We start from the raw sequence: 56,123 nt of genomic DNA, 5'->3' as shown, positions 1-56,123 counted from the left end.
GATACCCATTCGCTGCCGGTCGTGATTGCCTCGGCGCTCGCGGTGGGCCTGGCGTGCGGGCTCTGGAACGGCATCCTCGTTGCCGTCCTGCGGATCCAGCCGATCGTCGCCACCTTGATCCTGATGGTCGCGGGCCGCGGCATCGCGCAGCTGATCACCGAGGGCCGCATCGTCACCTTCACCTCGCCCGACCTGGTGTGGATGGGCAACGGCGCGGTGTTCGGCCTGCCGACGCCGGTCGCGATCGCGATCGGCATGCTGCTGCTGACCGCCGCGGTCGTGCGCGGCACCGCGCTGGGGCTCCTGATCGAGGCGACCGGCGGCAATGCGCGCGCCAGCGAGCTGTCGGGCGTCGGCACCCGCGCCATGATCCTGTCGGTGTATATCTGGTGCGGCATCTGCGCGGCGCTCGCCGGCGTCATCGCCGCCGCCGACATCATGGGCGCGGATGCCAACAATGCCGGGCTGTGGCTCGAGCTCGACGCCATTCTCGCTGTCGTGGTCGGCGGCACCTCGCTGTTCGGCGGCCGCTTCAGCCTCGTGCTGGCGGTGGCCGGTGCGCTGATCATCCAGTCCATGAACACCGGCATCCTGCTCTCCGGCTATCCGCCGGAGCTCAACCTGCTGGTGAAGGCCGTCGTGGTGCTGGCCGTGCTGCTGGCGCAGTCGCCGCGGCTCGGCGATATCCAGCGCTTCACCGCGCGCTGGCGGAGGACCAAGCCATGAAGGCATCGACCTCGATTGCGATCACCGCCGTCGTGCTGGTCGTGGGCTTCGTGCTGTGCGCGCTGCAGTTCCCGAACATCGCCTCGACCCGCGTCGTCGCCAATCTGCTCACCGACAACGCCTTCCTCGGCATCGTCGCGGCCGGCATGATCTTCGTCATCATCTCCGGCGGCATCGACCTCTCGGTCGGCTCGGTGATCGGCTTCACCACGGTGTTCGTGGCGCTGGCGGTCGAGCGCTGGGGCATCCCGCCGCTCGCTGCATTCGCGCTCGTGCTGGTGCTGTGCGCGCTGTTCGGCGCCGCGATGGGCGCCATCATCCACGTCTTCGATCTGCCGCCGTTCATCGTGACGCTCGCCGGCATGTTCCTGGCGCGCGGCGTCAGCTTCCTGCTGTCGACCGAATCGATTCCGATCACCGCCCCGATCTACAGCGCCGTGTCCGATTTCGCGATCCGGCTGCCTGGGGGAGGGCGCCTCACGGCGATCGCCATTGCGATGCTGGTGATCCTGGTGGTCTGCGCGCTGCTGCTGCATCTGACCAGGTTCGGCGCCAATGTCTATGCGCTCGGCGGCAGCCGTGCCGCGACGGCGCTGATGGGCATTCCGGTCGGGCCGATGACGATCCGGATCTATATGCTGTCGAGCGTGCTTGCCGGCCTCGCCGGCATCGTCTTCTCGTTCTATACCGCCGCCGGCTATTCCCTCTCGGCGGTCGGCGTCGAGCTCGACACCATCGCCGCGGTCGTGATTGGCGGAACATTGTTGACGGGCGGACAGGGCTCCGTCATTGGCACCTTCCTCGGCGTCCTGATCCAGGGCATGATCCAGACCTACATCAATTTCGACGGCACGCTGTCGAGCTGGTGGACCAAGATCGCCACGGGGGTTCTGTTGTTCGTTTTCATTGCGCTGCAGCAAGGTCTGATGGCGCTCGCGCGCCGCTCATCCGTCAAGCCGGCGGGCGCAAAGCCCGTGGGAGCGAGCACGTGACGACGTCGCACATCGTCTCGATTCCGACGCGGCGCGCGCATTCCAACCATGCCGAGGTGGCCCGCAGCATCGGCATCGACATCATCTCCGGCCGCCTGGGCGAAGGCGCGCGCCTGCCGGGCGACGCCGAGCTGACGGCGACGTTCGGCGTCTCCAGGCCAGTGCTGCGCGAGAGCGTCAAGACGCTGGTGGCGAAGGGGCTGCTGTCGACCAAGGCGCGCGTCGGCACCGTGGTGCGCGGGCGCTCCGACTGGAACATGTTCGATCCTGACGTGCTGGCCTGGCACCTCGATGCCGGCATCGACAAGCGCTTCCTCGCCGACCTCGCCGAGATCCGCCTGGCGATCGAGCCGCGCGCCGCCGCGCTCGCGGCCGAACGCCGCAGCGACGACGACGTCGCTTCGATGCGCAAGGCGATGGCGCAGATGGAGCGCGAGCCGTCGACCTCCGTCGCTTTCGCCGACGCCGATCTTGCGCTGCACATCGCGATCGCCAATGCCTCGGGCAATCCCTTCATGCGCTCGATCGGCGCGGTCATCGAAGCCGCCTTGCGCGCCTCGTTCGTCCTGAGCGCGCCGATCGAGACCGCCGATCGCGACACCGTGCTGGTCTGGCACCAGCGCATCATCGATGCGATCGCCGCGGGAGACCCCGAGGCGGCCTCCGAAGCCATGATCGAAGTCATCTACAACGGCCGGCGGCGCCATGCGCAGTCGGCTGCACGAACGGACCGGGAATGACCAACGACAACCAGAAGAAGACGCTGCGGAGCCAGGCATGGTTCGGCCGCCAGGACAAGATGGGCTTCTATTATCGCTCATTCCTGAAGAACAGCGGCACGCCGCAGGACCGCTTCGAGGGCCGTCCGGTCATCGGCATCTGCAACACCTGGTCGGAGCTGACGCCCTGCAACGGGCATTTCCGCGTCATCGCCGAGCATGTCCGCCAGGGCGTGCTCGATGCCGGCGGCTATCCGCTGGAGTTCCCGGTCTCCTCGCTTGGCGAGGTGACGATGCGCCCGACCGCGATGCTGTTCCGCAACCTCGCCTCGATGGATGTCGAGGAGGCGATCCGCGCGCATCCGCTCGACGGCGTCGTGCTGCTGATGGGCTGCGACAAGACCACGCCGGCGCTCCTGATGGGCGCGGCCTCGGCGGATCTCCCCACGATCGGCGTGTCCGGTGGCCCGCAGTTGCGCGGCGTCTATCGCGGCCAGATCATCGGCTCCGGCACCAACATCATCTCGATGAGCGAGCAATTGCGCGCCGGCGAGATCACGCTCAAGGAATTCCACGAGGCCGAGGCCGGCATGAACCGCTCCGCCGGCAGCTGCATGACCATGGGCACGGCATCGACGATGGCCTCGATGGTCGAAGCGCTCGGCATCGGCCTGCCGGAGAACGCCGCGATCCCCGCCGCTGACGCACGCCGCAACCTGCTGGCGCGCATGGCCGGTCGGCGCATCGTTGAGATGGTCGGCGAAGATCTCAAGCCGTCGGACATCCTGACGCGCCAGGCGTTCGAAAACGCAATCCGCACCCTGGCCGCGATCGGCGGCTCGACCAATGCGGTGGTGCATCTGCTCGCCATCGCCGGGCGCGTTGGCGTCGAACTGAACCTCGACGATTTCGACCGTCTCTGCCGCGACGTGAATTGCCTGGTCGACCTGATGCCGTCGGGGCGCTTCCTGATGGAGGATTTCTACTATGCGGGCGGCCTGCCGGCCGTGCTGCGCGCGCTCGGCGAACGCGGCCTGCTGCACAAGGACGCCCGCACCGTCAACGGCAAGACGCTGTGGGACAACGTCGCCGCGGCGCCGAACTACAATGCCGAGGTCATCACGCCGTTCGAGACGCCGTTCAAGACGGAAGCTGGCATCGCGATCCTCACCGGCAACCTCGCGCCCAACGGCGCCGTGATCAAGCCATCGGCGGCCTCGCCGGAATTGATGAACCACACCGGCCGCGCCGTGGTGTTCGAGAGTGTCGAGGAGATGCATGACGCCGTCGACGACGACAATCTCGACATCGATGCGTCCTGCATCATGGTGCTGAAGAATTGCGGCCCGAAGGGCTATCCAGGCATGGCCGAGGTCGGCAACATGCCGCTGCCGGCGAAGGTCCTGCGCCAGGGCGTGCGCGACATGATCCGCATCTCGGATGCGCGCATGTCGGGAACGGCCTATGGCACGGTGGTGCTGCATGTCGCCCCTGAGGCCACCATTGGCGGTCCGCTTGCGCTGGTCAAGAACGGCGACATGATCACGCTCGACGTCGCCGCGCGCCGGCTGCATCTGCATGTCAGCGACGAGGAGCTCGCCGCGCGCCGCGCCGCCTGGACGCCGCCGGCGCCGCATGCCGCTCGCGGCTATCAGAAGCTCTACATCGATCACGTGCTGCAGGCCGATCGCGGCGTCGATTTCGATTTCCTCGTCGGCCGCAGCGGCTCGCCCGTGCCGCGCGACAATCACTAGAGGTGCCGCATGACCGCTTCATCCAGAAAGCTCTACAAGGGCGTCTTCCCGGTCGCGCCGACCATCTTCGACGCTGACGGCCGTCTCGATCTCGAGGGCCAGAAGCGCGCGATCGACTTCATGATCGATGCCGGCTCGCACGGCATCTGCATCCTCGCCAACTTCTCCGAGCAGTTCGTGCTGACCGATGACGAGCGCGATCTCGTCATGACCACGGTGCTGGAGCATGTCGCGGGACGCGTGCCGATCATCGTCACGACCACCCATTTCTCGACCTTCGTCTGCGCCGAGCGCTCGCGCCGGGCGCAGGACAAGGGCGCTTCCATGGTCATGGTGATGCCGCCCTACCACGGCGCCACCTTCCGCGTGCCTGATACATCGATCTACGAGTTCTATCGCGGCGTCTCCGACGCGATCTCGATTCCGATCATGGTGCAGGACGCGCCGGTCGCGGGCACGCCGCTATCGGTGCCGTTCCTGGCGCGGATGGCCAAGGAGATCGAGAACCTCGCTTATTTCAAGATCGAGGTGCCGCGCGCGGCCGACAAGCTGCGCGCGCTGATCGAGGCCGGCGGCGCTGCGATCGAAGGCCCGTGGGACGGCGAGGAGGCGATTACGCTGATGGCCGATCTCGACGCCGGCGCCACCGGCGCGATGACCGGCGGCGGCTATCCCGACGGTATCCGCAAGATCATCGATCCCTATTTCGCTGGCGATCGCGAGGCCGCGGCTGCGGCCTATGAACGCTGGCTGCCGCTGATCAACTACGAGAACCGGCAGTGCGGCCTGGCCACCTGCAAGATCCTGATGAAGGCGGGCGGCGTGATCCGCCACGACACGTTGCGCAGCCCGCAGCCGCCGATCCATCCGGCGACGCAAAAGGGCCTGATCGAGATCGCGCGCCGGCTCGACCCGGTCGTGCTGCGCTGGGGACGCTGAGGCCATGAGCGAGCTTCGTGTTGCCATCGTCGGCTTCGGCAAGATCGCGCGGGATCAGCACGTGCCGGCGATCGCCGCCACCGACGGCGTGACATTGACGGCCGTCGCCAGCCGCAATGCCTCGCTGCCCGGCCTGCCGCATTTCGGCACCATCGAGGAACTGCTGCGCGACGGGCCGGAGATCGACGCCGTCGCATTGTGCACGCCGCCGCAGGTGCGTCGCGCGCAGGCGCTCGCTGCGCTCGAGGCCGGCAAGCATGTGATGCTGGAAAAGCCGCCGGGGGCCGCCGTCACCGAGCTCGATCCACTGATTGCGCTCGCGGCCGCGAAACAGCGCACGCTGTTTGCGACCTGGCATTCGCGCTACGCGCCGGCGGTTGAGCCGGCGCGCGAGTGGCTTTCGTCGCGCGAGATCCGCAGCGTCCGCATCGATTGGAAGGAGGACGTGCGCGTCTGGCATCCGGGGCAGGGCTGGATCTGGGAGCCGGGCGGTCTCGGCGTGTTCGATCCCGGCATCAACGCGCTGTCGATCCTGACCCGCATCCTGCCCGAGCCGGTGTTCCTGACCGAGGCCGAGCTGTCGTTCCCGTCCAACCGCCAGGCGCCGATTGCGGCCAACCTGACGCTGGCGACCGCCAGCGATCTGCCGATCGCAGCCGAGTTCGACTTCCGCCAGACCGGGCCGCAGAGCTGGGACATCCGCATCGAGACCGACGAAGGGCAGCTGAAGCTGTCGCTGGGCGGCGCGCGCATGACCGCGGACGACCAGGTGATGATCGACGAAAAGGAACGGGAGTATCCCGGGCTCTATCGTCGCTTCGTCGAGCTGACGAAGACCGGCGCCAGCGATGTCGATCTCGCACCGTTGCGGCTCGTCGCCGACGCCTTCCTGCTCGGCCGCCGCCACTTCGTCGAGCCCTTCGAGGACTAGAGCCATGGCCGACGAGACGCGGATCACCCGGGACATCTTTGGAACGCTGCCCGACGGCCGTGAGGTCGAGCGCGTCACGTTGCGTGGCGCCGACGGCTTCGAGGCGCGCGTGATCACCTTCGGCGCGGCGCTGCAGGCCCTGCTGGTGCCCGATGCGCGAGGCGCCGTCGACGACGTCGTGCTCGGGCACGAGGATCTGTTGAGCTATGTGCTGCTCCGGAAGTTTTTCGGCGCAACGGTGGGACGTTACGCCAACCGCATCGCCAAGGCGCGCTTTTCGCTCGACGGCCAGGACGTGCGCCTCGACGCCAACAATGGCGCGCATGCCTTGCATGGCGGCCCCGACGGCTTCGACCGCAAGCTCTGGCAGATCGTCGCGACAGACGATGGCGCGCAGCCCTCGGTCACGATGCTCTATGTCAGTCCCGACGGTGAGGCCAACTATCCGGGGCGGCTCGACGTGCGCGTCACCTATCAGCTGACAGGACCGATGGAGCTGTCCGTCAGCTTCAGTGCCCGGACGACGCGCACGACGGTCGTCAACCTGACCAACCACAGCTTCTTCAATCTCGACGGCCTGGCCGCCGGGACCGGCATTCTCGATCATCGCCTGACGCTCGCGGCGGACCACTATCTCGCGATCGACGAAACCGCGATCCCGCTGGCGGGACCGCCGCAGTCCGTTGCCGGCACGCCGTTCGACTTCCGCGAGGCGCATGCGATCGGCGCGCGTATCCGCAGCGACGACGCGCAGATCAGATGCGGCCGTGGCTATGACCACAATTTCTGTCTGCGCGACGGTGCCGGCGTGCGTCTTGCGGCCCGGCTCGAGTCGTCGCGCTCCGGGCGGGTCATGGAACTGCTGACCGATCAGCCCGGACTGCAGATCTATTCCGGCAACTACATCGATGCGACCGTCAGCGGCAAGGGGCGCGTCTATCGCCAATCCGACGCCGTCTGCCTGGAACCGCAGGTCTGGCCGGACAGCCCGAACCGGCCGGATTTTCCAAGCGCACGCCTTTCGCCCGACGACGTGTACAGGCACGAGACCGTGTACCGCTTCTCGACCACAGGAGCGACCGCATGATGGAGCAGGTGCCGACGACCGTGTTGTGCGCCGAGCGCTGCCATCTCGGCGAAGGTCCGACCTATGATCCGGCAACCGACACCGCGTGGTGGTTCGACATTCGCGAGGGTCGGCTGTTCGAGGCCAAGATCGGCAGCGGTGAGGTTCGCCGTCATGAGCTGGGGCGGATGGCCAGCGCGCTCGGCCGCATCGATGCTGGGCGCCAGCTGATCGTCGCCGAGGACGGGCTTTATATTCGCACCGTCGCCGACGGTGCTGTGTCGCTCTATCTGCCGCTCGAAGCCGACAATCCGGCGACGCGGTCAAACGACTCCCGCGTCCATCCCTCCGGCACGTTCTGGATCGGTACCATGGGCCGCAAGGCGGAGCATGGGCTGGGGGCGATCTACGCCTTGCGAGGCGGCGAGATCATCCGGCTGTTCCCGAACGTCACCATTCCCAACGCGATCTGCTTCTCGGCGGATGGCTCGGTCGGCTATTTCGCCGACACCCACGAGAACGTGCTTCACCGCGTCGCGCTCGATCCGGCGACGGGTCTGCCGCGCGGCGAGCCGGAGGTGCTGCTGCGTCACTCCGGCGTCGGCGGCCTCGACGGCGCCGTCGTCGATGCCGAGGGACGGATCTGGAATGCCCGCTGGGGCGGCGGTTGTGTCGACGTCTACAGCCCGCAGGGCGAGCACCTGCGCTCCATTGCCGTGCCGGCCAGCCAGGCGAGCTGCCCGGCCTTCGTCGGCGCGGACCTGTCGCGCCTGCTGGTCACCTCGGCCTGGCAGGACATGGACGCGGCGGCCAAGGCCGCCGACCCGGGCCATGGCCAGACCTTTCTGCTCGATGTCGGCGCCCGCGGCCGGGCGGAGCCCGACGTCAGGCTCTCGATCTGACAGGAGGAACAATCAGTCTAGCGTCGTTCAGCCCAACTGCTATCTGGTACCGCGATCGATGATCGCGTATTCATTGCTCAAACTCGAAAATCCAAAAGGGAGTGAAGTATGTCGAAATTGAAGACTTTCATGGCCGCCGCCCTGGCCGGCCTCGGTGTGATGGCCGTATCCAGCGCCGCCTTGGCGCAGAAGGCGACCGTCGGCATCGCGATGCCGACCAAATCGTCGGCGCGCTGGATCGACGACGGCAACAACATCGTGAAGGTGTTGAAGGAGCGCGGCTACAACACCGACCTGCAATATGCCGAGGATGATATCCCGAACCAGCTCTCGCAGATCGAGAACATGGTGACCAAGGGCTCCAAGGTGCTGGTCATCGCGGCGATCGACGGCACGACGCTGTCGGACGTGCTGAAGCAGGCCAAGGCCAAGGGCATCACCGTGATCGCCTATGACCGCCTGATCCGCGACACGCCGAACCTCGACTACTACGCGACGTTCGACAACTTCCAGGTCGGCGTGCTGCAGGCGCAGTCGATCGTCGACAAGCTCGGGCTGAAGGACGGCAAGGGTCCGTTCAACATCGAGCTGTTCGGCGGCTCGCCGGACGACAACAACGCCTACTTCTTCTACAACGGCGCGATGTCGGTGCTGCAGCCCTATCTCGACTCCGGCAAGCTCGTCGTGGCCTCCGGTCAGAAGGGCATGGACAAGGTCGCGACCCTGCGCTGGGACGGCGCCACCGCCCAGGCCCGCATGGACAACCTGCTCAGCGCTTATTACGGCAACAAGCGTGTCGACGCGGTGCTGTCGCCCTATGACGGCCTCTCGATCGGCATCATCTCGTCCCTGAAGGGCGTCGGCTATGGCAGCGGCAACCAGCCGATGCCGGTCATCTCCGGCCAGGATGCCGAGGTGCCGTCGGTCAAGGCGATCCTGCGCGGCGACCAGTACTCGACCATCTTCAAGGACACTCGCGATCTCGCCAAGGTGACCGCCGACATGGTCGATGCGTCGCTGAGCGGCAAGGAAGTGCAGGTCAACGATACCAAGACCTACAACAACGGCGTCAAGGTCGTCCCGGCCTATCTGCTCAAGCCGGTCGTGGTCGACAAGAGCAATTGGGAGAAGGTCCTGATCGAAGGCGGCTACTACAAGAAGTCGCAGGTCGAGTGATCTCGGTCTAGGAGTTGAGCGTTCCCCTCCCTGCTTTCCGGGGAGGGGGACGTCTTCCTGAAGCTCGCGGGGCACGGGCGAGTTGGCGTCATTAGCTTGAGCTTGGCGTCATGAACTTCGCGTCATGAACAGAGACATCAGACGATGACCGCAATCCTGGAAATGCGCAACGTCAGCAAGAGCTTCGGCAATGTGCAGGCATTGCGTGACGTCAGCTTCGCCGTCGAGCCCGGCGAGATCCACGCGTTGGTCGGCGAGAATGGCGCCGGCAAGTCGACCCTGATGAAGGTGCTCAGCGGCGTCTATCCCCATGGCCGCTACGAGGGCCAGATCATTTTCGAGGGCGAGGAGCGCCGCTTCCGCGACATCAATGATTCCGAGGCGCTCGGCATCATCATCATCCATCAGGAGCTCGCGCTGATCCCGCTGATGTCGATCGCCGAGAACATCTTCCTGTCGCATGCACCGTCACGCTTCGGCGTCATCGATCGCGACGAGGTCTACCGCCGCACCCAGCAATTGCTCGCCCAGGTGGGATTGAAGGAATCGCCGGATACGCTGATCACCGATCTCGGCGTCGGCAAGCAGCAGCTGGTCGAGATCGCGAAAGCGCTGTCCAAGCGCGTCAAGCTCCTGATCCTGGATGAGCCGACGGCGAGCCTGAACGAGGCCGACAGCCAGGCGTTGCTCGACCGCCTCGTCACCTTCCGCGAGCAGGGCATCTCGTCGATCCTGATCACGCACAAGCTCAACGAGGTGGCCCGCGTCGCCGACCGCATCACGGTGCTGCGCGACGGACGCAGCGTCGACGGCATCGATTGCCGCGCCGAGCCGGTTCTGGAGGACCGCATCATCAAGAGCATGGTGAATCGCGATATGGCGCACCGCTTTCCCGAGCGGCAGCCGAAGATCGGCGAGCCGGTGTTCACGGTCGAGAACTGGTCGGTCTATCATCCGCAGCATACCGACCGTCAGGTGATCAAGAACGTCGACTTCATGGTGCGGCGCGGCGAGATCGTCGGCATTGCTGGCCTGATGGGCGCCGGCCGCACCGAATTCGCCATGAGCCTGTTCGGCCGCTCCTGGGGTGTCAACATCACCGGCCGCGCCCGTCTCGAGGGCCATGATGTCCATCTCACCAGCGTGCCCGCTGCGATCGACGCGGGCCTGGCCTATGTCACAGAGGACCGCAAGCAGCTCGGCCTGGTGCTGGCGGATGACGTGCGGAAAAACATCACCCTGGCCAGCCTTGCCCAGGTCGCGTCGAAGGGCGTGATCGACGACATTGCCGAGCTCAAGGCGGCGTCCGGATACCGCGGCCGGATGCGGATCCGCTGCTCCGACGTCTACCAGGAGGCCGGCCAGCTCTCCGGCGGCAACCAGCAGAAGGTCGTGCTGTCGAAATGGCTGATGACCGATCCCAAGGTCTTGATCCTGGATGAGCCGACGCGCGGCATCGACGTTGGCGCCAAATATGAGATTTACTGTATCATCCAGGAACTCGCCGATGCCGGCCGCGGCGTCGTCGTGATCTCTTCGGAAATGCCCGAGTTGCTCGGGATCTGTGACCGCATCTGCGTGATGAACGACGGCGCCTTCGTCGGCGAGTTCGCCGGATCGGAGGCGACGCAGGAAAAGATCATGCGCGCCATCATGCGCAACGAAACCATCAAGAACCAGGGGACGGCCGCGTAAGCGGTCGGGAGGACGCCAGCCATGACCGACAAGACGGTTTCGCTCCCGGAGGAGAAGTCGCATAGCGGCTTCCTGAAGAACAACCTGCGCAGCTACGGCATGCTGATGTCGTTGTTCGTGATCATGCTGTTCTTCCAGGTCATGACCGACGGCACGCTGCTGCAGCCGCTCAACCTCACCAACCTGGTGCTGCAGAACAGCTACATCGTGATCATGGCGCTGGGCATGCTGCTGGTCATCGTCACCGGGCACATCGATCTGTCGGTCGGCTCGGTCGCGGGCTTCGTCGGCGCGGTCGCGGCGGTGCTGATGGTCCGCTACCATGTCGACTTTCCGCTCGCGATCATCGCCTGCCTGATCGTCGGTGGCGCGATCGGCGCGGCGCAAGGCTATTGGGTGGCCTATTTCGGCATTCCCTCATTCATCGTGACCCTGGCCGGCATGCTGGTGTTCAAGGGGCTGGCGCTGGCGCTGCTGCAGGGCCAGTCCGTCGGGCCGTTCCCGGGCACGTTCCAGAAGCTGTCCTCGGGGTTCATTCCGGAGCTGTTCTCGGGCGCCGGCAATCTCAATCCGACGTCGCTCGCGATCGGCGCTGTGCTGACGCTCATCCTGGTCTATGCCAGCGTCAAGGGCCGCGCGCGCGAAGTGGAGCATGGCATCGAGGTCGAGCCGTTCGCCTTCTTCGCCGCCAAGAACGTCGTGCTGGCCGGCGCGCTGCTCTACTTCACCTATCTGATCGCCTCGCATCGCGGCCTGCCGAACGTGCTGGTCATCATGACCGCGCTGATCGCGCTCTACGGCTTCATGACGCGTCGGACCGTGGTGGGCCGGCAGATCTACGCGGTCGGCGGCAATGCCAAGGCGGCCAAGCTGTCGGGCATCAAGACCGAGCGGCTCGTGTTCATGACCTTCGTCAACATGGGCGTGCTGGCGGCGCTGGCCGGCCTGATCTTCGCCGCGCGGCTCAATACGGCGACGCCGAAGGCCGGCCTCGGCTTCGAGCTCGACGTCATCGCGGCCTGCTTCATCGGCGGTGCCTCGGCCTATGGCGGCGTCGGCAGGGTGGGTGGCGCCGTCATCGGTGCCATGATCATGGGCGTGATGAACAACGGCATGTCCATTCTCGGCATCGGCATCGACTATCAGCAGGTCATCAAGGGCCTGGTGCTGCTCGGCGCCGTCTGCATCGACGTCTACAACCAGCGCCGCTGAGAACGTCCTCGACTGTTCGGCGTGAGCGCGAGGCTGCCCGGCGGCGGCCTCGCTCACGCCGGCATCGTTTCGGCCGGCGGCAGTTCATCGCCCTGCGCCCTCTTGCTGATCATCAAAGTGTGCACATGAGGGCCGCGCCCTCGTAGATGCGATCCCGCCCGTTGGGCGGGACCGTAGTCTTGCGGGCCGCTGGTGCGGCAGTTGGCCCGGAGTCTCTTAACCGGCGCGTTGCTACCAGCTCAGGCGAATTCGCCGAGCTAATGACGCATGCCCCAACACCCAAATATCTCCGCCACACATGCTCGGTCCTGCGAGCGACCGCACGGCGAGCCCGCCGCCACTGGCGACGGTTATCGGCAAACTTGGTCTGCGCTGGAGACCGACCGGCCGGCACAGCTTGCGAAGCGCCGATCCAGTTGGGACCGCTTCGCAGTTCGATTAGCAACCTCTGCACCTATGGATGAACACGCCACGGTAGAGTGGCCGTAGTATTACGGCGCTCATATTTAACAATCCAACAATCGCTTTCCACGCAATTTGAACGAGTTGCGGCGCGCGCCAGGGCTTCAGCGTGAATTCAAGGTCAGTGATGTTCGCGGCGTTTTCTGCGTCGCGGTCATCGCTCAGCAGTCCACGGATATTTGTACGATGACGGACGCGATCGGGACGAAAGACCATGCCGCAACCGGAGACGCGCCGGTGGTCGCTCATGCGCTTCCTCAGATGCTGGATCTGACGCAGGCGACGCAGTTGCGCGAGGAGATGATCCGGATCGTGAATGCCGGCAGCGTCGTGCTCGATGCGAGCGGCGTAGAGCGGATGTCGACGCCTTGCGTCCAGATCCTGCTCGCGGCCGCTCGAGGAGCGCGAGCGGCCAACAAGTCTTTCAAGATCAAGCAGGCATCGGAGTTGTTCAGGACGGCGATCGCCGATCTCGGACTTCGGCACGAATTTGACAATTGGATGGAGTGACATGACCAAGCGAATTCTGGCAGTCGACGACTCGAAGACCATGCGCGACATGGTGTCTTTCACGTTGAAGAAGGCTGGCTTCGATGTGGCAGAAGCCGAGGATGGCAAGGCAGCACTGAACGTGCTGACCGGCGGCAAGTTCGATCTGATCATCACGGATCTGAACATGCCGAACATGGACGGCATCTCGCTGATCAAGAGCGTTCGGGCCGGCAGTCAGCACCGCGCTGTGCCGATCCTGATCCTCACGACCGAAAGCGATGGCGCCAAGAAGGCTGACGGCAAGGCAGCCGGCGCGACGGGATGGCTGGTCAAGCCGTTCAATCCCGAGCAATTGATCGCAACGGTCAACCGCGTATGCCCGTAACGTCCGAGCAGGAAGCCTATCCGGTCGCGCAATTCCGCAAGACGTACTTCGAGGAATGCGCGGAGCTGCTCGACGCGTTGCAGTCCAACCTCGAACTCCTGTCGTCAGGGCGCGAGGACGAGGAGACGCTCCACGCGATCTTCCGGTCGGTGCATTCCATCAAGGGCGGCGCAGGAGCTTTCGGCTGCACCGACCTGGTGGCGTTCTCGCATACGTTCGAAAGCCTGCTCGACGCCCTGCGCGATCAGAAGGTGGCGGCAAGCCAGGAGATCAAGCAGCTGCTGCTGCGGGCCAGCGATGCGCTTGCGGATATCGTTCACGCGGCGCGGCTCGAGCAGCCGCTGCCGCCCAATTTCGCGGCGGATATCAGCGTTGCCATGCGGGACGCGCTTCTTGGCGCGGGCCAGGCGATTGATGTCGCCGTGGGGTCGGTTGCGGCGGAGACGCGATCGCTGTCCGAGCAGAAATACCGTGTCCGGTTTCGACCGCATACTGAGATGCTGCGGAAGGCGAACGAACCGCTGCTGCTGATCCGGCAGCTGCGCAAGCTCGGCACGCTAACCATCGAGGCGGACAGCTCCAGTCTGCCGCCGCTCGAGGCGCTGGATCCCGAGTCAGCCTACTTGTCCTGGACATTCACCTTGGAGACCGCCGTGCCGCGCGGGGCGCTCCAGGACGTCTTCGAATTCGTCGAGGATGATTGCGATCTCGAGATCGAGCTGCTCGAAGCGGCTGCAGGCCCGGCCGAGGCGGCCGCCAGCGATGCCGGCAGCGTAGTTGCGTCCGCTGTCGCGCAGGTCAGCGTGGCTCAGTCGATCCGCGTCGATGTCGACAAGGTCGACCGGCTGGTCAATCTCGTCGGCGAGCTCGTGATCAGCCAGGCGATGCTGACCGAGCAGGGCCTGTCGCTCCCGGCCGACACATATCCGCAGCTCATCCAGGGCATCGAGGCGCTGGCCCAGAGCGCCCGCGAGCTGCAGGAAAGCGTGATGGCGATCCGCGCGCAGCCGGTGAAGTCGGTGTTTGCGCGCATGCCGCGGATCGTGCGCGAGCTCGCTGCCACCTTGGGCAAGGAGGTGCGCATCGTCACCTCCGGAGAGATGACCGAGATCGACAAGACGGTCATCGAGCAGCTCAACGACCCCTTGACGCACATGATCCGCAACGCGCTCGATCATGGCATCGAGCCGCCGTCCGAGCGCGTGGCGGCCGGCAAGCCGCGCCAGGGCACCATTCTTCTGTCGGCAGCGCAGCGCAGCGGCCGTATCGTCATCGAGGTCTCGGATGACGGCCGCGGCATCAATCGCGAGAAGATCCTCGCCAAGGCCCAGGCGCGCGGCCTCGTGCCGGCCGGCGCCAGTCTCAGCGAGGACGAGATCGACAATCTGATCTTCCTGCCGGCGTTCTCGACAGCCGAGGTGATCACCAGCATCTCGGGCCGAGGGGTCGGGATGGATGTCGTGAAGCGCAACGTGCAGGCGCTGGGCGGACGGATCTCGGTGCGCTCGCGCTTCGGGCACGGCTCCTCCTTCACGCTGTCGCTGCCGCTCACGCTCGCCGTCGTCGACGGCATGGTGGTGTCGGTGGGACGTGAGACGTTCATCATCCCGCTCGTCGCCATCGTCGAGAATCTGCGGCCGCAGACCTCGGACATCCATCCTATCGTCGGTCGCGGCAACGTCCTTGCGCTGCGCGGCGAATATCTGCCGCTGGTCTATTTGCATCGCGTGTTCTCGATCGGCGATGCGATCGGCGATCCCTGCCGCGGCATCGTGATCATCGTGCAGAGCGAAAGCGCCGGCCGCGTCGGCATCGTCGTGGACGAGCTTCTCGGCCAGCAGCAGGTCGTCGTGAAGAGCCTCGAGGCCAACTACGAGCCGGTCGACGGCATCAGCGGCGCGACCATCCTCGGCAACGGGCGCGTCGCGCTGATCCTCGACGTGGCGCGTCTGCACGAGATCGACGTCCGCGGCACGGGCGGAAGGTTGCCTTCGCCAGACCAATTCAAGATTGAAACTGCAAAGGACATCGTCGATGCAGCCTGACAGCAAGCCCGCCATCCATTTCGGCCAGGAATCAGCCGCCGTGAGCGAGAATGTGCAGCAGTTCATCACCTTCACCCTGGGTGATGAGGAGTACGGCATCGACATCATGGTGGTCCGCGAAATCAAGGGCTGGACCGAGACCACCATGATCCCCAATGCGCCGGCGCATGTCCGCGGCGTGATCAATCTCCGCGGCATCATCGTGCCGATCTTCGATCTGCGCGCCCGGTTCGGCGTTGGCGTCACCGTACCGACCAGCATGCATGTCGTGATCATCGTCGCGGCGGGCACGCGTACCGTGGGGCTTTTGGTCGATACCGTCTCCGACATCATTTCAGTCGACCCCAAGGAAATCCGTGATGTGCCCGATATGGGAGTGCCGATCGAGGATCAGTTCCTCGAAGGGCTGGTCGCGATCGAAAACCGGATGGTGACGCTGGTGTCGCTGGCCGGCCTCTTTGGAACGCCCAAAGCGTCCGTCACGACCACCGCCGCCCGGGCAGACGCCGCGGTAGCGGCCTAAACCATCACAACATTTTGCGAGATCGTCATGAGCGACACTTTCGAGGAGAACATCATGCAGGACTTCACCACCGATGGCGGCGCTGCTCCCAAGCCGAAGGCTCGCTCGCGCAGCAGTCGCTCCAAGACCGTGGTCAAGGCGCCATCCGCGCCTCGGTCATCCGGACGTGATGAGCAGTTGTCCAGCCTGATCGAGAAGGTGACCAGCGCCGTGATGCTGGTCGACAATGATCTCAAGGTCACCTACCTCAATCAGGCCTCGAAGCAGCTCTTCAGCCAGCATCTGGCCGAGTTCCGCAAGGTCTGGCCGAGCTTCGATCCCGGCACGATGATCGGAACCTGCATCGACGTCTTCCATCGCAACCCGGCCCATCAGCGCGCGATGCTGGCCAATCCGGCCAACATGCCGTTCCGCACCGATATCTCGGTTGGGCCGCTTAAGATCTCGCTCAGCGTCAGTGCGATGCACAGCCGGCAGGGCACCAGTCAAGGCTTCATGCTGGAATGGGCCGATGTTACGGAAGTGAGAGACCGCGTCGCTCAACTTGCGGCGATCAAGCGATCGCAGGCGATGATCGTCTTCGAGCTCGATGGCACGATCGTCGAGGCCAATGAGAATTTCCTGAATGCGCTGGGCTACTCTCTCGCCGAGCTCAAGGGCCAGCATCATTCGATGTTTGTAGACCCGGCCTATCGGCAGAGTGCCGAGTACAGGCAATTCTGGGACAAGCTTGCCCGCGGTGAATACGATGCCGGGCAGTACAAGCGGATCGGCAAGGGCGGGCGCGAGGTCTGGATCCAGGCCAGCTACAATCCGATGATGGATCCCAAGGGCAAGGCCTACCGGGTGGTGAAATATGCGGCTGATATCACCGAGCAGGTGATGAGGAACGCCGATTTCAGCGGCCAGATCTCCGCCATCAACAAGGCCCAGGCCGTCATCGAGTTCACGATGGACGGCAAGGTTCTCAATGCCAACGAGAACTTCCTGAATGCGCTGGGTTACACGTTGGGCGAGATCAAGGGGCAGCATCATTCGATGTTCGTTGACAGCGCCTATCGCGGCTCGAACGACTACCGCATGTTCTGGGACAAGCTCGGCCGCGGCGAGTACGACGCCGGCCAGTACAAGCGCATCGGCAAAGGCGGCAAGGAGGTGTGGATCCAGGCCAGCTACAATCCGATCATCGGGCCGGACGGCAAGCCGTTCAAGGTCGTGAAATATGCGACCGACATCACCCAGGACGTGATCCGGAACGCCGATTTCAGCGGCCAGATCGAGGCGATTGGCAAGGCCCAGGCCGTCATCGAGTTCACGATGGACGGCAAGGTTCTCAATGCCAACGAAAACTTCCTGAACGCGTTGGGCTACTCGCTGGTCGAGATCAAGGGGCAGCACCATTCGATGTTCGTCGATGCCGCATACCGCAGCTCCAACGACTATCGCATGTTCTGGGACAAGCTCGCCCGCGGCGAGTACGACGCCGGCCAGTACAAACGCCTGGGCAAGGGCGGCAAGGAGGTCTGGATCCAGGCCAGCTACAACCCGATCATGGGGCCGGACGGCAAACCGTTCAAGGTTGTGAAATATGCCACCGACGTCACGGAGCAGGTGAGGGCCGCGCAGGCGCTCGAGGCGACGGTCGGCCAGATCCAGGACGTCGTGGCCGCAGCGAAGGCCAACAATCTCGAGCCGCGGATTTCGATGGCTGGAAAGTCCGGCGATCTCGGCGAGCTCTGCTCCGGCGTCAACGGCCTGCTCGACACGATGGCCGCTCAGGCAAAGGCCGCCGAGGCGCTGCGCGTCGCTGCCGGGCAGATTCAGGATGCGGTGGCTGCGGCCAAGCAGAACGATCTGCGTCCACGCATCCCGATGGACAACAAGGCCGGTGAGATCCAGGAGCTCTGCGCCGGCGTCAATGGGCTGTTGGATACGATGTCGTCGATGATCGGCGACGTCGCGGAAAGCTCGCACACGTTGTCGAGCGCGGCTCGCGAGATCGCGACCGGCAATACCGACCTGTCGCAGCGGACTGAGGAACAGGCCGCAAGTCTCGAGGAGACGGCCGCCAGCATGGAGGAGTTGACCTCGACCGTGCGGCAGAATGCCGAGAACGCGCAGCAGGCCAACAAGCTCGCCTCGTCCGCCTCCGACGTCGCGATCAAGGGCGGCACAGTGGTCGCCGAAGTGGTGCAGACGATGGACGGCATCACCCAGGCCAGCCGCAAGATCGCCGACATCATCGGGGTTATCGACGAGATCGCGTTCCAGACCAATATCCTGGCGCTCAATGCCGCAGTCGAAGCGGCGCGGGCCGGCGATCAGGGCCGTGGCTTCGCCGTGGTCGCCGCCGAGGTGCGCAACCTGGCGCAGCGCAGCGCCAATGCCGCCAAGGAGATCAAGGGGCTGATCTCGGATTCCGTCTCCAAGGTGGAGTCGGGCTCGCGCCTGGTCGACACCGCCGGCAAGACGATGGAAGAGATCGTCCAGTCGGTGAAGCGCGTCACCGACATCATGGCCGAGATCTCCGCGGCCTCGCAGGAGCAGCGCGGCGGCATCGAGCAGGTCAACAACGCCGTCACGCAGATGGACAAGGTCACGCAGCAGAACGCGGCGTTGGTCGAGGAAGCTGCGGCTGCAGCCAAGTCGATGGAGGAGCAGACGGCCGCAATGGCCGAGATGGTCGGCCGGTTCATGGTGCTGCCCGAGTTCGAGCACAGCCAGCCGCACCCGGCGCGGACCGGAAACCCGGTGGTCGATCGCTCGCTCGGCGCCTCCAAGGAAAAGCTCGCGACGATGCGCCACGCGGCTGCCAAGCCCGCGCCGGCGTCCCCGCGGCACCCCGCTCCGGCAGCCAGATATTCCGAGACCGAGCCGACGCGTCGCCGCGTCGTCGGTGCGGGCGATGCGGATTGGAAGGAGTTCTGACGGCTCGCGGGGCGCCTGTGTGGCGCCCCGCAGGTTCTGGGGAGGTGATGGTGGAAGAAGAGTTTGCGCTACAAGACACGGACTTTCGCAAGCTCTCGAAGCTTGTGATGAGCACCGCCGGTATCGTGTTGAGCGAGCGCAAGCGCGCGTTCATTCATGGCCGGCTTGGCCGTCGCCTGCGCGCGCTCGGGCTGACCAACTTCTCACAATATTGCCGATTGCTGGAGGGGCGCGATGGCGACGACGAGCTGCGCAACTTCATCAACGCGGTCACGACGAACCATACGAGCTTCTTTCGCGAGCCCCATCACTTCGACTACCTGACGAAGGAGATCGTTCCCGGACTGATGGCTTCGAACAGCGATACCCGCCGCATCCGCATCTGGTCGGCGGGCTGTTCGAGCGGGGAGGAGCCCTATAGCATTGCGATGACGCTGCTGAGTGGTCCGCAATCATTGGCCGGCTGGAACGTCAAGATTCTCGCGACCGACCTCGACACCAACGTCATTGCGCATGCCGCACGCGGCATCTACGATTCGGAGCGTGCGGAAAGCATTCCTGCGCCCCTTCGCAAGCGTTTCACCACGACGCAGGACGGGCAGGTCGCCATGAATGATGAGACCTGCGATCTCATTACCTTTGCTCATCTCAACCTGCTCGAATCCTGGCCGATGTCGGGACCGTTCGATGTGATCTTTTGCCGCAACGTGGTGATCTACTTCGACAAGCCGACCCAGCGCAGGCTGTTCGATCGCTATGCGGACATGCTCAAGCCGGATGGCTGGCTCATCGTCGGTCATTCCGAGAACCTGCTCGGCATCACCGACCGTCTCGAACTGGTCGGCCGCACGATCTACCGGAGGTGCAGATGACGGCCAGGACAAAGCGGCACCATTCGCACCCCCCTCACGTCAGCCACGAACTGCCGGCCCACGCGCGCCGGTATCTGGACAAGCGGTTCGACGCGATGGTTGTCAAAGTGCTGCCCGGTGAGCATTACGTCAGCGGCGAACGGCAGGAGATGCTGGTCACGATTCTCGGCTCCTGCGTGGCGGCCTGCATCCACGATCCGGTCGCGAAAGTCGGCGGCATGAACCATTTCATGCTGCCGGAGGCCTTCGACGGCGAATGGGGCCACGCATCGGCGGGCATGCGCTACGGTAACGTTGCGATGGAGCGGCTGATCAACGACGTGCTCGCGCGCGGAGGTGCGCGCCACCGGCTCGAGATCAAGGTGTTCGGCGGAGCAAACGTGCTCAAGGGCCTTTCAAACATCGGGCACCGCAATGCCGATTTCGTCGAGGCATATCTGGCGGCGGAAAATCTCCCGATCACGGCTTATCATCTGCGCGGCTCGCAGCCGCGCCGCGTCCACTATTTTCCCTTCAGCGGGAGGGTCATGCTCCTCGAACTGCCGCGAAACGACAGGTACACCGTGGCGCGCGAAGAGACGTCATACAACTCCAGAATCCAGGCCAAACCCGTCGATGGATCGGTCGAGCTATTTTGAGGCAGCAGCATGAGTGTCATCCGCGTTCTGATCGTCGACGACTCCGTCTTCGTGCGCCAGATCCTGACCGAGATTCTATCGAGCGACCCGGCGATCGACGTCGTGGGCACCGCGCCGAACCCGATCGTGGCGCGTGACATGATCAAGACTCTCAACCCCGATGTGCTCACGCTCGACATCGAGATGCCGCGCATGGACGGTCTTGCCTTCCTCGACAAGATCATGACGCTGCGGCCGATGCCCGTCCTGATGATCTCGTCGCTGACGCAGAAGGGGGCGGACACGGCCATCCGCGCGCTGGAGATGGGCGCCGTTGATTGCGTGGCGAAGCCGGTGGTCGGGCTCGTCGAAGGGCTGCCGGCAATGCGCAGCGAGATCGTCGGCAAGGTCAAGGCGGCGGCGTTGGCGAAGATCCGTCCCCGCTCCGGCGAGCAGGTCCGTCCGATCCAGCGGCCGGGCGTGTCCTACAATTCATCCGAGAAGATCATCGCGATCGGTGCGTCCACCGGCGGCGTCGAGGCGCTGCAGGAGCTGCTGATGGCGTTTCCCTCGGACACGCCTGCCACGGTGATCACCCAGCACATGCCGGCGATGTTCACCGCGTCCTTCGCCAACCGGTTGAATCAGCTGTGTGCGGTCACGGTCAAGCAGGCCGTCAGCGGCGAGCGGGTGCTGCCCGGTCACGCCTATATCGCGCCGGGCGGTTTCCATATGGAGCTCGGACGCAATGGCGCGAACTATGTCTGCCGCGTCCACGACGAGCCGGCGGTCTCCGGCCATCGGCCGTCGGTCGACGTTCTGTTCAGGTCCGTGGCGCATGCCGCGGGGCCAAATGCGATCGGTGTCATCCTGACCGGCATGGGACGGGACGGCGCGCTCGGTCTGATGGAGATGCGCTCGGCTGGAGCGCCGACGATCGGCCAGGACGAGGCGAGTTGCGTCGTCTACGGAATGCCGAAGGCGGCGCGCGAATGCGGCGCCGTCGAGATCGAGCTGCCGATCGGCAAGATTGCCGATCACGTCCTGAAGCGGTGTGAATCGCTCGCTGCGCGCGGGGTCAGAGTTTAATCCATGTTCGGTTGGAAGCAGAGCAGCGCAGCCGCGGCAAAGCCGCCAAATCCGGAGCCGCCAGCGGCGCCCGCCCCTGAGGCGCAGCGCAAGCAGGACGAACTGATGCGACGCTGGATCGCGTTCGCTGGGATGCAGCAGCGCGTCATCAGGACGCTCGTCGGCGAGATCCAGCAGACCTCCGCGATCGTGGAGACGGAAGCGGACAGCCTGAGCAGTCGCTTTCAGCGCCTGGCCGTCTGCGCCGAGCAGCAGACCCAGCGTGTCGAAAGCCTGAGCAGGCTGGCCATCGGCATCGAGGTCGACGGCGAGGCGGTGGGGATCGACCGGATCGCAGGCCTGCTCGAGGAAACCCTGAGTGACGTCGTCGAGAAGATTCTCCTGCTGTCGAAGGACGCGATGTCGATGGTCTATGCGTTGAGCGAGCTCAACGCCAACGTCAACCGCGTCGACAGCTGCATGGAGGAGCTCAACAAGATCAACAAGGTGACCAACATGCTGGCGCTCAACGCCAGGATCGAGGCCGAGCGCGCCGGCACGGCCGGCGCGGCCTTCAGGGTGGTCGCCGGCGAGGTCCGGGAGCTGTCGGGTGCGACGCAGCGTCTGTCGGTCGACATGGACACCGAGCTCAAGGCGGTGACCGAAGGCATCGCCAACGGCCATGCGACGTTGCAGCGGGTCGCCACCGTCGACATGTCGAAGAATCTCATGGCCAGGGATCGGCTTGAGGTTCTGATGAATGCGCTGATCCAGCGCAGTGGCAATCTGACCGACGTGGTGGGCGAGGCGATGAAGGAGGCCGAGGTGATCTCCGCCGACGTCGCCGGAATGGTCACCGGAATCCAGTTTCAGGACCGGACGCGGCAGCGGCTCGAGCACGTCGTCGATACGTTGCACGTGGTGGATCAGGCACTTGACGAGTTGAAGACGACGACGGCGGACGCGCTCGATGGACCGGTCCTCGAGACCCCGGGCGACAATGAGTGGGTCAAGACGATGCTCGATCGTTTCACCCTGGGCGATCTGAGGGCGCGGTTCGTTGCGCAGATTCTCGAGGGCGGGAAGCCGGTCGATCACCGCGATGACGTTGCCGCTCCGTCGGAGACCGGAACGGTCGAGCTATTCTAGGAGGTATGCATGCAGATCCACATCGACCGCGCCGGCGGACAGATCGCGATGAGCGGTGAGTTCACCTTCACCGACCATATTCCGTTCAAAGAGATGGTCACCGAGATCTTCGCCGCTCCGGGCAGGGCCGTCGTGATCGACCTCTCGAAGCTCGACTTCATCGACTCCGCCGGACTGGGCATGCTGCTGCTGGCGCGGGACGAGGCCAAGAAGAGCCATCGCGAACTGATCCTGCGCCATCCGATCGGGCAGGTGAAGCGGATGTTCACGGTCACCAGGTTCAACACGCTCTTCAAGGTGGAGGAGTGATCTCCGATGTGCCTGTCGGTCGATGAGCAGATTGAGGCCGACGCGTTCGTGTCGTACTGGAACGGCGTCTCCGAGCAGACGCTGGAAGCGGCGCTTGCACGGCCCGTGCACCAGTGCGTCGAAGCCGATCTGTTCGACGGCTGCGGTGGCGGTCCGGACATCGGACGGCTCTCCGCCGACCGCCTGAGCCTCGTCGTCACGACGCGTTCGGCGTATCGCCACTCGGTCGTCAAGACGTTCGTCGACGCGCTGCGGACGCGGCTGCCGCTGACGGAGGATCTGAGAATCAGGATCTACAGCGCCGCCCAGGAGGCGCTGATGAATGCCGTCCTTCATGGCAATCTGCGGATCGACGGCGGATTGCGCGGCAGTCTCGACGGCCTGATCGCAGCGCAGTCGATCATCGAATCCAAGCTGGATTCGCCCGAGATCGGCGGCGCCGCGATCCGCATCGACGCCGCCTGGACCGCGTCCGAGGTCGAGGTCACGATCCGCGACAGCGGCGACGGCTACGATTACAGCGGCGTCCGTCCCGCGGCGGAAGACGGCGCATCGGGACGCGGGCTGGAGATCCTGCAGGTGTTCTCCGATCGTGTGACGGTGCTCAACGGCGGCACGACGGTTCGCCTGGAGTTTCAGCGATGAGCCCGGTCATGGACATTGTCGAGTCCGCGGCCGACGAGCGAGTCGTGCCGGAAGGTCTTGTGGATGCCCGGATCCTGATCGCCGACGATGATCCGCTGTGCCGGCGTCTGGTCGCCGGCGTGCTGCGCGCGCAGAAATTCACCAACATCGCGTTTGCCGAGGGCGGGCTGTCGGCGATGGAGCAGTTGCGCCGCTTCCGGCCTGACCTGCTGCTGCTGGACATGCAGATGCCGGACATGAGCGGGCTGGACGTCTGTCGCCAGATCCGTGTCCAGGCCGATTTCGCCGATACACCGATCCTGGTGCAGACCGCGACGGTCGATCGCAAGAAGATGGGCGAGCTGTTCTCGGCAGGCGCTTCGGATTTCCTGTCCAAGCCGATCAATCCGTCGGAGCTGATTGCCCGCGTCGTGGTGCATCTCGAACGCTGGAACTCGCTGCGCGCCTTGCGTGACTATCGCGAGCGCATCTCGCGGGAGCTCGACGCCGCCCGTCGCATGCAGGTCGAGCTGCTGCCGGATCCCATCACGTTGCAATGGGCGGCACGTACGGCGGACCTGAGGATCGCCAGCTACAACAGATCGTCCTCGGAGCTCGGCGGCGATCTCTGGGGCATGCTGCCGATCAGCAACGGCGCGTTTGGAATCTTCCTCGCCGACTTCACCGGCCACGGCGTCAATGCAGCGTTGAATACGTTCCGCCTGCATGCGCTGATCCACGAATACAAGGCGCTGCACGACGACCCCGGCGCGTTGTTGTCGATGTTGAACGAGCGCCTGGTCCGTCTGCTGCGCGTCGGACAATTCGCGACCTTCATGTACGTCGTCGTCGATCATCGCGCGGGCGTGCTGAAATGTGCGTCCGCCGGCGCGCCGCCGGCCATTCTCGTCCAGGGAACGGATGGTCGCGCGCGGCTCTGCGACAGCAGTGGATTTCCGCTCGGAGTCGAGCGCGGCGTGCGCTATCGAACCTCGCGCCGCAAGTTTCCGGTCGGCTCGCTGCTGCTGCTGTTCAGCGATGGCATTTCAGAGTTTCCGGATGCAAAGGGAGAGCGGATCGGCGATGACGGGCTGCTGGCGGCGCTCAATGCGTGTGGGCCCGCGCTGACGCCGCAGGAGGTGATCGATCGGCTCTGCGGCTGTGCCGGCATCACCGAGGGCACCCCGCTGCCCGACGACACCACGATCGTCTGCATCGATCGGCGCGCGAGCCCGCGCCGCGACGACCAGGCCTCGTGCGATCGTGCCGCGAAGCAGCTGGCGATGAGTTCGCCTGGCGGAGGCCGATGACGTGACGATCGTCTCCGACGTCCCGCTGATGGATCAGGATCAACTGGATCTGCTGCGCGCCGCGCTCGACCCGGACGAGCTGCGGGCGATGCTCGGTCAGCTTCCGTCCGCCGCCGAGCAAGGGCTCGCCGCCATCAAGGCCGCGCTCGCGGCCGGCGATCTGCCGCAGGTCTGCAGGGCGGCGCATGTCCTGAAGGGATCCGCCTCGAGCTTCGGCGCGGCTCGGCTTGCCGAGATCGCGCGCAGGATCGAGCTCGACCTGACCACCTCCGGCGAGATCGAGGCATGCCTTCCCGTCCTGTGCGAGACCGTCGCGGCGACGGCCGACGAGCTCGCGAGATGGGTTGAGCGGGCATGACGCAGCCTGCTTCGAGCCAGACCTCCTCGCCTCAGCCCGCCAATGCCGTGGCGGCGGAGCAGCAACAGTCGCCGGGCGCGCAGCCGGGCAGGCTGTCATACCCAGCGCTGATCGCCTCCGCTGTGGCTGCGGCGGGCTCGATCCTGATCGTCGAGCTGCTGACAGATCTGCAGCAGGATCGGCTCACGTCGGTATTGATGCTCGCGGTGGCTGCCGTCATGGTCATGATCGTGCTGACCTCGATGCTGATCCGAAAGAATCGGCACGCCCTCTCGCTGGCGAGCGTGCTGGCGCGCCAGAACGAGCAGCTCGCGCAGACGACGCGGTTGCTGAACGATGCGCAGCGGATCGGCCGCCTCGGTCACTGGATGTCGGATGAGAGTGGCGAGTTCGCCATCTGGTCAGAAGAGCTGTTCGAGATCTTCGGACTTGAACCAGAAGCCAGTGTCTCCTTTCTGAAGATTCTGGAGATCGTTCATCCGGAGGACGTCGGCACCTATGTGCGCGCGCGTGACCGCTCCCGCGCCACCGGATGCGCGTTCATTCAGGAGCTCCGCATCATTCGTCCGGACGGCGAGGTTCGTTGGCTGAGGATCGAAGCCGACTCGAACCGTGCTTCTGCGGGGGAACCTCAATCGCGCTTCGGCATCGTCCAGGACATCACCGAACGAAAGCTTGCCGAAATCGCCGCAGACCGGGCGCGGCTGCTGCTGATGGATGCGATCGAGTCGCTGACCAACGGTTTCGTGCTGTTCGACAAGGACGATCGCTTCGTGATGTCGAACACGACGTTTCGCGAGATGTTCCCGGGATGGTCCGTGCTGATGCGGCCGGGCGTCTCGTTCAGCGACCTGATGCGGCAGGCCTATGATCACGGCCTGATCCGCTCGAAGGGCGACCGCTTCGAGGAATGGCTCGCGCGCAAGCGCGCCTGGCATCTCGGCGGCAGCCGCATGATCGAGCATCGCGAGCTCAATGGTCGCTGGATCCAGAGTGTCGATCACCGGATCTCCGATGGCGGGACGGTCTGCCTGGTGACGGACATCACCGCCTTCAAGACAGTTCAGGCCGAACTCGAGCAGAAGCTCGCTGACGTGCAGGCGATCCGGTCCGATCTCGAGGGACAGAAGCGTGAGCTCGAGGCGACCGGGGCCGAGCTGCGCGCCGCGCGTGACGCTGCCGAAGCTGCCAACCGCGCCAAGTCCGACTTTCTCGCGATCATGAGCCACGAGATCAGGACGCCGCTCAGTGGCATGGTCGGCATGGTCGATCTGTTGCGCGGCACCTCGCTCACCGAGGAGCAGAAGCGCTACACGGTGCTGGCCAAGGAGTCGGCGGACCTGCTGCTCGACGTGATCAACGACATCCTCGACTTCTCCAAGCTCGAGGCAGGGCGCCTGCAGTCGGAATGCATCGACTTCGACGTTCCGAACCTGGTCGAGAGCGCGGTCTCGTTCATGGGGGAGAAGGCCAGAAAGCGGGGCCTCGACCTCAAGGTGAGCTTCGCGCCCGGCCTTCCGCAATATCTCGAAGGCGATCCCACCCGCATCCGCCAGGTGATGCTCAATCTGGTCGGCAACGCGATCAAGTTCACCGAGCGCGGCTCGATCGAGGTGCTCGCCTCGCACCGTGAGCAGGCAGACGGCACGGTCGACCTCAGGATCGAGGTCATCGACAGCGGCATCGGCATGTCGCCGGAGATCCAGGCCCAGATCTTCGATCCGTTCGTGCAGGCCGACACGTCGATCTCTCGCAAATATGGCGGCAGCGGTCTCGGCCTTGCGATCTGCAAGCAGCTCTGCAGCATCATGGGCGGCAGCATCGGCGTTGCGAGCGAGCCGGGCCGCGGCAGCCGGTTCTGGTTCGAGGCCAAGTGCCGGCGCGGCGAGGCTCTGGCGCTTCCGGCCGAGCCGGTCGTGCTGGCGATCGACCGGCCGCTCGAGATCCTCGTCGCCGAGGACAGCCCGATCATCGCGACCCTGATCCACAGCCTGCTGGTCAAGCAGGGCTTCAGGCCGACCATTGTGGTCAACGGCACCAAGGCCGTCGCGGCGGTCTCCGAGAAGCACTACGATCTCGTCCTCATGGACGTGCAGATGCCGGAGATGGACGGCATCTCCGCGACCAGGGCGATCCGGCAACTGCCGGGCCCCGAGCGTTACGTTCCGATCATCGCGCTGACCGCGAATGCGCTCGTCGGGCAGCGCGAGACCTATCTCGCCGCCGGAATGAATGACTACGTGACCAAGCCGATCCAGCCGCCGCTGCTGTTCGCCGCCATCCGCCGCTGTGTCTTGCCGCAATATGCGGATGCCCCGCCGCTGCAGCCGGGCGGTGCCGGCCAGCTCGAGATGTTCGTGTCCTGAAGCCGCCACGCATCCGGCAATCACGGGCCGCACGAGAGCGGAATCGTCCTCACGGGCCTGCGAGGAGTTCGGAAGCAAGAATTTGCTACATTCGGCCTGCTGCGAAATGAAGTTGTGCTCCCGCATTGGCGAAGAAAAAAATTCTGTAAGATTGCGACTTTCTCACGACGCGACTTTGATGGCGACATCATTGGCGCTGGCCGCGCGGCGCGTCGCGCGGGAGGAAAGATCGATGTCGGATGTTGCCATCAGCTCGGCCGGTCGGGCCGTTTCGAAGGGAAGCTTGACGGAGGACTGGCTGGCGCTGGTGCTCGGCGTGCTCGTCTTCGCACTCTCCCTGTTCAGTCTCGGCGGCATCGACCTGCTCGGCTGGGCGGTCACCACCGCGGTTTACACCGATGTCGGCAAGGCGCTGGCGCCGGTCGCCAAGGGCTACGCCGCCCTCGGCGGCCTGGGCGCGCTGGCTGCAACCTATGCATCCCTGCTGGTCGTGCTGACCGCGGGCGTCGCAGCCCTCGGCGGCGACATCAAGCGTTTCGTGCTCGCTTTCACGATCGTGTTCGCGATCGCCTATGCGAGCTGGATCGTCGGCAGCTATGCCTACATCGCCGTGGTGACGCCGGCGGACCAGCAGAAATTCGGCATCTCCTGGTCGCTGAAGCTGACCAATGAAGGCGGCTTCATCGTCGCGCTGGCATCCGGCCTCGTCATCGCCAATGTGTTTCCGCGCTTCGCCGAATGGCTGAAGGAGGCAATCCGCCCGGAGCTGTACATCAAGATCGCGATCGTGATCCTCGGTGCGACCATCGCGGTGACCGCGGCCGGCCGGCTCAATCTCGCCTCGTCGATCCTGCTGCGCGGCATAGCCGCCATCATCGAGGCCTATCTGATCTACTGGTCGGTGGTGTATTTCGTCGCCCGCAAATGGTTCGGCTTCAGCCGCGAATGGTCGGTGCCGCTCGCCTCGGGCATCTCGATCTGCGGCGTTGCGGCTGCGATCGCGACCGGCGGTGCAATTCGCGCGCGCCCATCGGTGCCGATCCTGGTGTCGTCGCTGGTGGTCGTCTTCGCCGTGGTCGAGATCCTGATCCTGCCGTTCCTGGCCCAGACCTTCCTGTGGCAGGAGCCGCTGGTCGCGGGCGCCTGGATGGGGCTTGCCATCAAGACGGATGGTGCAGCGGTTGCGGGAGGCGGCATCACGGAGTCGCTGATCCTCGCCAAGGCCGCGGCCGAAGGCATCAAATATCAGCCCGGCTGGATTCTGGCGACGACCGCCACGGTGAAGGTGTTCATCGACATCTTCATCGGCATCTGGGCGTTCATCCTCGGCTACATCTGGACCAACCACATCACGCCGCGCAGCGACAGGGCCAAGGTGGGCGAGATCTGGGAGCGTTTCCCGAAATTCATCCTCGGCTTCGTCGCGGTGTTCGCGATCTCGCTGTGGCTTGCGACCGGCACGTCGCAAGACATCGCCAAGGCGCTGCCGGCCGCCGCCAACGAGGCCAACGTGTTCCGGGTGATCTTCTTCATCCTGACCTTCTTCTCGATCGGCGTGCTCTCCGACTTCCGCAAGCTGTGGCAGGACGGCTTCGCCAAGCTCGCCGCCGTCTACGTGGTCAGTCTGTTCGGCTTCGTCATCTGGGTGGGGCTGTTGATTTCCTGGCTGTTCTTCAGCGGCTTCAAGCCGCCGCTCGCCAGCTGATCGGGGAGAGTTACCATGTCATCATCCGAGTTCAAGACCGAGGCGTCCCGCGAGGTCGAGCCGCTGCTGCCGATCGAGAAGAAGCTGATCGGCTACAGCCTCAGCCTCGGCATCGTGCTGCTGGTGATCCTGGTCGCGATCAATCACCTGTTTCCAGTGCAGCTGTGAGCTAGGCTTTCCAGCTCGGCCGTCATTGCGAGTGCCCGAAGGTGGCGTAGCCATGCAGAATCCTGCTGTGGCCCTGGATTGCTTCGCTGCGCTCGCAATGACGGACTCGAACGTAGGGTGGGCAAAGCGACGCCGTCAGGCGTCGCGTGCCCACCATCTTCGCGAGAGTCTGTGGACCAGATGGTGGGCACGCGGCCTTCGCTTCGCGAAGATCGCGTTGCCCACCATACAATCATCCGACTACACGACGTGAAAGTTCGAGACGGAGTCGTTGGCAAGCTGCGCAACCAGCTGCAGCTCCCAGTCGATATAGGCCTGCATCGCTTCGGCGGCGTTGTCGGTGCCCTCATAGGGCCGCTTGTAGACATCATCGGGCGTCGATATCCACACGTGCCGCTCCGTCTCCAGCGCGTGGCCGGCAGCCGTCCAGGCCTGAGTGCCGCCGGTGAGGACGCGGAGTTCCCGCGTCGTGGCGGCCCCTGCATCGGCGAGTGCGAAGGCCGCCTCCGCGCCATCATGGCTGGTCAGCACGATCGGCCCGCGGCCGGGCAGCCTGGCGAGATCCGACGAGAACCGTGACGCCAGCACGAAGTGTGCGCCAGGAATATGTCCGGTCTTGTAGCTCGGGCTGCGCGAGAGATCGATGATCGTCCATGAGTCCACCTGCGCGGCGAGCTCCGCGACGCCGATCGCGGCGGCGCCGACATCAGGCACCGACGCTCGGCGGGCCGCGCGCGGCGCCGTTTCCGATGGGGCCGCGACGTCCGGCCCGACGATCGACACGTCCCAACCCATCTGCTTGAGCCACGATGCCGTCATGCGCGCGCGCACGCCGTCGTCGTCGAACAGCACCAGACGCGCGCCGCGGACGCCGACCCATTCGTCGGTCGCCTGCACCAGCTGGCCGCCCGGCGCCGACGCGAAGCCAGCCGGGTGGCCAGCGGCATATTCCTCCGGCGTGCGCACGTCGAGACGGTAAAGCGTGCGCGTATCGGCCTCGGCCTGGTAGAGCGCAAAGGTCGCGGCATCGAGCACGCTGACGCCCACCCGCTCCGCCCAGGCCTTGGCGTCGGCGAGCGCCGTCGCGTAGCTCGCCTGCGGCCGTTCCAGGATACGCGCGGTTCGGCCGCGCTCGACCTGATGGCCGGCCAGCGTCCAGCCGATGGTGCCGTTGCGCAGCGCGTAGATCCGGTTCGGCAGCCCGGCATTGATCAGCGACTGCGTGCCGATGATCGAGCGGGTGCGGCCGGCGCAATTGACGATGATCGTGGTGTCGGGCGATGGCGCGATCTCGCGCGCCCGGAACGCCAGTTCGCCGCCGGGGACGCTGACGCCGCGCGGAATGCTCATGGTGCGGTATTCTTCGAAGCGACGGGCGTCGAGCACGACGAGATTGCTTTCGCGCTCGATCAGCGCCTTGACCTCGTCCGCCGACAGCGACGGCGTATGCCGGATGGCTTCGACCAGCTCGCCGAACGCCTTGCTCGGCACGTTGACGTCGCGGAACACCTCGCCGACACGCGCATAGCCGGACAGCCCGCCGTCGAGAACGGAGACGTCGCTGTAGCCGAGCGCCCGGATCCGCGGCACCGCGCGCGCGGCATAGCCCTCGCCGTCGTCATAGACGACGACCGGCGTGGTCAGCCCCGGGATCAGGTCGAGGACGCGCAGCTCGATCTGCGACAGCGGCAGCGACACGGCGAAGAACGGGTGCGACAGCGAGTAGGGACCTTCCTCGCGGACATCCAGCAGCGCCACCTCCTCGCCCGCGCGCCAGCGCCGCCGCAACTCGTGCGGCGTGATCATGCCGAGATCGTCAGGCGGCAGTGCGGTCGGGCCAGAGGTTAGGGACGCTGTCATTCGAATATCCGGAAATGAAGTCGCGGGCGGCGCCGGTCTCCGCATCGTACACCGCGCGACGGATGCGGCCGATATTGCCGCCATAGACGTGGATGCTGAGCGAGGAACGGTCCGCCAGACCGTTGGAGATGGCGTGGATGTCGCCAATCTGTGGCGATACCGCGGCGGTTTGTCCAGCCCGCAGCCGCTCCGGCGGGGCCGCGCGCAAGCTGCCGTCAGGCTGACTGGCATAGCCCACCGAGACTTCCTCACCGCGAAGCACGCCGACGAGGCCCCAGACGCGATGATCGTGCACCGGCGTGCCCTGGCCGGAGCCCCAGACGAAACTGACGATCGAGAACCGGTCGAGCGGATCGGCATAGAGCAGATATTGCCGGTAGCGCTCGCCGTCGGCGCGGGCATAGGCGTCGGGCAGCCAGTCGTCATGCGTGACCAGCGCCTTCAGCTTGGGGGCCAGAGCGGCGAGCAGCACGGATTCATCCGTGGTGCTTGCGACGAGGCGTGCCGTATCGGCGACGAAGTCGCGGAGACGCGCAATATCGGTCATGTCGAACTCGTGTCGTGTCGGGGATGCTTGCGGCGGAGACGCCGGCCTTCAGACGTGAGGGCCGAGCATCGCAAGATAGAACAGGTCTTCGTTGGACAGCTCGGCGGCCGACGGCCGGACGTCGCGCCTGCGTCCGGCGGCGCCGGCATCAGCCCGCCGCTGCGTCAGCAAATGACCGAGCCAGCCTCCGAACCATGAGACGTAGCGCATGACAGCCTCCGCGTCGTTTCATCACCATGAACTAACACGCACCGGCCGGCATCGAACAGAGCCGGGCGCGGCTCTGCATCAATTTGGCAGATCATGCCTGCTGGAGCGCGTCGTCGGCAAATTCCTTTTCCGGATGAGCTTCATCGCGCTGCTCGGCTTCCCCGGCTGATGGATCCGCATCGCAATTGCGGCCCATCAGGCTGTCGTGCCAATGCGTGCGGAACGCCATCCAGGAGGCATGATCCTGGAATGCGACCTCGGCGTACCACTCGACCGTGACAGCGCCGCTCGGCCAGTAGCGCTCCTGATCATGCCAGCACACGACAGGCCAGCGCGGATTGCGGTAGGAGCGGCCGGTCTCGTCATGCAGCGAGGGCCGGCCGAGATGATCGATCAGCCAGGACATCACCTCGGGCAGGAACGTCGCGGCGAACGACACGCCATGGCGGCCGAGCCGCTGCGGCATGCGCATCACGCGCTGATCGATGATGGCGAAGGCCGGCGGCACCGCGCCGACGTTGAACTGCCGGATCATCAGCAGCCGGAAGCCGCAGTCGCAGAGCTCGGCCGGGACGGCGTGAATCGCGGTCGGTTGAAGGGGAGCCGTCATGTTCATACCAGGGCTCCCTTCGCCTGTTCGAGCATGTGGTCGGGTGAAAGCTGCTTGCCGTCGCGCTGCACGATCGCGCCGAAATTCGTGGCCAGCGCGGCACAGACCGCGAGAGCTGCGGCCTCCTCACGCGGATCGCCGCCCCATTTCAAAGTCATCGCCACATCGCAGGCGTCGGCCCGCTGTTCCGCGACGTCAGTGAAACGCAGATCGAAGCCTGCGTCCTCGCCGTCCAGCGTGCAGGGCAGGTAGCCGGAACTCTCGAGCGGGACATAGCCGTCGTCGAGCGTCAGCGCGAAGGGGAGACGCGTGATGGCGTGCTGCAACGCTGTGCGTGTCGGCACATCGTTGCGCTTCAGATAGGCGGTCAGAACGCGGGCCATCTCGTGTCTCCCGTCGATGTCTGCACGATGCTGGTCGCAGCGTGCTGATCACCTCGCGCAGAGACGGGATTTGGTCCGAATCCGACGCGACGAAAATCAACAATCCCCGACATCGCTGCCGGTGAGAGACTGCAGATCAAATTTCGTGCCAGATGTGGCGAGATCAGTGGAGGCTGCGGCCGTCCGCGTCGTCGTCGGGGGAAATCAGCTGCGCGATCGCGCTGGATTGATGATGGACCATCCGCCAGGCGCCGCCGATCCGCGCGAAGTGATTGGCGGCGGCGAGCGCGGCGCCGTCCACGAGCTCGATGCAGACCACGTGACCGTGATCGCGATCGACGATCGCGTGGGGTTCCGCACACACGATCTGCGGACGCGCCGGGTTGCTCAGGATGTCGCGCCAGCTGCCGATCACGGCCGCGCGACCGACGATCGCCGGCCACCCTGGATGGATGCAGGAGATGCCGTCGCCATCGGCCCATAGAGCGGAGAGCGCGGCGAAGTCGCCGGCGGCGAAGGCGGCATAGAAGGCCGCATTCGCGGCAATGATCGCGCTCTCATCACTCATGCTGATGGCGTGAGCCATGCTGCTGCGAAAATCAAGCAGTGTTTGAAACCTCACATCACGGCGTTGCGCAAAACTTGCAAGCTTCTTGCAGGACTCAGTCAAAGCGGCATCAACACGCCAATGCAACGCAATATCCGGGGTCTTGTCATGCTCGAAACGGCCATTGTCGGGGGTGGATTGTGCGGAATGGCACTCGCGCGCAGCCTGCAGCAGCGCGGTGGTCCGACGGCCTTGTTCGAAGCCCGACATCGCCTGGGCGGGCGCGTCCTGTCAGCCCGGAGCAACGCGGGTCTGGCGCTCGATCTCGGCCCGACCTGGTTCTGGCCCGAGACCCAGCCGCTGTTGACCGGCCTGATCGCGGAGCTCGGGCTGTCCGACTTTGCCCAGCACGATGACGGGACCGTTCTGCACCTCAACGAAGCCGACAAGGCGGCCGAGCAGATCAGCGGGCCGCCGATCCATCAGGGCGCGCGCCGGCTTTCCGGCGGCATGACGAGTCTGATCGAGGCGCTGGCGCGTGATCTGCCGCGGTCCTGCATCCATCTCGGTCATGAGCTGACGCGCATCGTCGATTGCGGCACGCATGTGCGGCTGATCTTCGCCACCGCGACGGAATCGGTCGCGATCGAGGCGAGGCGCGCCGTGCTGGCGCTGCCGCCGCGGCTGCTGGCCGACCATGTCGGCTTCTTTCCGGCGCTCGATGACGCGACCTTCGAGGCGATGCGCAACGCCGAGACCTGGATGGCGGCGCAGGCCAAGGTCGTGATCGCCTATGACCAGGCGCATTGGCGCGACAGGGGCCAGTCCGGCAACGCCTTCGTCAGCCATGAGCAGGCCGTCATCGGCGAGATCTTCGATGCCTGCGACGAAGGTGGCGACCGCGCCGCGCTCGGCGGCTTCCTCGCCTTTCCGCCCGATCTGCGCGAGGCCTTCGCCGTCGGCCTGCCGCTGCTGATGGACAGCCAGATGGTGCAGCTGTTCGGCTCGGCGCTCGAGGGCGGCGAGCAGCACTATCAGGACTGGGCGGCCGAGCGGTTCACCTGCAGTGCGCAGGATCGCACCACGCCGCGCGGCGAGCACAGCGAGATCGCCAATCCGATGCTGCGGCGGGCGCTGTGGGAAGGGCGGCTGCATCTCGGCGGCGCGGAGACGGCGAGCCATGCGGCCGGCTATCTCGAAGGCGCGCTGAATGCTGCCAGGCGGATCGAGCGTGCGATCGCGCGCACGGCGACCGAGGGCGCGCGTCCGCCGGCTGCGATCGGCGAGGGGCTGTCGGGCAATGAGGCGAGCCTCGCCTGGTTCGGCGCGTGGGTCGCCGCGCAACGCGATGCGGCGTTCGACGATTACCGGCAGCGGCTCAATCGCAGCCTCGCCACCCAACAGCGCGAGCAGCTGACCCAGCTCGCCGTTCTCGGCGCGATGGAGCAGGTGTTCGCGGCCGCATTGCAGGTGCTGGACGCCCTGACCTTGGACCTGCGCGACGTCGCCGTCGAGCGCGGGCGTTCGGCTCTGATGCCGGAGATCCAGAAGCCGTTCCGCGACGTCATGCAGTCGCTGCTCGACGACGCCGTCGCTTTCAACCGCACCTCCTGCGCGCTGTCGAACTTCCCGTTCGAGCACAAGCCGTCGAAGGATTATGTGCAGACCATCCTGCGCGACATCGCCGCCGCCTGGCAGGAGTTCTCGCTCGCCGCCAACCGCCTGTTGCTGGCCAAGGCCGAGGCAACCCGACGGCAGCCGACGGGAGTGCCGTCGTGATCGCTGGCCAGGTGGCCTCATGGTTTGAGACGCGCCGCAAGCGGCGCTCCTCACCATGCGGGTCGATACTGGCGCCACAACAAGATCCTCATCCTGAGGAGCCCGCCGCAGGCGGGCGTCTCGAAGGATGGCCAAGCAAAGATCGAGTGAGCTCAGATGAAGCTGCAGATCGAACGTCCGACCATTGAGGCCATGGCGACGGCCTTTCCGCATCTCGCCTCTCTCATGGAGCAGCTGCGCTTCGGCGACAAGGTCGAGGTCAACCTCGCGCAGCTCGCGAGCGCCGAGCTCGACTTCCTGCGCAACAGTTATCAAAAAGCCGGCCCGGAATGGCACGCCCGCGCCGCGCATATCGCGACCTTGCAGCGCGCTTTCAGCGAGTCCGGCACGCGCTTCTCGGAGCACGAACTGGAATCGGTGCTGCCCGCGATCGCGCGCTATCTGATCTCGGGCGCGATCCGCGGCTGGATGTTCACCGCCAATGTCGCGAGCCGGCCGCTGCCTTACGTCGTAACGCGGCTCGACTACACCGCGCCATCCAACGATGAGGCCGGCCGTGTCTTCATCGAGCTCAAGGCCAATGCCAAGGGCGCGATCACGACGTCGACCTTGCGGATCTCCACAGGCGACATCGTCGGCAAGACCGTAGCGGAGATCTTCGCTGCCAAGGGATTTCTCAAGGAGACGCCGGAGCTGATATCAGCCTATGACGAGACCGCCGAGCGCTACTTCGCCTGGCGCGGCCGCTACGGCGCGCAGTTCTCCGGTCGCGGCATCGGCTTCTTCGCCGACGATCCGAACTCGTCGCATCGCGACATGGACTGGTCGCGCAAGGACGTGATCGTGCTGTCGTCGGGCGGCGGCAGCGCCCGGCTCGTCAACGACGAGGGCATCCTGACCGAGCGCGCGCTGACGCTCGAAGTCACCGGCGACATTCTCGGGCAATATCTGCGCAAGGCCGCCAAGAGCAATCTCTACGATGCCGAGCAGGAGGTCGAGGAATCCAAGGCGGCGATTCCGAAGGGCGTGTTCTGCAGGATCCCCGTCCATCCCTATATGCTGATGTTCCATCTCGATCTGCACCATTATCTCTGGGTGCACGCCGACGACATAGCGCCTTACGCCTATCAGCCCGAGCTGAAGCAGAAGCTGGTTCTGCCGGAGGAGCAGACCGACCTGATCGACATCCTCACCGCCGAGATGGATCTCTTGATGGACGACATCGTCGCCGGCAAATCGGGCGGCACCACCGTGCTGTGCGCAGGCCCGCCCGGTGTCGGCAAGACGCTGACGGCGGAGGTGTATGCCGAGATCATCGGCCGGCCGCTCTACCGGGTGCATTCCGGCCAGCTCGGCCTCAACGTCGCGGCGATGGAGAGTGCGCTGAAGGACGCGCTGACGCGCGCGCAGCGCTGGGGCGCTGTCATGCTGATCGACGAGGCCGACGTCTACATCAAGCGCCGCGAGGACGACATGACGATGAACGCCGTCGTCGGCGTGTTCCTGCGCGTGCTCGAATATTTCAACGGGCTCTTGTTCCTCACCACCAACCGCATCGACGACATCGACGAAGCGATCGTGTCGCGCTGCATTGCGCTGATCAAGTTCCAGGCGCCGGACGCCGAAGCGCGCGGCCGCATCTGGCGGGTGATGTGCGAGCAGTTCGGGCTGAAGGTCGAGCCGGCGCTGATCGAGCTGCTGGTCGAGACTTTTCCGGGCGCCTCCGGCCGCGACATCAAGGGACTGGCCAAGCTGGTCGCCAAATACTGCCACCACAGGAGCGTGCACCCAACCATCGACGTCTTCCGCCGTTGCGCCATCTTCCGCGGCATCGACCTCGGCGATCACGAGCAGCTGGCGGAGGCGGCGGAGTAGGAAGCAGCGCTCCTGCGCTTGACGAAATGTCTGCCCGCACATCAATGCGTCCGCGGTCGCGACGTCTCTCTCCGCCCGTCATTCCGGGGCGCGCGTAGCGCGAGCCCGGAATCCATAACCACAGGCCGTCGTGATATGGCAGGCATGGATTCCGGGTTCGCGCTACGCGCGCCCCGGAATGACAAGGGGAGGGACCTCAGTCTCTTTCGACGTCCCATGACTGCAGACGCCGCTACTCGGCAGTCTTTCCCAGCGTCGCCGGATTGTATCCCTCCTCGCGCAGCACGCGCTGCACGACCGGGCGCGCCAGCATGCGCCGGTAGTGCGCCAGCAGGTTGGTCGGCAACGCGATGCCGGTCTTGTCGGCCCAGAACGTGACATAGAACAGGATCGGATCGGCGACCGAGAACGCGCCGCCAAGATAGGGCTGTTCGCCGAGCATCCGGCTCAGGATCGCAAAGCCCTTCACGACGATGTTGCGGCCGAGCGCGCGCACCGACTCCTGATCGGCCTCATTGCGGCTGAAGGTCGGTGTCGCGAAGATGCGCGCGAAGCCGTGGCCGTGCACGGTGCCGGCGATGTAGGTCATGGCTTCGAGCAGCCGCGTCTCGGTCTCGATGTCGGAAGGCCAGAGCCTCGCCCGCGGCCGCGAGCGGCCGAGCCAGTAGGCGATCGCCGGAACCTCGGTCAGCACGCTGCCGTCGCCGCGCACCAGGGCCGGGATGGTCGCTTTCGGGTTGATCGCCACATACTCCGGCTTGAAATTGTCGCCGGCCGGCAGGTTGACGATGTAGGCCTCGAACACCTCCTCGAGCTCTTCGAGAATGATGTGGATGCCGGTCGAGCATGATCCGGGAGTCATGTAGAACTTCATCGCGGCCATCAGTGTCTCCAAGCCGACATCGGGCGTGCGCTCGTCAGCGCACGGCATGCTTCATGCAAGGATCGGAGCAGTTTCGAGAGTGACGCGCCGTGGCTCGACGATCCGGGCCGCCGCCGTCAGGTTTGCGACAGGAGACATCGCCACCGTCCCGCTGCTCCCGTCGCATTGTCAGGGAGCGCCGCATGACGGAACGTGAGCCGGAAGTCTTCGTCATCTGTCCGACCACGAGCATCGCAAAGGGCGAGGCCAAGCCGTTCAGCCTGTCGCGGCTCGGCGACAATGGCGAGGCGCGGCCGTATCCGATCGTGATCGTCCACACCGCGTCGGGCGGCTTCGTCGGCTATGTCAACAGCTGTCCGCATGACGGCAAATGGCTGAACATCGGCAGCGGCCAGTTCTTCAATGCGGACCAGACGCTGCTCCGCTGCGGCCGTCACGGTGCGACGTTCGAGATCGACACCGGGCTTTGCCACGCCGGCGCTTGTGAAGGCCAGAGCCTGGAGCCGATCGCACTCGCCGTCATCGACGGCGAGGTCTGCCTGTGCGGCGTCGCGCTGGTCGAGGATGTCAGCTTTCCCGCTTCCTTCGATGATCTCGACGAGACGATGGAGATCATGATCCATCCGGATTGAGCATATTACTCATTGCTCTGGATCAGCCCCGCCTGCTTCTCACTGAACTGCTCTCGTCCAAAATAGGATGTTATAAGCTATCGAGGCTTGGCCGGTCGGCTCCCTCTCCCCGTTCTTACGGGGAGAGGGCTGGGGTGAGGGGCGGCCACACGGGCAGACTTCGCTACGAGAATAGACGCCTGCGCATTTTGAGCGCGCGTCTGCGATGCTGTCCAGCTTTCCCCGGATCTGGTGTCGCGAGTCCGCGGGTTCAAACTCGTACTACCCGTGCGGCTGCCCCTTACCCCAACCCTCTCCCCGTAAGAACGGGGAGAGGGAGTGGACCGTCCGTGTCGCTAGAACCCATCCGCCTTCTTTCCCCAGGGGTGGCTGCCGGGCACCAGCTGTGCCTTGATGCCGGCCTTTTCGACGTCGGCCTGGGACTTGAAGAACGTCGCCTCGTGCACCAGCGTGCCGTTCTTGGTCGTCACCGCGACATAGCGTGCGACCGTGTCGATGTCGCACAGATAGCCGCCGCCGGGGTCTCCGGCGCTGCGCAGATTGCCATCCCAGTCCACGAAGAAGCCTTCACTCGACATGTCGTTCTCCACCTTGGCGTTGACTCAAGTCTCGGGCCGATCGGCGACCAGCTGCGCATAGGCGCGCGCGACGATGTCCCGGCATTGCAACAGACGCCGATGCTCGGCCTCGCCGATGCTGATCGTGCCGCCGTTATCGTCGGCTGACGCGGTGGCCGCCTGCAGTGCCTCGAACAGCGCCTTCTCCAGCTGATAGATGCGCTCGCTGGCGCGCTCCAGATAGGGGATCGGATTGGCGCGGACATTGGCGTCGTGCAGCGCATCGAGGCTGAGCAGCGTCCGGAATCGGCGCTCGACCTGGCGCTGCTCGATTCCGAAATCGTGCTCGATGACGGTCACGGCCGGACCCCGGGCGCGGCGGCTTTCGCCGCATGCCGCAGCAAGGTGAGGCATTCGAGCGAGGCCGCCATGTCGAGCGCGGAAAAGCCGTCGAGCGTCTCGGTGCTGATGTCGGCGCCCTTGGCCAGCAGATGCGCGACCACCTCGGCCTTGCCGGACGAGGAGGCATACATCAGCGCTGTCGCACCATTGTCGTTGCTGTTGTCGAGATCGATGCCGGCCTCGACCAGCGCATCGATCGCATCGAGGTGATGTCCGACGCAGGCGAGCCAGAGCGCGTTGTTGCCGTCGGCGTTCTTTGCGGCGATCGCAGCCCCGGCCGCGAGCAGCTCCCGGATGATGGCGACGTTGCCGAGATGGGCCGCCTTCATCAGCGGCGTGGTGCGGTTGGCGATGGTGGCGTCGACGTCATCGGCGGGAAAGCCCTGGGCCGCGAGCCAGGCCGCCAAGGTCGGGCTGATATCGGCGGAGCCGCTCCGTGCAGGGAAGCGCTGGCGCCACGCCTCATAGCCGCCGTCGAGACTGTAGACCTCCGTGAAGCCGAAATCAGAGAAGGTCTGCGCATATTCCTGGCTGGCATGGCCGTGATAGCAGTAGATCAGGATCGCCGTGCGCCTGGTGGTGCCAGCGATCAGCTCCGACAGATTGCGCTGGGTGAGATGCTGCGCGCCGACAATGTGCGCGGCATTGAACGAGGCCTGGTCGCGGACGTCGAAGCGCAGCACATCGTCGCGCTGCAGCAGCTCGGCCGCCTGGCCGATGTCGATGCGCTGGAATGGAATGCGCGGTCTCATGGCAATCCTTTCATGGCAAAATTCCCGCTTCGTTGCGCATGCGGCCGGGATAGGCCGGCAGCGTGGTGATGCGATCATCGGTCAGGGGGCGGCCGACGGTGAAGTGATAGAGCGACTGATAGTCGCTGCCGACGACGCCGAGCATCTCGTGGACGGAGTCGTCGAAATAGCAGCCGATGCCGGTGCCGCGCAGGCCGGCCGCTTCGGCTTCGAGATAGAGCACATGGCCGAGCAGGCCAGCCTCCCAATGCAGCTGGCGATAGCGCCACGAATTGCTGCTGACGAGCGGGGCGAACTCCGCCAGCATCGCCACGGCAAAGCAGCTGTCGCCGGCGATCGCCTGGTGACAGCTTGCGGTGCGGATCACGCCGCGGCTGTCGGTCGGCAGGAGATGAAACAGCGGAAGATGGTCGGGCGCGCTCTCGACGCGATGCCAGTCGAAGTCGGGACGCAGCGCGCGCCGCAGGCTAGCCTCTGCATCGTCGCTGCGCGGCAGCGCATAGAGCCCGGGCGTGAGGCCCTCGACACGATGCACGAACAGCAGCGGATGCAGCCGCGGCGCGAAGGACCAGCAATCCCAGGGCGTCGAAGCGCGCGGCAGCAGCGCCTCCAGCAATTGATGGAACGCGTCGAGGGGCATGGTGAACCTGGCGTCGAAGCGCTGCGCACTGCGGCGATTGAGAATGAGGTCGGCGGCGCGGGCCGTTGACCGCGCCGCGCGCGGCAGACGGGGCGGTGTCGCCGTGACGGACTGCTGCGCCGCGCCGGTTGTCGCCGTGCTCACCTCGGCGATGACGGGCCAGCGATAGAGCGGATGGCGATCGAGGCGGTTCGCCTGGCCTTTCCAGGCGTCCTCGATAGCGGGGGGAGGCGGCAAGTCGGCATGTGAGGGCTCGCCTGCATCGCGCGGCGCGATGGCAACGAGGACATCGGCATCCTCGGCCTCGACGCCGGCGAAATCGCTGGCGCGATCGAGCCCCATGATGGCGGCCAGCCTGCTGCTGTCGAGGCCATCGATGACGCGGGCGGTCCAGCCGAGCGCTACAGCCGCGTAGCTGATGGCGCCGAGCGCATGGCCGAGATCGAGCTGGCAATAGCGGAACGCGCGCTCGCCATATTTCCAGGCCTCGCGCCAATGGATCGAGGACAGGCCAAGCCACAGGCGCGGCTGATCGTGCGCGGCCGTGCCACGCCGGCAGCGCTGCTCCAGCACATGATCGCGGCTGACATAGTGATGCAGGCCATCGCCGAGGCCGGCGATGTTGTCCGCAACCACATAGGTTTCAGTCGGATGCAGGTTGCCGCTGGAGGGATTGCAGCGCAGCGCCCAGCGGTCCGGGCCGAACTCTTTCCACGCGCTGAGCCCGAACGACAGCTCCAGCAGCAGCGCGACGCTGTCGATCGTCAGCGGCTGCACGGGGGCCGTCCCGTTGCACGCGTCGGCGAAGCTCGTGGCGAGACGGTCCGATGTCAGCGGCAGCGCCATGCGCGGACTGCCGGCAAATTCGCGGAACGGATTGGGCTGCGCATCCCAGTCCAGCGTCTCCGGCCCCGCCGCAGAGCGCTTCAGACCATGCTTGGTGCGGGCGTGATAGGCGAGCGCAATGTCGGCGGCGACAGGCAGCTTGGCCGCGCTGGACGGTGACACGGACATGGGTCCTCACAAGGCGCGATGGATGGGTTCGCGCATGTTGGATGGTCGTTTGGCGACCTGATGCCGCTGAGCAAATTTCGTTCCGGCAGCGCTCAGTTCTCTCCGTTCGTCATTCCGGGATGCGCCCGCCTGGGCGCAGGCCCGGAATCCATAGCCACGGCTGGTGGATATGGATTCCGGGCTCGACGCTTGCGCGTCGCCCCGGAATGACGATCAAAAAGTAGGTCGCATATGATTGACAGAGAGGCGGATAGTCGCAGCTGTCAGAGCATGTGCGAAACCGGACAGAGTGCCTTGCTGGCCATGTCCGTTTTTCGACATCAATGCTGGCGAGAGCCGCGCGAGACGTTGGTCTCGATCAGCATGGCGACCTTGGCCGCGATCGACAGCCACGCCTGATGCGCGTCGATCTTGTGGCCCAGTTTGAAACTGTCAGCCATGCGGACCGCGAAGGCCGGCCCGTCGGTGCCGTGTTGTTCCGCGATGATCCACGCGGTTTGCCACAGATCGGTCTCGGTGGTCACGGCGGCTACAGATCCAGCACCAGCCGGTCGCCTTTGCCGCGCGACACGCAGGGCAGGAAATAGCCTTCGGCGCGCTGCGCCGCGGACAGTCGCTTGTCGCGATGGTCGACCTCGCCGTCGACGACCTTCGTTTTGCAGGTGCCGCACATGCCCTGCTCGCAGGAGGTTGCGATCTTGACGCCGTTCTCCTCGAGGAACGCGGTCACGGTCTTGTCGCCGGGGATCTTGAACGTCGCGCCGGTGCTCTTGATGGTGACGTCGAACACCTTGTCGAGCAGCGCGGCGGCCGCCTTCGCGGTGAAGCGCTCGACATGGATGCGCTCCTCGGCAAACCCCTTCTGCTTGGCGAGTGCGATGATCGGATCCATCCACCAGTCGACGCCGCAGATGAAGAGCTGGGTGTCGTCGGGGCGATCCGCCAGCAGGTCGGCCGCCTTCAGCAGCTGGTTGTCCTCGGTGGATTCCTTGTAGTATGTCGTGTCGTCGGCGAAGGCCGAGGCATCGATGGTGCTGCGGAACGAATCCGGCGACATCAGCGCGAACACGTAGTGCAGCTCGAACGGGATGTTCTTCGCCTTCAGCGTGTCGGCGATCGACAGGATCGGCGTGACGCCGATGCCGCGGGCCACCAGCAGTGCGCGCTTGGTGTCCTTGGGGATCTTGAAGCGGTTGCGCGGGCGGCTGACCTGCAGCCGGTCGCCTTCGTTGATGTCGAGATGCAGCGCCTTGGAGGCGCCGCGGCTGTTGCCGTCCTTCCAGACGCCGATGCAGTAGCGGTTGCGCTCGGCGGCGCTGTTGAGCAGCGAATATTGCCGGGTCAGCCCGTTCGGCAGGGTGACGTCGATATGGCTGCCGGGGGTGAAGCCCGGCAGCGGCTGGTCGTCCGCCGGGACGAGCTCGAACGAGGCCATGTTGTGCGCCTCGATGGCCTTCCTGGCCACGACGACCGTGTGCAGGGTGTCGGACATCTGACAACTCCATCTTGCGAGCCGGCTGATGAGAAGCCGATGCAAGGGGAGGGCCAGATTGCCGACGCGCTGCTACGGCCGCGGGGGCCAAGTCAGCGGGGCCAAGTCCGCGGAATCATGGCCGCCACCCGTCACCCCCAGATGTGGTGCATGGTGTGGTGGTGATGGTCGACGACGGTCGACGAATGCGAGGCCGCCGTCGTATGGGTCGCCGTCGAATTGTGGGTCGTGGCCGTCGCAGTGCCGTGATGGTGGTGATGCGTGGTCGTCTTCGTCGTCGTCGCCGTCGTGCTTGCGGTGGCGTTGCTGCCCGTGGTCGTGGTGGTGCCGGTCGTTTTGGCCGTTCCGCCGCTGGAGCTGGTCGTGCCCGACGTCGTGGTGCTGGCGGTCGCGGCTCCTCCGGTGCCGTTGGCGATGTTCGGATTGGCCGTGACCTTGGTCGTCCCCTGGGCCAGGCCCGCGACCGTTGTCGCCTTGGAGACGGTGGTCGCCGAGCCGACATAGGACGCGCCGCCGATGGCGATGTTGTTGCCGCTGACGTCCATGGCGTCGGCTACGAAGCCTTGGCCTGCTGCCGTGAGCGCCGCGAGGTCCGATGTGAGCGCGGCGCCGGTGTCGCCGTTCAGGATGCCTTGAAGGCCCTTGATGGCGGTGGCGGAATCCGCCTGCAGGGTGCCGTTGTTGAGCTCGTTGTCGAAACGCCCCTGGAACACGGCGCCCTGGGCGGCGTCGAAGCTGGCGCCGAATTTGTTGTAGTTCTCGATCTGCGTGATCAGCGCCTGGCTCGCCGTGCCGGTGCCGTTGACGATCGCCGCGAGCTGCGCGTTGATCGTGTTGGCCTCGGCGACGAAGGTCGCCCAGAAATTGGTCTGCGCCTGGTTGTCCTGGAACCTGGTGACGGTGCCGGTGAGACCGCCGGCATCCTCGGCGAAGCCTCCGGAATGTCCAGGATTGCCGTTGCCGCCGGCGGCCGTGTTCAGCGCGGTGTCGTTCTGGACGATGTCGATGATGTCGAGCAGGTTGTCGGCGGTGCCGCGCAAGGCGGTGGTGTTTCCAGTCGCCGCCGCGGCATCATATTTCGTGAGCTGCAGATTGATCTGGTTGAGCACGGTCTGAAGATGCAGCGTCGTGGTGGCCGCAGCATTGGCGGTCTCTCCGGCCTCGATCTGCGCCAGCATGGTCGCGTTGTTGAGGATCGCGGTGAGGCCGGACTGCACGGCGGTCAGGTCGTTGGTGACCTCGGTCAGATTGTTGGCGTTGATGCCGCCGGAAATGACGCTCACCGCCGCGTTGAAGACTTCGCCGACGACCTTCAGGCTCGTGCCCGCCGTCGCGGCGGCAAGCGTGGTCGGGTCGTCGGCGCCGGCGGGGAGGTTCTGGAATGCGACGTCGGTGGCGCCGGTATTGGCGGTGAAGGTGACGTTGTTGAGGGCTGCCGAGAGATGCGCATCATTGTTGATCTCCGACAGGATTTCCGTCTGCAGCGCATGGATGGTCTGCGACGCGGCCGACATCGTCGTGGCATTCGTGGTCTGCGCGGCCGCCGTCAGCAGGGTTCCGAGTTGCGTCTGCACATTGGTGAGGACCGCAATGTCGGTCGAGTTCAACGTGAAGGTCTGGCCGCCAATCGTGACATCGTTGGGATTGGCGAGAATGGCGGCGATGTCGTTCTGAACCGCGTGAATGTCGGTCGTGTAGCTGGACAGGAACGTGTTCGAGTTTCCGCTGCCCTGGCTGCCGGAATAGAGTCCGAGGGAGATACGGGTGGCATCGTTGAAGACGACGCCCGCCTGAACCAGATCGGTCGACAAATTGAGCGCGCTCGTCCGCGTCAGCAGATTGGATGTACCGTTTGCGAGCGCTGTGGCGTTGAAGTTGGTGGCCATTCGATTGTCTCCTCTGGCTTTAAGACCGTCGCGACGCGCCGTGCTCTGCAGACAATAGTTCAGTGAGCGCCCGCACCGGCGGATGCGGGGACGCGTGGGTGATGCGTGTCGTGACTGGAGAGCGTGTAGTCGCGCATTCGGGCCGCGCGCGGCTGCGAAGTCGTCGCCGCTCGGGCAGTTGGGGCGCCGTTCTGGTCTGTTCGTTTCTGTGCGGCGTGCAGAAACGTTCATTGGCCTGGGAACGCTGCGGCGTTCTGTCGCAGGGGGCGTCTGAAGGTGTCGCGCACAGCAAAGTAGATGATCTTCTGATGAAAATCATTCGCATGTAGCTGGCGAGTTATTAGTCGGTGCCAAGTGCGCTGAGTGACCGCACGGCGAACTAATCGTCGTCCCGCGAGCCATCATGAGAAGCCACCTTGATGGCGCTGCGCATCTGTTGTTGTCAGCGGCTTGCGTTCGCCGCCGATCGGATGTATCAGCGTCGCCCGTTTCAACTCCCTGAGCGTTCAACGCGAGAGGCCCTCAGCCATGTCAAGTCCACTGTGCGCGACACGATCCGTGCCGACGCTCGCAGTGCGTCCGGCTGACAGACTCTCCAAGATGTTGAACGACCATGGCCAAGTCATTGATCGCGCGCCGGCAGGAGGCCGAGCGCGCGCGGGTTGAAGCCTATGAGCTGACGCTGCGCCGCGTGGCGCGGCCAACGCGGCCGCCGCCGGATCTGCACAATGCGATCCGCGAGGCCCAGGCCGGCTTCACCGCCGACATCATTCGTGCTCCCGAAGCGTGGAGGCCGCAGCTGAAGACGCGCGACGCCGCGCGCCTGCGGCTTGCGGCTGCGCGTCATCTGTTCGCACGCTATCCGGTGGCCCCGCATCTGGAGCAGATCTGGATCGACGCGGCCGGGCTCGGCCACGACGAGATCAGCCTGCGCAAGCGTTGGTACATCGTGGCCGCCGGCGGCGGCTCGCTGTACAAGGCTGGCGCGTCGGCGTGGCTGTCGCGCAAGGAGGTTCACGCCTTCCTCAATCCGCTCGGGCAGGTCGGTTTCGACGAGGCGATCTGGCAGGCGATCGCGCGCTCTACCACGGACGATCCGGCGCTGGTGGCGCGGATCGCGCGATCCAGGATCGCGCGGACGCCGCGCGGCGAGCTCGCGTTCTGGCGCGAGGCGGCGCAGTTCTTCTGCGCGCAGCCGACGACGGGGGAGGAGATCGATGATCTCTGCGACTACATCGCGCATCGTCGCCGGGGCGAACGCAAGTTCAGCCTCAAGGGGCGCTCGCTCGCGGCGCTGCGCCGGCTGATGAACGCGTGGCATCGCGACCTCGCGGTGATCGCCCGCATCGAGGCGGCGCGGCAGCGGGCCCTGATGGCGCAGCAGCGCACGGCGGCGCGGGCGGCGGAGCTGCCGGCGCATTGGCCGGGCGCGCCGCTCCAGGACTGGTCGTGGAGCCCGTCGCCCAAGGCGGGCGCGAAGCGCGATGAATATGTCGTCACGCAGCTGCGGACCGCCGAGGATCTGGTCGCCGAGTCGCGGGCGATGCGTCACTGCGTCGCGAGCTATGCGAGCAAATGCATCGCCGGCTACGCCTCGATCTGGGCGCTGCGCTACCGTCACGCCACCAGGACCGAGCGGCTGCTGACGATCGAGCTGGATCGCCAGCATCGTGCGGTGCAGGTGCGCGGCTTCGCCAACCGCGTGGCTCATCCCGACGAGCGCAAGGTTCTGGAGCGCTGGGCCAAGGCGCGCGGGATCAACCTGCCGGAGACGTGACCTGCGTCGTCCTCGCGGGCGGCGCGGGTCATCCGCATCCGGCAGGATCGGCGCGCTTCAGTGCCCGTCGATCGCATCCGCCTTGGCGCCGCCGGCGACCGAGTAGCGCATCGGCACCTTGCGGGTCTTGAGGAAGGCTTCCAGCGTCTCGCCGCGGAACGCCGCGTATACCTCCGGATTGGAGACGCCGATCACGGCCGCCATCTTCTCCAGCACGAAGAAGCTCACACCGCGCCTGATCATCTCGATCCATCTGCGGTTCCGGATCAGGTCGCGCTCGTCGTCCGTGAGCTGATACTCATCCGCCAGCGCATCGAATTCCTCAACGAATCTCTTGCGATGCGCCGGGATGACGAGCCGGTGCAGGAAGTCGTTGATGCGGAAATTGGCCTGGCTGCGGCCATGCGTGAACGGATAGGTGCCCGTCAGCGTCTCGGCGCCGGCCAGCTCATATCCCAGCTGCGCGCGATAGGCTGCGACAGCTTGCGGATCGGGGGCCTCGCCGAGATCCTCGAACACCAGCGTGGCGATGTTGGTCACCGACGGTGCATAGGTCTGCTTGTGCACCAGCTTCACCTTGTCCGAGAGCGCCCCGCGCATGATCAGCCACATGATCACCTCGGCGCCCTCCATGCCGCCCTTGACGGCGTAGTCGGCGATCCGCATCGTCGTCAGCTTCTCCGGGTCCTTCTCCAGCAGCTCGAGGAATTCATTGTCCCAGTCCTCGTTCAGGAAGCCGGCGCGCTCGCCATGGACCTGGTGCGACAGGCCGCCGGTGGCGAAGATCGCCACTTTCAGATCCTCCGGATAGCTCTCGATCGCCTTGCGCAAGGTCTTGCCGAGCTTCCACATCCGCTTCGCGTTGGGGATCGGCAGCTGCAGCACGCCGACCTGCAGCGGCACCACCGTGCCAGGCCATGGACCGCTGGCATCGCCCATCATGGATAGCGGCGACAGCATGCCGTGATCGACCGCCTTGCCCTGGAAAAACGACATGTCGAATTCGTCGGCCACCATCGCCATGGCGATGTGCTGCGACAGGCCGAGATGACCCTTCGCGGGCGGCACGTCGCGCGGACCGCCGCCCTCGTCGGCGGCGACATAGCGCTCGTCGATCCCGAGCGCGAAGGCCGAGTAGTGGTCGAAGAAGAACGAGGTGACGTGATCGTTGTAGATCATGAACAGGACGTCGATGTCCTTGCGCCTGACCCAGTCGCGCACGACGTCGAAGCCGTCGAAGATCGGTTTCCAGGCCGGGTCGTTCTGCTTCTTGGTGTCGAGTGCGAAGCCGATGGTGGGCGAGTGCGACGCGCCGATGCCGCCGATGATCCGGGCCATGTGTCTCTCCGCGAGCTGCGAGCCGGCTCTGGCTGTTGGCACGGCCGCGTGTGGCGGGGACCTTACGAAGTTTCCTATGTGAGACAATAATGCTAGCGTGTACGGATCGTTTCTCTGATTGGACGAGCGGCCGGGCATGAAATGGCGGATCGAGGACATTCCGGTGTTTCATGCCGTGGTGGCGACCGGCGGCATGACCGGTGCGTCGCGCTCCCTCGGCATGCCGAAATCCTCGGTCAGCAAGTCGGTCGCCCGGCTCGAGCAGGACCTCGGGATCCGGCTGTTCGACCGCAACTCGCGGCGCGTCCGCGTCACGCGCGAAGGCGAATTGTTCTTCCAGCAGTGCCAGAAGATCCTCGACCAGGTCTCGGAGGCCGATGCCGTCATGACCGGGCTGTCCGGCGTGCCCAGCGGACGGCTGTCGGTGGCGCTGCCGCCGGCGTTCTGCGAGGAGATCCTGGCGCCCAAGCTCGCCGAATTCCACAGCCGCTATCCGCGCATCGAGCTCGACGTCGAGGCGACGACGCGGGCGATCGACATGCTGGCCGACCGCTTCGACATCGCGGTGGTGGTCGGCGTGCAGGAGGATTCCGAGCTGGCGCAGAAGGTGCTGATCGGCGGCCGCCTGATCTGGGTGACGAGCCCGGCCTATCTGGCGGCCCATGACATCGGCGAGGACGTCCGCGCGCTCGAGGCCCATCTCATGATCTGCGAGCGCCGCTACAGCGATCGCACCCTGATGATCAAGCAGCACGGCCATCTCGTCCGCTTCAATGTCGGGGGGCACGTGGCGCGCATCAACAATCCCCTGGCGGTGCGCCGCGCCGTGGCGCACGGCGCCGGACTGTCGTTCCTGCCGGAGCATTATTGCATCGAGCTGCTCGCGGAGGGCCGCCTGGTCGAGATCGGCAAGGAGGTGGTGTTCGACACCCGCGCCGCGCAACTCACGGCGATCTTCCCGAGCCGCAAGCTGATGTCCTCGCGGGCCCGCGCCTTCCTCGATTTCCTCGAGGAGATCTGCGCCGAGCCGCGCACCTCCGGACCGTCAGGCGCTGCGTGAGCCGTCTGCCAGGTTCACGGCAGCCGATGGAATGACGGCGGCAGCGGCGCGCGTGTCAGCTGGCTCAGATCCAGCGTCTCGCCGCTGTCGGCGATGTCTGAGAACAGCACCTCGATGAAGGGATGCTGACGGTTGGCGACCGCGCCGCGCTGGTATTTCCTGCTCACGATGCGCGTGAGCGCCGCGAGGTTCAACTTGCCCAGGGCGTTATACTGGTTGCGGAGCAGGCTCTGCCGCCCGCCACTGTGCTCGATCGTCTCCGCCCAGATGTCCATCACCTTGCGGCTGACGAACGCCTCGACGTCCGTCGTGCCGTCCTCAAACAGCAGGCGCAATCCGTCCATCCTATGCGGCTGCTCGTCGACGCGAAAATGGCTCAGCGACATCGGAGGTCCTCGTCTGTTGTCGTGCACCGGCGGTCTTGCCGGAGAGTTGAGCGCGGCGACTGGCGCCTCGAACGTGTAGGCGAAGCCCGTCGACGCGTAGGTCAATCGCACCTCGCCCCCGAACTGCATGCCGAGCGTTTCGATCAGCCGGGTGCCAAAGCTTCGGTTGGCCGGCTCTTGGACCGTCGGACCGTCTCGCTCGGTCCAGGCAAAATGCAGCTGCTGGGTCGGTCGGTCGATGCTCCAGACGAGATCGACGCGCCCGTTGGGGACCGAGAGGGCGCCGAATTTCAGCGCGTTCGTGCAGAGCTCGTTGAGCGTCATCGCCAGCACGACGACGGCATTCGACGTCAGGGGGACCTCGGGGCCGCCGATCGCGAAACGCGACTCCTCGGGATTGTCGAAGGCCTGGATGGAGCTGCGGATCACCGCGCCGAGGTCGGCGCTGGACCATTTCGCCTGCAGCAGCAGGTCGTGCGCCCGCCCGAGTGCGAGCAGCCGCCCGGAGATGGCGTGCTGCGCGTCCTTCGCTGCCGGCACGCTGCGAAGGCTCTGGGAGACGATGGCGGAGACGGTTGCGAGCGTATTCTTGATGCGGTGTTGCAGCTCCTCGAGAATGAGCCGCTGCAGCCGGCCGACCGCCTCGCGCTCCCTGGCCTCGATTTCGGCCTTCTCCAACAAGGTTCTTGCCGTGCTTTCGGCCTCGGCGATCAGGCGCTTCAGCCCAAGAATCTCGATCGCCAGAAAGTCCTGGTCCGCAACCGTGCCATGAGGGTGTGACCCTGTCGTCAGATCGATCGCGAGCATGGGCATGTCCTTGCACGGGATGCCGCTCTCCGAGATCATCGAGGAGCGCGCGCCAGCAGGCTGACGCTCGGCCATCACTTCGTCCGAAGAGAGCCCGTGCTGAAATGCCTGAGAATCTCCGCGGCGTTGGTGAGGATCGTTGCCTTCCTCACAGCCGCAGCGCGCTCGCCGCCGGGCTGCATCAGGCCGGCTTCCTCCAGGGCGCTTGCCGCCTTCAGGGTGAGCGCCGCATCCAGCCCCGAGGGGGTTCGTTGTGCCTGCTCCGAGGCGCCGTGCGATTGAGCTGGCGGCTGTGCGCCGCTGCGGAGTCTTACCATTGGACCAGAACCGCAACGATGATCACGAGCCCAAAGAAGAGCGGCACGAGGAGCGGCGGCACCAGCCACTCGCGAATGCTGAACTTGGAGGTGCTCGATGGGGAACTGGATTGCAGGGTGTTGGATTGCAGCGTGTTCGACATGCTGGCCGCCTTCTGTCGCGGCGGGAGCGCATGGCTCTCAGTCACCGATGGCAGCCGGGGAGACGCGCGGTGATCCCCGACATATGGTGTGCGCGGCGCCAATAGCGAGCCCCGCGGGAAAATATTGTCGTGATCCGACGTTCGCAGGGTCGTCATCCCTCATCCGCGAACGCCGGACTTCGCCTGTTGCTTGCCGATCCGCAGCGCCGATCGCGCGATGATCGCGGATCGGAACGCCGCGCCCGTCGGCTCAGTAGCGGCCGACGCCGACGCTCACGCCGGGCGCACGGATGCCGATGCCGCCGCGATCGTCGTCATAGTCGCGACGCTCGCGCCGGCCATAGCCATAGCCGTAGGCGCCGCGATCCTCGCGGATGATGGTCCGGCGCTCGCGACGTTCGCGCCAGCAGCGGCCGCTTTCGGTGCAGACCATGCGGACCTGCTCGATGCCGCTTGGCGGGACGACCGATGCTCCGGGCGAAAGCGGGGCAGCCGAGGCGGATGCCGCCAGCAACGTGGTCGCGGCAGCGGCGAATATGATCGTAAGAGCCTTCATGGCCATGACGTATCTCCTTGGGTGATTGCGTCACGGAACCAATCGGCTCGCGTTCCCATGGTTCCCGGCCGCAGCGTCTGATTCGTAGCAGCGTGGGGTTTTGTATCAGTGGGGATTTGGCAAAGAGGACGATCGGACACCGGCGGCGGACACTGGCAGCGGAGTGAATGGCGTCGGCAGGCAGACCGCCCCGCGCCGTGCGAGCTGACTGCAGCCCAGCGCTGGCGGATGACACCTGAACAGAAGCCGTTTAAGAGACGCGCCTCGTCTTAAAGATCAGCGGGAGGCGTCATGAATCTCCGTGAGAAGTGGGAAGATCAGGCTGGCCAGTGGCTCGCCTGGGCGAGGGCGCCGGGCCACGACAGCTTCTGGCGCCATCATGGCGAGCAGTTCAGCCGCCTGCTGCCGCCGCCCGGCGTGCTCACGCTCGACATCGGTTGCGGCGAGGGCCGGTTGTCCCGCCAGCTTGCGGCCGCCGGCCACAAGGTGATCGGCGTCGACGCGTCACCCTCCCTGATCGCCGCGGCCAGATCAGCCGATCCGTCCATCGCCGTCACGCGCGCCGATGCGGCTGCGCTGCCGCTCGCCGATCGCTGCGCGGATCTCGCGATCGCCTTCATGTCGCTGCAGGACGTCGATGCGATGCCGGCTGCCATGCACGAAGCCGCGCGGGTGCTGAAGCCGGGCGGCCGGTTCTGCATGGCGATCGTCCATCCGCTCAATTCGGCCGGCCGGTTCGAGAGCCTGGCGCCGGATGCGCCCTTCGTCGTTCGCGGCAGTTACCTGGACTCGTTCACCTTCAGCGACGCGGTCGAACGCGACGGCCTCAGCATGACGTTCCACAGCGCGCATCGCCCGCTGCAGAGCTACTTTGCCGCGCTGGAAGACGCGGGCTTCCTGATCGAGGCGCTGCGCGAGCCGTCGATTCCGGAAGCGATCGTCGCGCGCGACAGCAGCCGGCGCTGGCTGCGCGTGCCGCTGTTCCTGCATCTGCGCTGCCTGCGCCCGTAACGCCGGAGCGCAGCGACGCGCTCCGGCCTCGCGCGAGCCTCACCCGCGCCGGGCCGCCTCGATCGCGGCGATGTCGATCTTGCGCATCGTCATCATCGCGGCAAACACGCGCTTGGACACGTCGCCGCCTTCGGCCATCGCATCCGTCAGCACATGCGGCGTGATCTGCCAGGAGATGCCCCATCTGTCCTTGCACCAGCCGCAGGCGCTTTCCTGGCCGCCTTGGCTGGTGATGGCGTTCCAGTAGCGGTCGGTCTCGGCCTGGTCGTCGGTCGCGATCTGGAACGAGAAGGATTCATTGTGGGTGAACATCGGTCCGCCATTGAGGCCGAGGCAGGGGATGCCGCACACGGTGAACTCCACCGTCAGCACGTCGCCGGCCTTGCCGGAGGGATAGTCGCCAGGTGCGCGGTGCACGGCGCTCACATGGCTGTCGGGAAACAACTCGGCATAGAAGCGCGCAGCCGCCTCGGCGTCCTTGTTGAACCACAGACAGATCGTGTTCTTATGCTTTGCCATCTCTAGGCTTCCTTCCGTTCCGAATATCGGCCGTCGTTTGATCAGGAATCGACGACCGTTTGACGAGGATTACGCCGGCTCGTTCCGCTCCGGTGATCCAAGGACGGCGCTGGCCGCCGCGATCCGACGGGATGATCTCCGGTCCGGCAAATTTATTTCGAGGGTCACGACGCCCGGTTCCAACATCGCGCAGCGGTTGTGGAGTTTGCAGGGGCGTGGTGTAGGATCGCCGGCGGGGATCGATCGGGGAATGGGGACTTGGAATCATGAGCGTCACGCGTGCCGCCCGGCCGTTCGCGCGCTGGGCTTCTGTTGTCGTGCTGGCGTTCGCCGTGATGGTCGGTTCCCCCGCCGCAGCCGAATTCAACTACGCCCGCTACCAGGAGGCCAGTCTCGACGAGTTGCTGGCGCTGCCGAGGCCGGCCAACGGCGTCGACATCAAGGCCGGCGCGCCGCTCAAGCTCGAGGTCACCCTGGTCAATGCCGGCGGCTCCTGTGAGACCGGATTCTTGCGGCGGGCAATGACGATGACGGGCTTCGACCGGACCGGGGCGATCGGCATCTCGAACTGCATCACGGTGCGGTCGGCCAAGGGCAAGCAGCTCAAGGTCTTCGTCCAGGACATCGTCTACGGCTTCCTGCCGCGCGAGGTGAAGGTCGGCGGCAGGCTGACGCTCTACGCCGTCCACGTCTACACCTCGGCCGAGGGACCCGGGCTGCTGGTCAACGAATTTCAGACGGCGCAACCAGCCACATCCGCCCAACCGCCATCCGAGACCGCGATGTCCTCATGCGGCTGCTGGTCGCTGCGCGATCATCCCGGCATCGACGTCGACGCCGGCAAGGAGGGCGCCCCGGTCGGCGTGATGGAGGACGGCGAGGTGGTCAAGGTCGAGTCGGCCGACCAGGCTCCCGCCGATCTGCCGATCGTCGGCGGCTGCGGCCGCTACGTCGTGCTCAAGCACACTTATCCCAACGGCGCCGTGCTCTTTACCCGCTATGTCCATCTCGGCCGTCTCGCCGATGCCAAGGGCGCGATGCCGGCCGTCGGCGCGCGCTTCAAGCGTGGCGACAAGATCGCCGAGGTCGGCCCCAGCAGGATCCTGCATGTCGAGCTGCGTCCGGTCGCGCTCGGCAACACGACGGCGGACGCGGCGTGGCTTAAGCAATATGACGGGATTGCCGACATGGAATGGTCGCGCTACGAGCCGGTGGATCCGAGGAAGTTCGATCCCGACGCCTTTGGCGGCCGGGCCAAGCGTGGGAAGTAGGCGTCAAGATGGTGTTGAAGACCGTGGGCTGCGTTCGAACGACGCTCGTGGGGATGGTCGTGGCGATGCTGGCGGGATCGCTCTCGCTGCCGGCGCAGGCGCAATCGGCGCCCCGCAAGGCCGCGCCGCCGGCAGCCCGTCCAGCGCCGCCGGCGCCAGAGCTGCCGGATGATCTGAAGGGCGTGCGCGGCGAATGGAAGCGCGCTGGCGCCGGCTTCGCCTGCACGGTGACGCCGGCGCGCCAGCTATCGCAGGAGCTGCTGCTTGCGGTCATGGCGCGCGCCTGCATGCGCCTCGGCCCGCTCGTCGTCGGCGATCCCGCCGCGACCGCCACTACAGCGCTTGGGCAGCCGCACCGGACCTTGAAGCAGCCGCAGGACAAGGTCGCCTGGATCTATTTCGTCGGCCAGCGCGAACACTATCCGTATTTCGTGGTCACCGTCGCCGCCGACAGGATCGTCGCCCTGCAGGTGACCGGCGATGGCACCACGACCGCCCCCGGCTACGAGCTCAGCAGCGTCGGCCTCGGCGCCGCCACCGACGATCTGGTGAAGGTATTCGGCCAGCCCAGCCATTTCGAGCCGAGCGAATTGAAGGGCGTCGAACTCTGGACCTATCCGCCGCACCCGTTCTCCTTCGAGCTGAAGGGCGGGCGCGTGATGTCGATCCGGATCAATCAGTCGTAGAGCGAAGCTGCGTGGCCTGAAAGCTAGCCGGGGCGGGGCGCGCGCGACCAGCGCGCCACGATCTGGTCTGCGTCCAGTTGTCCGAGGCGGGTCGGCGGTCCTTCCAGAACGGTCGCATTGACCTTGGCAATTTCAGCGTTCAGATCGCAGACCTTGCGGCGCACGGCAGCTTCGTCGGGGAGCGATGCGATCGTCGCCAGTTCGCGCTCGACCTTGCGCAACAGCTCCAGTGAGGGCGGCAGCATCGAGATCTGCTCGCGCCGGACGAACTGCTTGATCCACCACAGCGGATCATGCTCCTCGCCGAGATCGGGGAGCGGCTTGCCGGCACCCGGCAGATGATCGAAGGCGCCTTCGCGTTGCGCCGAGCGGATCTGCGCCTCGACCCAGGATTCGAAGCTGGTCGCCAGCGGCTTGCGCTCGGTCATGATCAGCAGCCCCTCTTGGTGGCAGTGCCGCGATGCTAGCAGGTCATCACGAGCGACACCAGAACGGCGCCCTGCGCCCGCGCGGACAGGGCCGGGGCAGATAGCCTGACGCCCTGTGGACAGGGGCGACCGAATGGAAAAGCTCCAACGACGATTCTTATTGCTAATTTTCCGAAGTCGTGCTTTTATCTGCGCAACCCGCCTCGAGCAGAGGGACGTACGCGTCGTCACGAACGTGGAGGTGGGCTGCGATGGACGTGAC

The 56,123-nt window shown here is 65.6% G+C and carries 55 protein-coding genes and 1 pseudogene (1 of these 56 running past the window's edge); 35 read left to right on the top strand and 21 right to left on the bottom strand.

Translation table 11 applies throughout. The features are described from left to right. From QQL87_RS30575 to QQL87_RS30445, 27 genes are all read left to right on the top strand, one after another. A protein-coding gene (locus tag QQL87_RS30575) for an ABC transporter permease (protein WP_284422774.1) crosses the window boundary here: on the top strand, window positions 1-726 show its 3' portion. Its footprint begins 267 nt before the window's first position; the window shows 726 of its 993 coding nt (coding positions 268-993); its start codon lies beyond the left edge, outside the window; its stop codon occupies window positions 724-726. Then, entirely contained in the window at window positions 723-1,718 is a 996-nt protein-coding gene (gene yjfF, locus QQL87_RS30570) for a galactofuranose ABC transporter, permease protein YjfF (RefSeq protein ID WP_284422773.1), read from the top strand. Before QQL87_RS30575 ends, yjfF begins: the two co-directional genes overlap by 4 nt. Beyond that, on the top strand, window positions 1,715-2,458 hold the full coding sequence (locus tag QQL87_RS30565) for a FadR/GntR family transcriptional regulator (protein ID WP_284422772.1): 744 nt from the start codon (window positions 1,715-1,717) through the stop codon (window positions 2,456-2,458). The genes yjfF and QQL87_RS30565 overlap by 4 nt, the downstream gene beginning before the upstream one ends. Continuing rightward, window positions 2,455-4,191: an IlvD/Edd family dehydratase gene (locus tag QQL87_RS30560; protein WP_284422771.1), complete on the top strand. Its 1,737-nt coding sequence runs from the start codon at window positions 2,455-2,457 to the stop codon at window positions 4,189-4,191. The genes QQL87_RS30565 and QQL87_RS30560 overlap by 4 nt, the downstream gene beginning before the upstream one ends. Window positions 4,192-4,200: 9 nt before the next feature. Then, window positions 4,201-5,130 (top strand): dihydrodipicolinate synthase family protein, encoded by a 930-nt coding sequence (locus QQL87_RS30555; protein WP_284422770.1) that lies wholly within the window; start codon window positions 4,201-4,203, stop codon window positions 5,128-5,130. A gap of 4 nt (window positions 5,131-5,134) precedes the next feature. Beyond that, entirely contained in the window at window positions 5,135-6,061 is a 927-nt protein-coding gene (locus tag QQL87_RS30550; RefSeq protein ID WP_284422769.1) for a Gfo/Idh/MocA family protein, read from the top strand. 4 nt (window positions 6,062-6,065) lie between these two features. After that, the gene (locus QQL87_RS30545) at window positions 6,066-7,148 is read left to right on the top strand and encodes an aldose epimerase family protein (protein ID WP_284422800.1); all 1,083 of its coding nucleotides are present in this window, start codon (window positions 6,066-6,068) and stop codon (window positions 7,146-7,148) included. Further along, entirely contained in the window at window positions 7,148-8,029 is an 882-nt protein-coding gene (locus QQL87_RS30540) for an SMP-30/gluconolactonase/LRE family protein (protein ID WP_284422799.1), read from the top strand. The genes QQL87_RS30545 and QQL87_RS30540 overlap by 1 nt, the downstream gene beginning before the upstream one ends. Window positions 8,030-8,137: 108 nt before the next feature. Continuing rightward, window positions 8,138-9,205 (top strand): multiple monosaccharide ABC transporter substrate-binding protein, encoded by a 1,068-nt coding sequence (gene chvE, locus QQL87_RS30535; RefSeq protein ID WP_284422768.1) that lies wholly within the window; start codon window positions 8,138-8,140, stop codon window positions 9,203-9,205. Between the two features lie 144 nt (window positions 9,206-9,349). Next, on the top strand, window positions 9,350-10,900 hold the full coding sequence (gene mmsA / locus QQL87_RS30530) for a multiple monosaccharide ABC transporter ATP-binding protein (RefSeq protein ID WP_284422767.1): 1,551 nt from the start codon (window positions 9,350-9,352) through the stop codon (window positions 10,898-10,900). A gap of 21 nt (window positions 10,901-10,921) precedes the next feature. Further along, window positions 10,922-12,112, top strand: coding sequence for a multiple monosaccharide ABC transporter permease (gene mmsB / locus QQL87_RS30525; protein ID WP_284422766.1), 1,191 nt, complete (start codon window positions 10,922-10,924; stop codon window positions 12,110-12,112). Window positions 12,113-12,649: 537 nt separating this feature from the next. After that, window positions 12,650-13,084 carry an STAS domain-containing protein gene (locus QQL87_RS30520; protein ID WP_284422765.1) on the top strand — a complete coding sequence of 145 codons (435 nt, stop codon included), beginning with the start codon at window positions 12,650-12,652 and terminating at the stop codon, window positions 13,082-13,084. A gap of 1 nt (window position 13,085) precedes the next feature. Beyond that, on the top strand, window positions 13,086-13,451 hold the full coding sequence (locus QQL87_RS30515; protein ID WP_284422764.1) for a response regulator: 366 nt from the start codon (window positions 13,086-13,088) through the stop codon (window positions 13,449-13,451). Continuing rightward, complete coding sequence (locus QQL87_RS30510) at window positions 13,442-15,496, top strand: chemotaxis protein CheA (protein ID WP_284422763.1); 2,055 nt, start codon at window positions 13,442-13,444, stop codon at window positions 15,494-15,496. The genes QQL87_RS30515 and QQL87_RS30510 overlap by 10 nt, the downstream gene beginning before the upstream one ends. Before the next feature lie 52 nt (window positions 15,497-15,548). After that, window positions 15,549-16,019 (top strand): chemotaxis protein CheW, encoded by a 471-nt coding sequence (locus QQL87_RS30505; RefSeq protein ID WP_284422762.1) that lies wholly within the window; start codon window positions 15,549-15,551, stop codon window positions 16,017-16,019. A gap of 27 nt (window positions 16,020-16,046) precedes the next feature. Further along, window positions 16,047-18,947 carry a methyl-accepting chemotaxis protein gene (locus tag QQL87_RS30500; RefSeq protein WP_284422761.1) on the top strand — a complete coding sequence of 967 codons (2,901 nt, stop codon included), beginning with the start codon at window positions 16,047-16,049 and terminating at the stop codon, window positions 18,945-18,947. Window positions 18,948-18,994: 47 nt separating this feature from the next. Continuing rightward, window positions 18,995-19,819 (top strand): CheR family methyltransferase, encoded by an 825-nt coding sequence (locus QQL87_RS30495; RefSeq protein WP_284422798.1) that lies wholly within the window; start codon window positions 18,995-18,997, stop codon window positions 19,817-19,819. After that, window positions 19,816-20,457, top strand: coding sequence for a chemoreceptor glutamine deamidase CheD (gene cheD, locus QQL87_RS30490; protein WP_284422760.1), 642 nt, complete (start codon window positions 19,816-19,818; stop codon window positions 20,455-20,457). Before QQL87_RS30495 ends, cheD begins: the two co-directional genes overlap by 4 nt. A gap of 9 nt (window positions 20,458-20,466) precedes the next feature. Next, window positions 20,467-21,525 carry a protein-glutamate methylesterase/protein-glutamine glutaminase gene (locus tag QQL87_RS30485; protein WP_284422759.1) on the top strand — a complete coding sequence of 353 codons (1,059 nt, stop codon included), beginning with the start codon at window positions 20,467-20,469 and terminating at the stop codon, window positions 21,523-21,525. A gap of 3 nt (window positions 21,526-21,528) precedes the next feature. After that, window positions 21,529-22,653, top strand: coding sequence for a methyl-accepting chemotaxis protein (locus QQL87_RS30480; RefSeq protein WP_284422758.1), 1,125 nt, complete (start codon window positions 21,529-21,531; stop codon window positions 22,651-22,653). 9 nt (window positions 22,654-22,662) lie between these two features. Next, window positions 22,663-22,962 carry an STAS domain-containing protein gene (locus QQL87_RS30475; RefSeq protein ID WP_284422757.1) on the top strand — a complete coding sequence of 100 codons (300 nt, stop codon included), beginning with the start codon at window positions 22,663-22,665 and terminating at the stop codon, window positions 22,960-22,962. 6 nt (window positions 22,963-22,968) lie between these two features. Beyond that, window positions 22,969-23,607 (top strand): ATP-binding protein, encoded by a 639-nt coding sequence (locus QQL87_RS30470; protein WP_284422756.1) that lies wholly within the window; start codon window positions 22,969-22,971, stop codon window positions 23,605-23,607. 8 nt (window positions 23,608-23,615) lie between these two features. Beyond that, window positions 23,616-24,896: a PP2C family protein-serine/threonine phosphatase gene (locus QQL87_RS30465; RefSeq protein WP_284422755.1), complete on the top strand. Its 1,281-nt coding sequence runs from the start codon at window positions 23,616-23,618 to the stop codon at window positions 24,894-24,896. 1 nt (window position 24,897) lies between these two features. Next, window positions 24,898-25,254 (top strand): Hpt domain-containing protein, encoded by a 357-nt coding sequence (locus QQL87_RS30460; protein WP_284422754.1) that lies wholly within the window; start codon window positions 24,898-24,900, stop codon window positions 25,252-25,254. Further along, entirely contained in the window at window positions 25,251-27,620 is a 2,370-nt protein-coding gene (locus QQL87_RS30455) for an ATP-binding protein (RefSeq protein WP_284422753.1), read from the top strand. The genes QQL87_RS30460 and QQL87_RS30455 overlap by 4 nt, the downstream gene beginning before the upstream one ends. 232 nt (window positions 27,621-27,852) lie before the next feature. Further along, window positions 27,853-29,325, top strand: a complete 1,473-nt coding sequence (locus QQL87_RS30450; RefSeq protein WP_284422752.1) for a putative sulfate exporter family transporter — start codon at window positions 27,853-27,855, stop codon at window positions 29,323-29,325. Between the two features lie 15 nt (window positions 29,326-29,340). Beyond that, window positions 29,341-29,493: a hypothetical protein gene (locus tag QQL87_RS30445; RefSeq protein WP_284422751.1), complete on the top strand. Its 153-nt coding sequence runs from the start codon at window positions 29,341-29,343 to the stop codon at window positions 29,491-29,493. Window positions 29,494-29,733: 240 nt separating this feature from the next. Here QQL87_RS30445 and QQL87_RS30440 read toward each other — a convergent pair whose 3' ends face one another. The 6 genes from QQL87_RS30440 to QQL87_RS30415 all read right to left on the bottom strand — a co-directional run bounded on the left by QQL87_RS30440 (window position 29,734) and on the right by QQL87_RS30415 (window position 33,671). Further along, a complete protein-coding gene (locus tag QQL87_RS30440; protein ID WP_284422750.1) occupies window positions 29,734-31,353 on the bottom strand; it encodes a rhodanese-like domain-containing protein in 1,620 nt (539 codons plus the stop codon). Then, window positions 31,310-31,900, bottom strand: coding sequence for a cysteine dioxygenase family protein (locus QQL87_RS30435; protein ID WP_284422749.1), 591 nt, complete (start codon window positions 31,898-31,900; stop codon window positions 31,310-31,312). The genes QQL87_RS30440 and QQL87_RS30435 overlap by 44 nt, the downstream gene beginning before the upstream one ends. 48 nt (window positions 31,901-31,948) lie before the next feature. Beyond that, window positions 31,949-32,110, bottom strand: coding sequence for a hypothetical protein (locus tag QQL87_RS30430; RefSeq protein ID WP_284422748.1), 162 nt, complete (start codon window positions 32,108-32,110; stop codon window positions 31,949-31,951). Between the two features lie 91 nt (window positions 32,111-32,201). Then, window positions 32,202-32,720, bottom strand: a complete 519-nt coding sequence (locus QQL87_RS30425; RefSeq protein ID WP_349817305.1) for a hypothetical protein — start codon at window positions 32,718-32,720, stop codon at window positions 32,202-32,204. Between the two features lie 2 nt (window positions 32,721-32,722). Continuing rightward, complete coding sequence (locus QQL87_RS30420) at window positions 32,723-33,103, bottom strand: hypothetical protein (RefSeq protein ID WP_284422746.1); 381 nt, start codon at window positions 33,101-33,103, stop codon at window positions 32,723-32,725. 163 nt (window positions 33,104-33,266) lie between these two features. Beyond that, window positions 33,267-33,671 carry a nuclear transport factor 2 family protein gene (locus tag QQL87_RS30415; RefSeq protein WP_284422797.1) on the bottom strand — a complete coding sequence of 135 codons (405 nt, stop codon included), beginning with the start codon at window positions 33,669-33,671 and terminating at the stop codon, window positions 33,267-33,269. A gap of 147 nt (window positions 33,672-33,818) precedes the next feature. On the opposite strand from QQL87_RS30415, the gene QQL87_RS30410 reads away from it, so the two are divergent. Both QQL87_RS30410 and QQL87_RS30405 read left to right on the top strand, forming a co-directional pair. Then, window positions 33,819-35,429, top strand: coding sequence for a flavin monoamine oxidase family protein (locus tag QQL87_RS30410; protein WP_284422745.1), 1,611 nt, complete (start codon window positions 33,819-33,821; stop codon window positions 35,427-35,429). A 156-nt stretch (window positions 35,430-35,585) separates the two neighbouring features. After that, complete coding sequence (locus QQL87_RS30405) at window positions 35,586-37,304, top strand: ATP-binding protein (protein WP_284422744.1); 1,719 nt, start codon at window positions 35,586-35,588, stop codon at window positions 37,302-37,304. Between the two features lie 232 nt (window positions 37,305-37,536). On the opposite strand, the gene QQL87_RS30400 is transcribed toward QQL87_RS30405, so the two are convergent. Next, the gene (locus tag QQL87_RS30400; protein ID WP_284422796.1) at window positions 37,537-38,178 is read right to left on the bottom strand and encodes a glutathione S-transferase family protein; all 642 of its coding nucleotides are present in this window, start codon (window positions 38,176-38,178) and stop codon (window positions 37,537-37,539) included. Window positions 38,179-38,369: 191 nt separating this feature from the next. Here QQL87_RS30400 and QQL87_RS30395 point away from each other — a divergent pair, with 191 nt between their 5' ends. Further along, on the top strand, window positions 38,370-38,819 hold the full coding sequence (locus QQL87_RS30395; protein ID WP_284422743.1) for a Rieske (2Fe-2S) protein: 450 nt from the start codon (window positions 38,370-38,372) through the stop codon (window positions 38,817-38,819). Between the two features lie 335 nt (window positions 38,820-39,154). Here QQL87_RS30395 and QQL87_RS30390 read toward each other — a convergent pair whose 3' ends face one another. The 7 genes from QQL87_RS30390 to QQL87_RS30360 form a co-directional block, all read right to left on the bottom strand. Next, entirely contained in the window at window positions 39,155-39,397 is a 243-nt protein-coding gene (locus tag QQL87_RS30390; RefSeq protein ID WP_284422742.1) for a hypothetical protein, read from the bottom strand. Window positions 39,398-39,421: 24 nt separating this feature from the next. Further along, window positions 39,422-39,736, bottom strand: coding sequence for a hypothetical protein (locus QQL87_RS30385; protein ID WP_284422741.1), 315 nt, complete (start codon window positions 39,734-39,736; stop codon window positions 39,422-39,424). Then, window positions 39,733-40,461: an ankyrin repeat domain-containing protein gene (locus QQL87_RS30380; RefSeq protein ID WP_284422795.1), complete on the bottom strand. Its 729-nt coding sequence runs from the start codon at window positions 40,459-40,461 to the stop codon at window positions 39,733-39,735. The genes QQL87_RS30385 and QQL87_RS30380 overlap by 4 nt, the downstream gene beginning before the upstream one ends. A 79-nt stretch (window positions 40,462-40,540) precedes the next feature. Further along, the gene (locus tag QQL87_RS30375; protein WP_284422740.1) at window positions 40,541-42,184 is read right to left on the bottom strand and encodes a SagB/ThcOx family dehydrogenase; all 1,644 of its coding nucleotides are present in this window, start codon (window positions 42,182-42,184) and stop codon (window positions 40,541-40,543) included. A 320-nt stretch (window positions 42,185-42,504) separates the two neighbouring features. Then, entirely contained in the window at window positions 42,505-42,708 is a 204-nt protein-coding gene (locus QQL87_RS30370; protein ID WP_284422739.1) for a hypothetical protein, read from the bottom strand. A gap of 5 nt (window positions 42,709-42,713) precedes the next feature. Beyond that, window positions 42,714-43,676 carry a PDR/VanB family oxidoreductase gene (locus QQL87_RS30365; protein WP_284422738.1) on the bottom strand — a complete coding sequence of 321 codons (963 nt, stop codon included), beginning with the start codon at window positions 43,674-43,676 and terminating at the stop codon, window positions 42,714-42,716. Between the two features lie 131 nt (window positions 43,677-43,807). Continuing rightward, window positions 43,808-45,562 carry a hypothetical protein gene (locus tag QQL87_RS30360; protein ID WP_284422737.1) on the bottom strand — a complete coding sequence of 585 codons (1,755 nt, stop codon included), beginning with the start codon at window positions 45,560-45,562 and terminating at the stop codon, window positions 43,808-43,810. 613 nt (window positions 45,563-46,175) lie between these two features. Here QQL87_RS30360 and QQL87_RS30355 point away from each other — a divergent pair. Continuing rightward, window positions 46,176-47,339, top strand: a complete 1,164-nt coding sequence (locus QQL87_RS30355; protein WP_284422736.1) for a PcfJ domain-containing protein — start codon at window positions 46,176-46,178, stop codon at window positions 47,337-47,339. A gap of 57 nt (window positions 47,340-47,396) precedes the next feature. Here QQL87_RS30355 and QQL87_RS30350 read toward each other — a convergent pair whose 3' ends face one another. Continuing rightward, the gene (locus tag QQL87_RS30350) at window positions 47,397-48,677 is read right to left on the bottom strand and encodes a gallate dioxygenase (RefSeq protein WP_284422735.1); all 1,281 of its coding nucleotides are present in this window, start codon (window positions 48,675-48,677) and stop codon (window positions 47,397-47,399) included. 136 nt (window positions 48,678-48,813) lie between these two features. Here QQL87_RS30350 and QQL87_RS30345 point away from each other — a divergent pair, with 136 nt between their 5' ends. Beyond that, entirely contained in the window at window positions 48,814-49,737 is a 924-nt protein-coding gene (locus tag QQL87_RS30345; protein WP_284422734.1) for a LysR family transcriptional regulator, read from the top strand. A gap of 14 nt (window positions 49,738-49,751) precedes the next feature. On the opposite strand, the gene QQL87_RS30340 is transcribed toward QQL87_RS30345, so the two are convergent. The 4 genes and pseudogenes from QQL87_RS30340 to QQL87_RS30325 all read right to left on the bottom strand — a co-directional run bounded on the left by QQL87_RS30340 (window position 49,752) and on the right by QQL87_RS30325 (window position 51,946). After that, entirely contained in the window at window positions 49,752-50,123 is a 372-nt protein-coding gene (locus QQL87_RS30340) for a signal transduction histidine kinase (RefSeq protein ID WP_284422794.1), read from the bottom strand. A 372-nt stretch (window positions 50,124-50,495) separates the two neighbouring features. Further along, window positions 50,496-50,930: pseudogene (locus QQL87_RS37290) on the bottom strand (HWE histidine kinase domain-containing protein); the annotation flags it as partial. Window positions 50,931-51,240: 310 nt separating this feature from the next. Then, window positions 51,241-51,390: a hypothetical protein gene (locus tag QQL87_RS30330; protein WP_284424135.1), complete on the bottom strand. Its 150-nt coding sequence runs from the start codon at window positions 51,388-51,390 to the stop codon at window positions 51,241-51,243. 250 nt (window positions 51,391-51,640) lie between these two features. Further along, the gene (locus QQL87_RS30325; protein ID WP_284422793.1) at window positions 51,641-51,946 is read right to left on the bottom strand and encodes a hypothetical protein; all 306 of its coding nucleotides are present in this window, start codon (window positions 51,944-51,946) and stop codon (window positions 51,641-51,643) included. Window positions 51,947-52,237: 291 nt separating this feature from the next. Between QQL87_RS30325 and QQL87_RS30320 the strand changes: the two genes are divergently transcribed. Next, window positions 52,238-52,957 (top strand): class I SAM-dependent methyltransferase, encoded by a 720-nt coding sequence (locus QQL87_RS30320; protein ID WP_284422732.1) that lies wholly within the window; start codon window positions 52,238-52,240, stop codon window positions 52,955-52,957. 39 nt (window positions 52,958-52,996) lie between these two features. Here QQL87_RS30320 and QQL87_RS30315 read toward each other — a convergent pair whose 3' ends face one another. Continuing rightward, entirely contained in the window at window positions 52,997-53,476 is a 480-nt protein-coding gene (locus QQL87_RS30315; RefSeq protein ID WP_284422731.1) for a VOC family protein, read from the bottom strand. A 266-nt stretch (window positions 53,477-53,742) separates the two neighbouring features. On the opposite strand from QQL87_RS30315, the gene QQL87_RS30310 reads away from it, so the two are divergent. Beyond that, the gene (locus QQL87_RS30310) at window positions 53,743-54,747 is read left to right on the top strand and encodes a M23 family metallopeptidase (RefSeq protein ID WP_284422730.1); all 1,005 of its coding nucleotides are present in this window, start codon (window positions 53,743-53,745) and stop codon (window positions 54,745-54,747) included. 8 nt (window positions 54,748-54,755) lie between these two features. Continuing rightward, complete coding sequence (locus QQL87_RS30305) at window positions 54,756-55,433, top strand: hypothetical protein (RefSeq protein ID WP_284422729.1); 678 nt, start codon at window positions 54,756-54,758, stop codon at window positions 55,431-55,433. A 23-nt stretch (window positions 55,434-55,456) separates the two neighbouring features. Here QQL87_RS30305 and QQL87_RS30300 read toward each other — a convergent pair whose 3' ends face one another. Then, on the bottom strand, window positions 55,457-55,861 hold the full coding sequence (locus tag QQL87_RS30300) for a DnaJ family domain-containing protein (protein ID WP_284422728.1): 405 nt from the start codon (window positions 55,859-55,861) through the stop codon (window positions 55,457-55,459). Between the last annotated feature and the right edge of the window lie 262 nt (window positions 55,862-56,123).

This window comes from Bradyrhizobium sp. SSBR45G (assembly GCF_030159255.1).
GTDB lineage: Bacteria > Pseudomonadota > Alphaproteobacteria > Rhizobiales > Xanthobacteraceae > Bradyrhizobium.
Note: the sequence above shows the minus strand (reverse complement) of the source record. Positions and strands in the feature narration are given on the sequence as shown.

Bases quoted from the DNA above. Each gene is read 5' to 3' on its own strand.
- yjfF (WP_284422773.1), top strand. From the start codon at position 723: ATGAAGGCATCGACCTCGATTGCGATCACCGCCGTCGTGCTGGTCGTG.
- QQL87_RS30560 (WP_284422771.1), top strand. From the start codon at position 2,455: ATGACCAACGACAACCAGAAGAAGACGCTGCGGAGCCAGGCATGGTTC.
- QQL87_RS30555 (WP_284422770.1), top strand. From the start codon at position 4,201: ATGACCGCTTCATCCAGAAAGCTCTACAAGGGCGTCTTCCCGGTCGCG.
- QQL87_RS30550 (WP_284422769.1), top strand. From the start codon at position 5,135: ATGAGCGAGCTTCGTGTTGCCATCGTCGGCTTCGGCAAGATCGCGCGG.
- QQL87_RS30545 (WP_284422800.1), top strand. From the start codon at position 6,066: ATGGCCGACGAGACGCGGATCACCCGGGACATCTTTGGAACGCTGCCC.
- QQL87_RS30540 (WP_284422799.1), top strand. From the start codon at position 7,148: ATGGAGCAGGTGCCGACGACCGTGTTGTGCGCCGAGCGCTGCCATCTC.
- chvE (WP_284422768.1), top strand. From the start codon at position 8,138: ATGTCGAAATTGAAGACTTTCATGGCCGCCGCCCTGGCCGGCCTCGGT.
- mmsA (WP_284422767.1), top strand. From the start codon at position 9,350: ATGACCGCAATCCTGGAAATGCGCAACGTCAGCAAGAGCTTCGGCAAT.
- mmsB (WP_284422766.1), top strand. From the start codon at position 10,922: ATGACCGACAAGACGGTTTCGCTCCCGGAGGAGAAGTCGCATAGCGGC.
- QQL87_RS30515 (WP_284422764.1), top strand. From the start codon at position 13,086: ATGACCAAGCGAATTCTGGCAGTCGACGACTCGAAGACCATGCGCGAC.
- QQL87_RS30510 (WP_284422763.1), top strand. From the start codon at position 13,442: ATGCCCGTAACGTCCGAGCAGGAAGCCTATCCGGTCGCGCAATTCCGC.
- QQL87_RS30500 (WP_284422761.1), top strand. From the start codon at position 16,047: ATGAGCGACACTTTCGAGGAGAACATCATGCAGGACTTCACCACCGAT.
- QQL87_RS30495 (WP_284422798.1), top strand. From the start codon at position 18,995: ATGGTGGAAGAAGAGTTTGCGCTACAAGACACGGACTTTCGCAAGCTC.
- cheD (WP_284422760.1), top strand. From the start codon at position 19,816: ATGACGGCCAGGACAAAGCGGCACCATTCGCACCCCCCTCACGTCAGC.
- QQL87_RS30485 (WP_284422759.1), top strand. From the start codon at position 20,467: ATGAGTGTCATCCGCGTTCTGATCGTCGACGACTCCGTCTTCGTGCGC.
- QQL87_RS30480 (WP_284422758.1), top strand. From the start codon at position 21,529: ATGTTCGGTTGGAAGCAGAGCAGCGCAGCCGCGGCAAAGCCGCCAAAT.
- QQL87_RS30475 (WP_284422757.1), top strand. From the start codon at position 22,663: ATGCAGATCCACATCGACCGCGCCGGCGGACAGATCGCGATGAGCGGT.
- QQL87_RS30470 (WP_284422756.1), top strand. From the start codon at position 22,969: ATGTGCCTGTCGGTCGATGAGCAGATTGAGGCCGACGCGTTCGTGTCG.
- QQL87_RS30465 (WP_284422755.1), top strand. From the start codon at position 23,616: ATGGACATTGTCGAGTCCGCGGCCGACGAGCGAGTCGTGCCGGAAGGT.
- QQL87_RS30455 (WP_284422753.1), top strand. From the start codon at position 25,251: ATGACGCAGCCTGCTTCGAGCCAGACCTCCTCGCCTCAGCCCGCCAAT.
- QQL87_RS30450 (WP_284422752.1), top strand. From the start codon at position 27,853: ATGTCGGATGTTGCCATCAGCTCGGCCGGTCGGGCCGTTTCGAAGGGA.
- QQL87_RS30445 (WP_284422751.1), top strand. From the start codon at position 29,341: ATGTCATCATCCGAGTTCAAGACCGAGGCGTCCCGCGAGGTCGAGCCG.
- QQL87_RS30440 (WP_284422750.1), bottom strand. From the start codon at position 31,353: ATGACAGCGTCCCTAACCTCTGGCCCGACCGCACTGCCGCCTGACGAT.
- QQL87_RS30435 (WP_284422749.1), bottom strand. From the start codon at position 31,900: ATGACCGATATTGCGCGTCTCCGCGACTTCGTCGCCGATACGGCACGC.
- QQL87_RS30430 (WP_284422748.1), bottom strand. From the start codon at position 32,110: ATGCGCTACGTCTCATGGTTCGGAGGCTGGCTCGGTCATTTGCTGACG.
- QQL87_RS30425 (WP_349817305.1), bottom strand. From the start codon at position 32,720: ATGACGGCTCCCCTTCAACCGACCGCGATTCACGCCGTCCCGGCCGAG.
- QQL87_RS30420 (WP_284422746.1), bottom strand. From the start codon at position 33,103: ATGGCCCGCGTTCTGACCGCCTATCTGAAGCGCAACGATGTGCCGACA.
- QQL87_RS30415 (WP_284422797.1), bottom strand. From the start codon at position 33,671: ATGAGTGATGAGAGCGCGATCATTGCCGCGAATGCGGCCTTCTATGCC.
- QQL87_RS30410 (WP_284422745.1), top strand. From the start codon at position 33,819: ATGCTCGAAACGGCCATTGTCGGGGGTGGATTGTGCGGAATGGCACTC.
- QQL87_RS30405 (WP_284422744.1), top strand. From the start codon at position 35,586: ATGAAGCTGCAGATCGAACGTCCGACCATTGAGGCCATGGCGACGGCC.
- QQL87_RS30400 (WP_284422796.1), bottom strand. From the start codon at position 38,178: ATGAAGTTCTACATGACTCCCGGATCATGCTCGACCGGCATCCACATC.
- QQL87_RS30395 (WP_284422743.1), top strand. From the start codon at position 38,370: ATGACGGAACGTGAGCCGGAAGTCTTCGTCATCTGTCCGACCACGAGC.
- QQL87_RS30390 (WP_284422742.1), bottom strand. From the start codon at position 39,397: ATGTCGAGTGAAGGCTTCTTCGTGGACTGGGATGGCAATCTGCGCAGC.
- QQL87_RS30375 (WP_284422740.1), bottom strand. From the start codon at position 42,184: ATGTCCGTGTCACCGTCCAGCGCGGCCAAGCTGCCTGTCGCCGCCGAC.
- QQL87_RS30365 (WP_284422738.1), bottom strand. From the start codon at position 43,676: ATGTCCGACACCCTGCACACGGTCGTCGTGGCCAGGAAGGCCATCGAG.
- QQL87_RS30360 (WP_284422737.1), bottom strand. From the start codon at position 45,562: ATGGCCACCAACTTCAACGCCACAGCGCTCGCAAACGGTACATCCAAT.
- QQL87_RS30355 (WP_284422736.1), top strand. From the start codon at position 46,176: ATGGCCAAGTCATTGATCGCGCGCCGGCAGGAGGCCGAGCGCGCGCGG.
- QQL87_RS30350 (WP_284422735.1), bottom strand. From the start codon at position 48,677: ATGGCCCGGATCATCGGCGGCATCGGCGCGTCGCACTCGCCCACCATC.
- QQL87_RS30345 (WP_284422734.1), top strand. From the start codon at position 48,814: ATGAAATGGCGGATCGAGGACATTCCGGTGTTTCATGCCGTGGTGGCG.
- QQL87_RS30340 (WP_284422794.1), bottom strand. From the start codon at position 50,123: ATGTCGCTGAGCCATTTTCGCGTCGACGAGCAGCCGCATAGGATGGAC.
- QQL87_RS30330 (WP_284424135.1), bottom strand. From the start codon at position 51,390: ATGTCGAACACGCTGCAATCCAACACCCTGCAATCCAGTTCCCCATCG.
- QQL87_RS30325 (WP_284422793.1), bottom strand. From the start codon at position 51,946: ATGAAGGCTCTTACGATCATATTCGCCGCTGCCGCGACCACGTTGCTG.
- QQL87_RS30320 (WP_284422732.1), top strand. From the start codon at position 52,238: ATGAATCTCCGTGAGAAGTGGGAAGATCAGGCTGGCCAGTGGCTCGCC.
- QQL87_RS30315 (WP_284422731.1), bottom strand. From the start codon at position 53,476: ATGGCAAAGCATAAGAACACGATCTGTCTGTGGTTCAACAAGGACGCC.
- QQL87_RS30310 (WP_284422730.1), top strand. From the start codon at position 53,743: ATGAGCGTCACGCGTGCCGCCCGGCCGTTCGCGCGCTGGGCTTCTGTT.
- QQL87_RS30305 (WP_284422729.1), top strand. From the start codon at position 54,756: ATGGTGTTGAAGACCGTGGGCTGCGTTCGAACGACGCTCGTGGGGATG.
- QQL87_RS30300 (WP_284422728.1), bottom strand. From the start codon at position 55,861: ATGACCGAGCGCAAGCCGCTGGCGACCAGCTTCGAATCCTGGGTCGAG.